This window comes from Citrobacter sp. C13 (genome assembly GCF_014596815.2).
Lineage (GTDB): Bacteria > Pseudomonadota > Gammaproteobacteria > Enterobacterales > Enterobacteriaceae > Citrobacter > Citrobacter portucalensis.
Genome location: NZ_CP115024.1, coordinates 514,685 through 570,675 on the forward strand (window position 1 = coordinate 514,685; position 55,991 = coordinate 570,675).

Annotated in this window: 60 protein-coding genes and 2 tRNA genes (2 of these 62 running past the window's edge); 38 read left to right on the forward strand and 24 right to left on the reverse strand. The window is 52.6% G+C overall.

Annotation, left to right across the window (positions count from 1 at the left end; genetic code table 11):
- Together kdsD and IB222_RS02520 are read right to left on the reverse strand one after the other, a co-directional pair.
- A protein-coding gene (gene kdsD / locus IB222_RS02515) for an arabinose-5-phosphate isomerase KdsD (RefSeq protein ID WP_126317342.1) crosses the window boundary here: on the reverse strand, window positions 1–787 show its 5' portion. It extends 200 nt beyond the left edge of the window; only the first 787 of its 987 coding nucleotides appear in the window; the start codon lies at window positions 785–787; its stop codon lies beyond the left edge, outside the window.
- Between the two features lie 13 nt (window positions 788–800).
- On the reverse strand, window positions 801–1,778 hold the full coding sequence (locus IB222_RS02520; RefSeq protein ID WP_003828751.1) for a calcium/sodium antiporter: 978 nt from the start codon (window positions 1,776–1,778) through the stop codon (window positions 801–803).
- Window positions 1,779–1,993: 215 nt separating this feature from the next.
- Between IB222_RS02520 and mlaF the strand changes: the two genes are divergently transcribed.
- The 7 genes from mlaF to murA all read left to right on the forward strand — a co-directional run bounded on the left by mlaF (window position 1,994) and on the right by murA (window position 6,842).
- Window positions 1,994–2,806, forward strand: a complete 813-nt coding sequence (gene mlaF, locus IB222_RS02525; protein ID WP_003828749.1) for a phospholipid ABC transporter ATP-binding protein MlaF — start codon at window positions 1,994–1,996, stop codon at window positions 2,804–2,806.
- Window positions 2,807–2,813: 7 nt separating this feature from the next.
- A complete protein-coding gene (gene mlaE / locus IB222_RS02530) occupies window positions 2,814–3,596 on the forward strand; it encodes a lipid asymmetry maintenance ABC transporter permease subunit MlaE (protein ID WP_003025053.1) in 783 nt (260 codons plus the stop codon).
- 4 nt (window positions 3,597–3,600) lie between these two features.
- Window positions 3,601–4,158, forward strand: a complete 558-nt coding sequence (gene mlaD, locus IB222_RS02535) for an outer membrane lipid asymmetry maintenance protein MlaD (RefSeq protein ID WP_003828747.1) — start codon at window positions 3,601–3,603, stop codon at window positions 4,156–4,158.
- 18 nt (window positions 4,159–4,176) lie between these two features.
- Complete coding sequence (mlaC, locus tag IB222_RS02540) at window positions 4,177–4,812, forward strand: phospholipid-binding protein MlaC (RefSeq protein ID WP_003025047.1); 636 nt, start codon at window positions 4,177–4,179, stop codon at window positions 4,810–4,812.
- Window positions 4,812–5,105 (forward strand): lipid asymmetry maintenance protein MlaB, encoded by a 294-nt coding sequence (gene mlaB / locus IB222_RS02545; RefSeq protein ID WP_003025045.1) that lies wholly within the window; start codon window positions 4,812–4,814, stop codon window positions 5,103–5,105. The genes mlaC and mlaB overlap by 1 nt, the downstream gene beginning before the upstream one ends.
- Before the next feature lie 169 nt (window positions 5,106–5,274).
- Window positions 5,275–5,529 (forward strand): BolA family iron metabolism protein IbaG, encoded by a 255-nt coding sequence (ibaG, locus tag IB222_RS02550; RefSeq protein WP_003025040.1) that lies wholly within the window; start codon window positions 5,275–5,277, stop codon window positions 5,527–5,529.
- 53 nt (window positions 5,530–5,582) lie between these two features.
- Window positions 5,583–6,842, forward strand: coding sequence for a UDP-N-acetylglucosamine 1-carboxyvinyltransferase (murA, locus tag IB222_RS02555; RefSeq protein WP_087052964.1), 1,260 nt, complete (start codon window positions 5,583–5,585; stop codon window positions 6,840–6,842).
- A gap of 56 nt (window positions 6,843–6,898) precedes the next feature.
- Here the strand turns inward: murA and sfsB are convergent, their stop codons facing one another.
- On the reverse strand, window positions 6,899–7,183 hold the full coding sequence (sfsB, locus tag IB222_RS02560) for a DNA-binding transcriptional regulator SfsB (protein ID WP_063941611.1): 285 nt from the start codon (window positions 7,181–7,183) through the stop codon (window positions 6,899–6,901).
- Between the two features lie 221 nt (window positions 7,184–7,404).
- Window positions 7,405–8,376, reverse strand: coding sequence for an octaprenyl diphosphate synthase (ispB, locus tag IB222_RS02565; RefSeq protein WP_079938266.1), 972 nt, complete (start codon window positions 8,374–8,376; stop codon window positions 7,405–7,407).
- 258 nt (window positions 8,377–8,634) lie between these two features.
- Between ispB and rplU the strand changes: the two genes are divergently transcribed.
- The 4 genes from rplU (at window position 8,635) to cgtA (ending at window position 11,502) form a co-directional block, all read left to right on the forward strand.
- The gene (gene rplU, locus IB222_RS02570) at window positions 8,635–8,946 is read left to right on the forward strand and encodes a 50S ribosomal protein L21 (RefSeq protein ID WP_003025032.1); all 312 of its coding nucleotides are present in this window, start codon (window positions 8,635–8,637) and stop codon (window positions 8,944–8,946) included.
- 19 nt (window positions 8,947–8,965) lie between these two features.
- Window positions 8,966–9,223 carry a 50S ribosomal protein L27 gene (gene rpmA / locus IB222_RS02575; protein ID WP_003025030.1) on the forward strand — a complete coding sequence of 86 codons (258 nt, stop codon included), beginning with the start codon at window positions 8,966–8,968 and terminating at the stop codon, window positions 9,221–9,223.
- 125 nt (window positions 9,224–9,348) lie between these two features.
- Window positions 9,349–10,314, forward strand: a complete 966-nt coding sequence (locus tag IB222_RS02580) for a DMT family transporter (RefSeq protein ID WP_003844844.1) — start codon at window positions 9,349–9,351, stop codon at window positions 10,312–10,314.
- Between the two features lie 15 nt (window positions 10,315–10,329).
- Window positions 10,330–11,502: an Obg family GTPase CgtA gene (gene cgtA / locus IB222_RS02585; protein ID WP_003828732.1), complete on the forward strand. Its 1,173-nt coding sequence runs from the start codon at window positions 10,330–10,332 to the stop codon at window positions 11,500–11,502.
- Window positions 11,503–11,607: 105 nt separating this feature from the next.
- Here the strand turns inward: cgtA and dacB are convergent, their stop codons facing one another.
- On the reverse strand, window positions 11,608–13,041 hold the full coding sequence (gene dacB / locus IB222_RS02590) for a serine-type D-Ala-D-Ala carboxypeptidase (protein WP_032945109.1): 1,434 nt from the start codon (window positions 13,039–13,041) through the stop codon (window positions 11,608–11,610).
- A 248-nt stretch (window positions 13,042–13,289) separates the two neighbouring features.
- Here dacB and greA point away from each other — a divergent pair, with 248 nt between their 5' ends.
- Complete coding sequence (gene greA, locus IB222_RS02595) at window positions 13,290–13,766, forward strand: transcription elongation factor GreA (RefSeq protein WP_003025019.1); 477 nt, start codon at window positions 13,290–13,292, stop codon at window positions 13,764–13,766.
- Between the two features lie 153 nt (window positions 13,767–13,919).
- On the opposite strand, the gene yhbY is transcribed toward greA, so the two are convergent.
- Window positions 13,920–14,213: a ribosome assembly RNA-binding protein YhbY gene (gene yhbY / locus IB222_RS02600; RefSeq protein WP_003025016.1), complete on the reverse strand. Its 294-nt coding sequence runs from the start codon at window positions 14,211–14,213 to the stop codon at window positions 13,920–13,922.
- A 125-nt stretch (window positions 14,214–14,338) separates the two neighbouring features.
- On the opposite strand from yhbY, the gene rlmE reads away from it, so the two are divergent.
- From rlmE to glmM, 4 genes are all read left to right on the forward strand, one after another.
- Window positions 14,339–14,968, forward strand: coding sequence for a 23S rRNA (uridine(2552)-2'-O)-methyltransferase RlmE (gene rlmE / locus IB222_RS02605; RefSeq protein WP_003025015.1), 630 nt, complete (start codon window positions 14,339–14,341; stop codon window positions 14,966–14,968).
- 99 nt (window positions 14,969–15,067) lie between these two features.
- A complete protein-coding gene (gene ftsH, locus IB222_RS02610) occupies window positions 15,068–17,002 on the forward strand; it encodes an ATP-dependent zinc metalloprotease FtsH (protein WP_003025013.1) in 1,935 nt (644 codons plus the stop codon).
- Window positions 17,003–17,100: 98 nt separating this feature from the next.
- Window positions 17,101–17,949, forward strand: coding sequence for a dihydropteroate synthase (folP, locus tag IB222_RS02615; protein ID WP_048225717.1), 849 nt, complete (start codon window positions 17,101–17,103; stop codon window positions 17,947–17,949).
- Window positions 17,942–19,279, forward strand: a complete 1,338-nt coding sequence (gene glmM / locus IB222_RS02620; protein ID WP_008785919.1) for a phosphoglucosamine mutase — start codon at window positions 17,942–17,944, stop codon at window positions 19,277–19,279. Before folP ends, glmM begins: the two co-directional genes overlap by 8 nt.
- A gap of 44 nt (window positions 19,280–19,323) precedes the next feature.
- On the opposite strand, the gene dcuC is transcribed toward glmM, so the two are convergent.
- Together dcuC and iadA are read right to left on the reverse strand one after the other, a co-directional pair.
- Window positions 19,324–20,790 (reverse strand): C4-dicarboxylate transporter DcuC, encoded by a 1,467-nt coding sequence (gene dcuC, locus IB222_RS02625; RefSeq protein ID WP_003828720.1) that lies wholly within the window; start codon window positions 20,788–20,790, stop codon window positions 19,324–19,326.
- Between the two features lie 10 nt (window positions 20,791–20,800).
- Window positions 20,801–21,934: a beta-aspartyl-peptidase gene (gene iadA / locus IB222_RS02630; protein WP_149384979.1), complete on the reverse strand. Its 1,134-nt coding sequence runs from the start codon at window positions 21,932–21,934 to the stop codon at window positions 20,801–20,803.
- A 148-nt stretch (window positions 21,935–22,082) separates the two neighbouring features.
- On the opposite strand from iadA, the gene IB222_RS02635 reads away from it, so the two are divergent.
- From IB222_RS02635 to IB222_RS02645, 3 genes are all read left to right on the forward strand, one after another.
- Window positions 22,083–22,976: a LysR family transcriptional regulator gene (locus IB222_RS02635; protein ID WP_003828716.1), complete on the forward strand. Its 894-nt coding sequence runs from the start codon at window positions 22,083–22,085 to the stop codon at window positions 22,974–22,976.
- 167 nt (window positions 22,977–23,143) lie between these two features.
- Complete coding sequence (gene secG / locus IB222_RS02640; RefSeq protein ID WP_003025000.1) at window positions 23,144–23,476, forward strand: preprotein translocase subunit SecG; 333 nt, start codon at window positions 23,144–23,146, stop codon at window positions 23,474–23,476.
- A gap of 9 nt (window positions 23,477–23,485) precedes the next feature.
- Window positions 23,486–23,572: transfer RNA gene (locus IB222_RS02645), tRNA-Leu, on the forward strand.
- Between the two features lie 196 nt (window positions 23,573–23,768).
- Here IB222_RS02645 and argG read toward each other — a convergent pair.
- Window positions 23,769–25,112 (reverse strand): argininosuccinate synthase, encoded by a 1,344-nt coding sequence (gene argG, locus IB222_RS02650; protein ID WP_003828714.1) that lies wholly within the window; start codon window positions 25,110–25,112, stop codon window positions 23,769–23,771.
- Window positions 25,113–25,446: 334 nt separating this feature from the next.
- On the opposite strand from argG, the gene IB222_RS02655 reads away from it, so the two are divergent.
- The 12 genes from IB222_RS02655 (at window position 25,447) to mtr (ending at window position 39,327) form a co-directional block, all read left to right on the forward strand.
- Window positions 25,447–25,523 (forward strand) — tRNA-Met (locus IB222_RS02655).
- A 207-nt stretch (window positions 25,524–25,730) separates the two neighbouring features.
- Window positions 25,731–26,183, forward strand: a complete 453-nt coding sequence (gene rimP / locus IB222_RS02660) for a ribosome maturation factor RimP (protein WP_003024996.1) — start codon at window positions 25,731–25,733, stop codon at window positions 26,181–26,183.
- A gap of 28 nt (window positions 26,184–26,211) precedes the next feature.
- Window positions 26,212–27,699, forward strand: coding sequence for a transcription termination factor NusA (nusA, locus tag IB222_RS02665; protein ID WP_003024992.1), 1,488 nt, complete (start codon window positions 26,212–26,214; stop codon window positions 27,697–27,699).
- A gap of 24 nt (window positions 27,700–27,723) precedes the next feature.
- Window positions 27,724–30,414: a translation initiation factor IF-2 gene (gene infB, locus IB222_RS02670; RefSeq protein WP_003828710.1), complete on the forward strand. Its 2,691-nt coding sequence runs from the start codon at window positions 27,724–27,726 to the stop codon at window positions 30,412–30,414.
- A 149-nt stretch (window positions 30,415–30,563) separates the two neighbouring features.
- Window positions 30,564–30,968, forward strand: a complete 405-nt coding sequence (gene rbfA, locus IB222_RS02675; protein WP_003024988.1) for a 30S ribosome-binding factor RbfA — start codon at window positions 30,564–30,566, stop codon at window positions 30,966–30,968.
- Window positions 30,968–31,912 carry a tRNA pseudouridine(55) synthase TruB gene (truB, locus tag IB222_RS02680; protein WP_003828704.1) on the forward strand — a complete coding sequence of 315 codons (945 nt, stop codon included), beginning with the start codon at window positions 30,968–30,970 and terminating at the stop codon, window positions 31,910–31,912. Before rbfA ends, truB begins: the two co-directional genes overlap by 1 nt.
- 273 nt (window positions 31,913–32,185) lie before the next feature.
- Window positions 32,186–32,455: a 30S ribosomal protein S15 gene (rpsO, locus tag IB222_RS02685; RefSeq protein ID WP_000059465.1), complete on the forward strand. Its 270-nt coding sequence runs from the start codon at window positions 32,186–32,188 to the stop codon at window positions 32,453–32,455.
- A 246-nt stretch (window positions 32,456–32,701) separates the two neighbouring features.
- Window positions 32,702–34,834, forward strand: a complete 2,133-nt coding sequence (gene pnp, locus IB222_RS02690) for a polyribonucleotide nucleotidyltransferase (protein WP_008785911.1) — start codon at window positions 32,702–32,704, stop codon at window positions 34,832–34,834.
- A gap of 109 nt (window positions 34,835–34,943) precedes the next feature.
- Window positions 34,944–35,828 carry a lipoprotein NlpI gene (gene nlpI, locus IB222_RS02695; RefSeq protein ID WP_003024982.1) on the forward strand — a complete coding sequence of 295 codons (885 nt, stop codon included), beginning with the start codon at window positions 34,944–34,946 and terminating at the stop codon, window positions 35,826–35,828.
- 106 nt (window positions 35,829–35,934) lie between these two features.
- Window positions 35,935–36,015: a protein YrbN gene (gene yrbN, locus IB222_RS02700; RefSeq protein WP_010723222.1), complete on the forward strand. Its 81-nt coding sequence runs from the start codon at window positions 35,935–35,937 to the stop codon at window positions 36,013–36,015.
- A complete protein-coding gene (locus IB222_RS02705) occupies window positions 36,008–37,936 on the forward strand; it encodes a DEAD/DEAH family ATP-dependent RNA helicase (protein ID WP_003828643.1) in 1,929 nt (642 codons plus the stop codon). The genes yrbN and IB222_RS02705 overlap by 8 nt, the downstream gene beginning before the upstream one ends.
- A 146-nt stretch (window positions 37,937–38,082) precedes the next feature.
- The gene (gene mtr / locus IB222_RS02710) at window positions 38,083–39,327 is read left to right on the forward strand and encodes a tryptophan permease (RefSeq protein WP_003828642.1); all 1,245 of its coding nucleotides are present in this window, start codon (window positions 38,083–38,085) and stop codon (window positions 39,325–39,327) included.
- Window positions 39,328–39,414: 87 nt separating this feature from the next.
- Here mtr and IB222_RS02715 read toward each other — a convergent pair whose 3' ends face one another.
- The 3 genes from IB222_RS02715 to IB222_RS02725 form a co-directional block, all read right to left on the reverse strand.
- Window positions 39,415–40,422, reverse strand: a complete 1,008-nt coding sequence (locus tag IB222_RS02715; protein WP_003828640.1) for an LLM class flavin-dependent oxidoreductase — start codon at window positions 40,420–40,422, stop codon at window positions 39,415–39,417.
- 178 nt (window positions 40,423–40,600) lie between these two features.
- A complete protein-coding gene (locus IB222_RS02720) occupies window positions 40,601–41,497 on the reverse strand; it encodes a U32 family peptidase (protein ID WP_149384978.1) in 897 nt (298 codons plus the stop codon).
- Complete coding sequence (locus tag IB222_RS02725) at window positions 41,488–42,483, reverse strand: peptidase U32 family protein (protein WP_003024971.1); 996 nt, start codon at window positions 42,481–42,483, stop codon at window positions 41,488–41,490. Before IB222_RS02725 ends, IB222_RS02720 begins: the two co-directional genes overlap by 10 nt.
- Before the next feature lie 220 nt (window positions 42,484–42,703).
- On the opposite strand from IB222_RS02725, the gene IB222_RS02730 reads away from it, so the two are divergent.
- Together IB222_RS02730 and IB222_RS02735 are read left to right on the forward strand one after the other, a co-directional pair.
- Window positions 42,704–43,228: an SCP2 domain-containing protein gene (locus IB222_RS02730; RefSeq protein WP_003828637.1), complete on the forward strand. Its 525-nt coding sequence runs from the start codon at window positions 42,704–42,706 to the stop codon at window positions 43,226–43,228.
- Window positions 43,222–43,725, forward strand: coding sequence for an N-acetyltransferase (locus tag IB222_RS02735; protein WP_003024966.1), 504 nt, complete (start codon window positions 43,222–43,224; stop codon window positions 43,723–43,725). The genes IB222_RS02730 and IB222_RS02735 overlap by 7 nt, the downstream gene beginning before the upstream one ends.
- Here IB222_RS02735 and IB222_RS02740 read toward each other — a convergent pair.
- Complete coding sequence (locus IB222_RS02740) at window positions 43,712–44,011, reverse strand: GIY-YIG nuclease family protein (protein ID WP_003828636.1); 300 nt, start codon at window positions 44,009–44,011, stop codon at window positions 43,712–43,714. The genes IB222_RS02735 and IB222_RS02740 overlap by 14 nt on opposite strands.
- A gap of 52 nt (window positions 44,012–44,063) precedes the next feature.
- On the opposite strand from IB222_RS02740, the gene IB222_RS02745 reads away from it, so the two are divergent.
- Window positions 44,064–44,492, forward strand: a complete 429-nt coding sequence (locus IB222_RS02745) for a YhbP family protein (protein ID WP_003828634.1) — start codon at window positions 44,064–44,066, stop codon at window positions 44,490–44,492.
- Window positions 44,493–44,529: 37 nt separating this feature from the next.
- Window positions 44,530–45,165 (forward strand): NAD(P)H-binding protein, encoded by a 636-nt coding sequence (locus tag IB222_RS02750; RefSeq protein WP_003828632.1) that lies wholly within the window; start codon window positions 44,530–44,532, stop codon window positions 45,163–45,165.
- 84 nt (window positions 45,166–45,249) lie between these two features.
- On the opposite strand, the gene dolP is transcribed toward IB222_RS02750, so the two are convergent.
- The 4 genes from dolP to IB222_RS02770 are packed head-to-tail and all read right to left on the reverse strand — an operon-like array spanning window position 45,250 to window position 48,864.
- Entirely contained in the window at window positions 45,250–45,825 is a 576-nt protein-coding gene (gene dolP, locus IB222_RS02755) for a division/outer membrane stress-associated lipid-binding lipoprotein (RefSeq protein ID WP_003024954.1), read from the reverse strand.
- A 9-nt stretch (window positions 45,826–45,834) separates the two neighbouring features.
- Window positions 45,835–46,425: a DnaA initiator-associating protein DiaA gene (gene diaA, locus IB222_RS02760; protein WP_003024948.1), complete on the reverse strand. Its 591-nt coding sequence runs from the start codon at window positions 46,423–46,425 to the stop codon at window positions 45,835–45,837.
- 34 nt (window positions 46,426–46,459) lie between these two features.
- On the reverse strand, window positions 46,460–46,855 hold the full coding sequence (locus IB222_RS02765) for a YraN family protein (RefSeq protein ID WP_063941604.1): 396 nt from the start codon (window positions 46,853–46,855) through the stop codon (window positions 46,460–46,462).
- A complete protein-coding gene (locus IB222_RS02770) occupies window positions 46,813–48,864 on the reverse strand; it encodes a penicillin-binding protein activator (RefSeq protein WP_149384977.1) in 2,052 nt (683 codons plus the stop codon). The genes IB222_RS02765 and IB222_RS02770 overlap by 43 nt, the downstream gene beginning before the upstream one ends.
- A gap of 63 nt (window positions 48,865–48,927) precedes the next feature.
- Between IB222_RS02770 and rsmI the strand changes: the two genes are divergently transcribed.
- From rsmI to IB222_RS02785, 3 genes are read left to right on the forward strand one after another with little or no spacing between them, the layout of a single operon-like run.
- On the forward strand, window positions 48,928–49,791 hold the full coding sequence (rsmI, locus tag IB222_RS02775) for a 16S rRNA (cytidine(1402)-2'-O)-methyltransferase (protein WP_003024942.1): 864 nt from the start codon (window positions 48,928–48,930) through the stop codon (window positions 49,789–49,791).
- A 2-nt stretch (window positions 49,792–49,793) separates the two neighbouring features.
- Complete coding sequence (locus IB222_RS02780; RefSeq protein WP_226804257.1) at window positions 49,794–49,970, forward strand: hypothetical protein; 177 nt, start codon at window positions 49,794–49,796, stop codon at window positions 49,968–49,970.
- On the forward strand, window positions 49,960–50,157 hold the full coding sequence (locus IB222_RS02785; protein ID WP_032934188.1) for a winged helix-turn-helix domain-containing protein: 198 nt from the start codon (window positions 49,960–49,962) through the stop codon (window positions 50,155–50,157). The genes IB222_RS02780 and IB222_RS02785 overlap by 11 nt, the downstream gene beginning before the upstream one ends.
- Here the strand turns inward: IB222_RS02785 and IB222_RS02790 are convergent.
- The 7 genes from IB222_RS02790 to IB222_RS02820 all read right to left on the reverse strand — a co-directional run.
- Window positions 50,154–50,927, reverse strand: coding sequence for a DeoR/GlpR family DNA-binding transcription regulator (locus IB222_RS02790; protein WP_003828620.1), 774 nt, complete (start codon window positions 50,925–50,927; stop codon window positions 50,154–50,156). The two genes, IB222_RS02785 and IB222_RS02790, sit on opposite strands and share 4 nt — an antisense overlap.
- Window positions 50,928–51,038: 111 nt before the next feature.
- The gene (gene gatD, locus IB222_RS02795) at window positions 51,039–52,082 is read right to left on the reverse strand and encodes a galactitol-1-phosphate 5-dehydrogenase (protein WP_126317348.1); all 1,044 of its coding nucleotides are present in this window, start codon (window positions 52,080–52,082) and stop codon (window positions 51,039–51,041) included.
- A gap of 44 nt (window positions 52,083–52,126) precedes the next feature.
- Window positions 52,127–53,500 carry a PTS galactitol transporter subunit IIC gene (locus IB222_RS02800; RefSeq protein ID WP_149384976.1) on the reverse strand — a complete coding sequence of 458 codons (1,374 nt, stop codon included), beginning with the start codon at window positions 53,498–53,500 and terminating at the stop codon, window positions 52,127–52,129.
- 4 nt (window positions 53,501–53,504) lie between these two features.
- Entirely contained in the window at window positions 53,505–53,789 is a 285-nt protein-coding gene (gene gatB, locus IB222_RS02805; RefSeq protein ID WP_003828616.1) for a PTS galactitol transporter subunit IIB, read from the reverse strand.
- 29 nt (window positions 53,790–53,818) lie between these two features.
- A complete protein-coding gene (gene gatA / locus IB222_RS02810) occupies window positions 53,819–54,283 on the reverse strand; it encodes a PTS galactitol transporter subunit IIA (RefSeq protein WP_149384975.1) in 465 nt (154 codons plus the stop codon).
- A gap of 14 nt (window positions 54,284–54,297) precedes the next feature.
- On the reverse strand, window positions 54,298–55,569 hold the full coding sequence (gene gatZ / locus IB222_RS02815; protein ID WP_003828612.1) for a tagatose-bisphosphate aldolase subunit GatZ: 1,272 nt from the start codon (window positions 55,567–55,569) through the stop codon (window positions 54,298–54,300).
- A gap of 133 nt (window positions 55,570–55,702) precedes the next feature.
- Window positions 55,703–55,991: the end of a tagatose bisphosphate family class II aldolase gene (locus tag IB222_RS02820; protein ID WP_063941601.1), read on the reverse strand. It continues 566 nt past the right edge of the window; only the last 289 of its 855 coding nucleotides appear in the window; the start codon falls outside the window, past its right edge; the stop codon is at window positions 55,703–55,705.

The window sequence follows — 55,991 nt, forward strand, 5'->3', positions numbered from 1 at the left end:
CGAAGACACGACGTAAATCGCCATCGGTGAAAATACCGTCAATCTTCATGGCATCATCGCAAATAACGGTCATGCCGAGATTTTTACGCGTGATTTCAAGCAAGGCGTCACGCAGGCTGGCGTTTTTTGTCACATGCGGGATCTCGTCGCCCGTATGCATAATATCGTTAACGCGCAGTAAAAGCTTACGGCCCAGTGCGCCACCGGGATGAGACAACGCAAAATCTTCCGCGGTAAAGCCGCGCGCTTTTAATAACGCCACCGCCAGGGCATCGCCTATCACCAGTGTTGCTGTCGTACTGCTGGTCGGCGCCAGGCCTAACGGACAAGCTTCCTTGGGCACTTTAACACACAGATGCACATCTGCCGCACGTGCCATACTGCTTTCAGGACGACCGGTCATGCAGATAAGCGGTACATGAAGACGTTTTAATACCGGGATCAGCGCCGCTATCTCATTGGATTCACCGGAGTTAGAGATGGCGATGACCACATCTTGCGGCGAGACCATACCCAGATCGCCATGTGCGGCTTCGCCTGGGTGTACAAAAAATGAGGGGGTGCCGGTGCTGGCAAATGTGGCTGCCATTTTCCGCCCGATATGGCCAGATTTCCCCATTCCCATCACCACCACTTTGCCCGGGCAGCTGAATATTTTCTCGCATGCGAGGGTAAAATTTTGGTTGATGTACTGATCAAGCTCCGCCAGGCCTTCACGTTCAATTGCCAGGACTTCCTTGCCTGCTTGCTGAAAGTCAAAACCCGGTTGCAACTCTAAGTGCGACATAATGCGTTTCCAGTTATCCAACGAGAAGTGGCGATAACCAATACAGCATCGCCAGCCATATGATAAAACCGCCGGTCAGCAGCGCACCTGCGCCGCGACCAATCTGGCGCGGACGTCGCCAGCAGAGTAGTGCAAAAATCACGCTCACCAGCAGCATGACGCTATAGTCACGGGTGAAGGCCATTGGATTGACTTCACCCGGCGTAATCAGCGCCGGTAGCCCGAGGACGATAACGATATTAAAAATGTTTGCGCCGATAATGTTACCGACGGCAATATCGTTTTCACCTTTACGCAGACCCGCAATCGCTGTTGCCAGCTCCGGCAGGCTGGTACCAATGGCGACCACTGTTAGCCCGATAGTAAGTTCGCTCATGGCGAAATAGTTCGCCAGCACGGTAGCGTTATCCACCACCATACGTGTTGCCATTGGCATAATAATCAGCGCAATGCCCAGCCACAAAAACGCGACAGGTAACCCGCCTTCACGCGGTAGCTCAGCTATCTGCTCACGTGTCAGGCTGTCATTGCCTTGTCGCTCGGCCAGACGGGCGATTTTAACAATGAATAGCAGCCATAGCACGGCCAGAAGCAGAAGAAAGAAACCGTCGCTGCGGCTTAACTGTCCGTCATACAGGACGGATGCAGCTAAAATACTTACCAGCAACATTAGCGGTAATTCACGACGCAGAACATCAGAATGCACGGTAAAAGGATGAATCAGCGCCGACAGGCCTAAAATAAGCAGAATGTTGGTGATGTTAGAACCTATGGCGGTCCCGACAGCCAGATCGAGTTGCCCATTCATCGATGCGGCAACGGAGACAATTATCTCGGGTAACGACGTACCCATGCTGACCACGGTCATTCCGATGATAATGGGTGGAATACCGAAGTTTCGACATAAAATGGATGCGGCAAATACCAGACGGTCGGCACCGTAGACCACCAGAAGTAAACCAATTATTAACAGCGCCGTCGCTAAAAGCATCTAAAGTCCTTTCTTCAGGTATACTCGCCGGTCCACTTGAAGGATCTTCTGGAAGCCGTAACGAAGTCTTAATTTTGACTTTATGCGGCTAAAAAGTAAAACAAATGCCAGCTTTCGCTAACCAGGACAGGCAATAATCTGTAAATATGTTGGGTTCAGGGCTAAATTGAGCGCCAAACTCTTCGATCAACGAGGCAATAGTAAAGGATGAATCAATGGGGCAGTCTGTGGCGAATCTAGTCGATATGCGCGATGTCAGCTTTTCCCGGGGTGACCGCTGCATCTTTGATAATATTTCCCTGACGGTACCGCGCGGTAAGGTGACGGCAATCATGGGGCCATCAGGCATCGGCAAAACGACGCTGTTGCGTCTGATTGGCGGACAGATCCCCCCGGATAAGGGCGAGATCCTGTTTGACGGTGAGAACGTCCCGGCCATGTCCCGTTCGCGTTTATTTACCGTGCGTAAGCGCATGAGTATGCTGTTTCAGTCTGGTGCGCTATTTACCGACATGAATGTTTTTGACAACGTCGCGTACCCTCTGCGCGAGCATACGACGTTGCCAGCGCCGTTGCTGAAGAGCACGGTGATGATGAAGCTCGAGGCCGTCGGCCTGCGGGGTGCGGCCAAATTAATGCCTTCTGAATTATCCGGTGGGATGGCGCGTCGCGCCGCGTTAGCACGTGCTATCGCGCTGGAGCCAGACCTCATCATGTTTGATGAGCCGTTCGTCGGCCAGGATCCCATCACCATGGGCGTTCTGGTGAAGCTGATTTCAGAACTGAACAGCGCGCTGGGCGTCACCTGTGTGGTGGTATCCCATGATGTGCCTGAGGTACTGAGTATTGCGGATTACGCCTATATAATGGCGGACAAAAAAATAGTGGCCTACGGTAGTGCTCAGGCGCTACAAGAAAATGCCGATCCGCGCGTACGCCAGTTCCTTGACGGCATTGCCGATGGACCGGTTCCGTTCCGTTACCCGGCGGGCGACTACCACATCGATTTACTCAAAACAGGGAGTTAAGCCACCCATGTTGTTAAATGCGCTGGCATCACTCGGACATCGGGGAATAAAAACCCTCAGGACGTTCGGGCGAGCCGGATTAATGTTGTTCAATGCGGTTGTCGGCAAGCCGGAGTTTCGCAAACATGCGCCGCTGCTGATACGCCAGCTCTATAATGTCGGTGTCTTATCGATGCTGATCATTATTGTTTCTGGCGTGTTCATCGGTATGGTGCTGGGGTTGCAGGGATACCTGGTGCTGACGACTTACAGCGCGGAAACCAGCCTCGGTATGCTGGTGGCACTGTCATTGTTACGTGAGCTGGGACCGGTTGTTGCGGCGCTGCTGTTTGCCGGGCGGGCCGGGTCGGCCTTAACCGCAGAAATTGGCCTGATGCGGGCGACCGAACAGCTTTCCAGTCTGGAAATGATGGCCGTCGATCCACTGCGCCGGGTGATTTCCCCACGTTTTTGGGCCGGTGTTATTTCATTGCCGCTGCTGACGATTATTTTTGTCGCAGTCGGGATCTGGGGTGGTTCACTGGTTGGCGTAAGCTGGAAGGGTATTGATGCGGGCTTTTTCTGGTCGGCTATGCAAAATGCCGTCGACTGGCGTCTGGACCTGGTCAACTGTCTGATTAAGAGCGTGGTGTTCGCCATTACGGTCACATGGATTGCATTGTTCAATGGTTATGATGCGATCCCGACCTCTGCCGGGATTAGCCGGGCAACGACACGCACCGTTGTGCACGCCTCTCTTGCCGTTCTGGGGCTGGATTTTGTGCTGACCGCACTGATGTTTGGGAATTGAGTTCATGCAAACGAAAAAAAATGAAATTTGGGTCGGGTTATTCTTGCTGGTTGCGCTGCTGGCAGCGCTGTTTGTGTGCCTGAAGGCAGCGAACGTCACCTCAATGCGTACTGAGCCGACTTACACGATTTATGCGACCTTTGATAATATCGGCGGCCTGAGAGAGCGTTCTCCGGTGCGGATTGGCGGGGTGGTAGTTGGACGCGTATCGGACATCTCGTTAGATCCGAAAACGTACCTGCCGCGCGTGACGCTGGAAATCGAATCGCGTTTTAACCATATTCCTGACACCAGTTCTCTGAGCATCCGTACTTCCGGTCTGCTGGGCGAACAGTATCTGGCATTGAACGTGGGTTTTGAAGATCCTGAGCTGGGAACGTCTATCCTCAAAGATGGCGGTACGATTCAGGACACGAAATCCGCGATGGTGCTGGAAGATATGATTGGTCAGTTCCTTTACAACAGCAACAGTAAAGGTGATGACAATAAGAATTCTGGCGATGCGCCAGCCGCAACTGACGGCAATAATGAAGCCACTACGCCTGCGGGCGCAACGAAATAATCTCAGGAGAATCGACGTATGTTTAAACGATTGATGATGGTGGCTATGCTGGTGATTGCTCCACTTAGCGCGGCAACCGCAGCAGACCAGACTAACCCGTACAAACTGATGGATGAGGCGGCGCAGAAGACCTTTGACCGTCTGAAAAACGAGCAACCAAAAATCCGTTCCAACCCCGATTACCTGCGTCAGGTCGTCGATCAGGAACTGCTGCCTTATGTGCAGGTTAAGTATGCCGGTGCGCTGGTGCTGGGCCGTTACTACAAAGATGCGACTCCTGCCCAACGTGAAGCCTATTTTGCCGCATTCCGTGAATATCTGAAGCAGGCTTACGGCCAGGCCCTGGCGATGTACCACGGCCAGACCTATCAGATTGCCCCTGAACAGCCGCTGGGTGATGCGACCATCGTACCTATCCGCGTAACCATCATCGATCCAAACGGTCGTCCTCCGGTACGTCTGGATTTCCAGTGGCGTAAAAACTCCCAGACCGGTAACTGGCAGGCGTATGACATGATCGCCGAAGGCGTAAGTATGATCACCACTAAACAAAATGAGTGGAGTGACCTGCTGCGTACCAAAGGTATTGATGGCCTGACGGCGCAGCTGAAATCTATTTCTCAGCAGAAAATCACGCTGGAAGAGAAAAAATAATGACGCAGTCACTCACCTGGACGCGCGAAGGCGACAAGCTGGTGCTGGTGGGAGAGCTGGATCAGGACGTGTTAAATCCCTTATGGGATGCGCGAATTGAGGCGATGAAAGGGGTATCCTGCATCGACCTGAACCAGGTATCCCGGGTAGATACCGGCGGTTTGGCGTTACTGTTGCATCTGATTAATCAGGGCAAGCAGCAGGGAAACAGCGTTTCGCTCACTGGCGTGAACGATAAAGTGTACACGCTGGCGCAGCTTTACAATTTGCCTGACGACGTCCTTCCGCGTTAATTTTTCCAGGCCGGATAAGGTCTTGTGCCACTATCCGGCAAAACCCCTGAGGGGGATCTGCTACTAAAGCCTTGTCTGATTTATCAGCGAGGCTTTTTGCTTATTTATGACAGCGCCACTTTGCTCTAAGATGTTGGGCTGTTTTCACTATCTGACGAATGAAGAGCCCATGGAAAATAATGAAATTCAGAGCGTGCTGATGAATGCACTCTCCCTCCAGGAAGTCCACGTTTCTGGCGACGGCAGTCACTTTCAGGTTATTGCCGTGGGTGAGATGTTTGAAGGCATGAGCCGGGTCAAGAAGCAGCAATCGGTCTATGGCCCGTTGATGGAGTACATTGCGGACAACCGCATTCATGCCGTGTCGATTAAGGCGTTTACCCCAGCGGAATGGGCGCGCGATCGCAAACTTAACGGTTTTTGAGCTACGGGTGATGTGCCGGTAGCGAAGATAAATTCTTAACAGAGAACAGAATAATGGATAAATTTCGTGTTCAGGGGCCAACCAAGCTCCAGGGCGAAGTCACAATTTCAGGCGCTAAAAATGCCGCACTGCCGATCCTGTTTGCGGCGCTGCTGGCTGAAGAACCTGTAGAGATCCAAAACGTCCCGAAACTGAAGGACGTTGACACCTCGATGAAGCTGCTGAGCCAGCTGGGTGCGAAAGTTGAGCGTAATGGTTCCGTGCACATTGATGCGCGTGATGTGAACGTCTTCTGTGCGCCGTACGATCTGGTGAAAACCATGCGTGCGTCCATCTGGGCGCTCGGGCCGCTGGTTGCCCGCTTTGGTCAGGGCCAGGTTTCACTGCCGGGCGGCTGCACCATCGGCGCGCGTCCGGTTGACCTGCACATTACCGGTCTGGAGCAGTTAGGCGCGACTATCAAGCTGGAAGAAGGCTATGTGAAGGCGTCCGTTGATGGTCGTCTGAAAGGCGCGCATATCGTCATGGACAAAGTGAGCGTCGGCGCGACGGTCACCATCATGTGCGCAGCAACGCTTGCCGAAGGCACCACCATCATCGAAAACGCCGCGCGCGAGCCGGAGATCGTGGATACCGCGAACTTCCTGATTGCGCTGGGCGCGAAGATCACGGGTCAGGGCACCGATCGTATTACCATCGAAGGCGTTGAGCGTCTCGGCGGCGGTGTTTATCGCGTTCTGCCAGACCGCATCGAAACCGGTACCTTCCTGGTGGCGGCGGCAATTTCTCGTGGCAAAATTATCTGCCGTAATGCACAGCCGGACACGCTGGATGCCGTTCTGGCGAAGCTGCGTGATGCGGGTGCGGATATCGAAGTCGGCGAGGACTGGATTAGCCTCGACATGCACGGCAAACGTCCGAAAGCGGTCAATGTGCGTACTGCGCCGCATCCGGCGTTCCCTACCGATATGCAGGCCCAGTTTACATTGCTGAACCTGGTAGCAGAAGGGACCGGCTTCATCACGGAAACCGTGTTTGAGAACCGCTTTATGCACGTGCCTGAGCTGAGCCGTATGGGTGCTCACGCAGAAATCGAAAGCAATACCGTGATTTGCCACGGCGTGGAAACGCTCTCTGGTGCACAGGTTATGGCGACCGATCTGCGCGCATCTGCAAGCCTGGTGCTGGCAGGCTGTATTGCTGAAGGTACGACGGTAGTCGACCGTATTTATCACATCGATCGCGGCTATGAGCGCATCGAAGATAAACTGCGTGCGCTGGGCGCAAACATTGAGCGCGTGAAAGGCGAGTAATCGTCAACGTCTCTTGTAACCCCCAGTTCAGTTGGCCGGGGGTTACAGCTCAATGTTCATTCCGGATTCTTTTTCTCTTTGCGACTCCTCATCATCCGCGTTCTGTCGATGAACTCATGCGTTTTGGCATCGTGATAGCGTGACGGCCAAATTACCCAGGGGTCAGTTCCCAGCGCCTGGGCGATTATCAACTCACCTTTTGGCCATGGTCTCGTTAACGCATTTGCCAGCGTTGATGAACTCAATCCATTTTTACGTGATTCAGCGGCCATTGAGGTCCCTTTCTTGCGCAGTCCGGCGATGATGTCGGCCGGATGCCAGTCAATCAGCTTGCTTTCCATAAATTCATCTCTCCTTTGGTTAACGACTTACGGTTCCACGATCGGTTGTGGCGACACTATAACGCCCGAAGAACGAATGTTCTAAAATGTTCATGTAAAGTGTGTGTATATTCAGAATATGCCAAGATTGTGCGTGATTTTCTGGAGAGGAGGAAATGCTTACTGGAGCTTATAAGAAAATCCCGTGCAGGGCACGGGATGAGAGAGGATGCAGTAGGGAATTAACGGTCGCGCTGTACGGCGATATGTGCCAGACCAATCAGCGCTTCTCTCCACGGCGTATCAGGCAGCACCTGCAGCGCAGCGATAGCCTTATCAGCCTCTTCTTCTGCACGTTGGCGAGTCCACTCCAGGGAGCCGCAGGCGTTCATTGCTTCCAGAACCGGCTCCAGAAGGTGACGACCATTACCTTGCTCAATGGCGTGGCGAATCATTTGCGCTTGTTCTGGGGTGCCGTGGCGCATGGCATGCAGCAGTGGCAGTGTTGGTTTACCCTCATTGAGGTCATCACCGACGTTTTTACCCAGCTGCTCGCCATCTGCGCTGTAATCCAGCAAATCGTCAATTAACTGGAAAGCGGTACCGAGATAACGGCCATAATCCTGCAACCCTTTTTCTTGTTCTTCGCTACAGCCAGCCAGAATACCTGAACATTGGGCTGCCGCTTCAAACAAACGCGCGGTCTTACTGTAGATGACGCGCATATAGTTTTCTTCGGTGATGTCCGGGTCGTTGACGTTCATCAACTGCAAGACTTCACCTTCGGCGATGACGTTGACCGCTTTCGACATGACTTCCAGCACTTTCAACGAGCCAAGGCTGGTCATCATCTGAAATGCGCGGGTATAGATAAAATCGCCAACCAGCACGCTGGCCGCATTACCAAACGCCGCATTTGCCGTAGCTTTCCCACGGCGCATGTCTGACTCATCCACAACATCGTCGTGCAGCAGGGTCGCTGTGTGGATAAACTCGATGAGGGCCGCAATCGTAACGTGCGCATTTTCCTGGTAACCAACGGCCCGCGCGGCGAGGACGGCGATCATTGGGCGAATGCGTTTTCCGCCGCCGCTAACGATGTAGTACCCCAGTTGATTGATCAGCTGAACGTCGGAATTGAGCTGTTCAAGGATTGTCGCATTGACCCCCGCCATATCTTGCGCGGTTAACTCATTGATTTTTTCTAAATTCATCGCAAAAGCCGGGCTTCTCGCCCCGATTACCTTACTGTGTGGGAAGGTAACGTCGGGTTTAGGGTTATAAATATATGCTGATTGTACTGAAAAAACGCCGTAGATAAACGTTACCGTACGTGTTGTGTTTTTTTTCTTCATGTATTGACGGTAGCACTTGTCAAAGGCTCGCGTTTTGCGTAATATTCGCGCCCTATTGTGAATATTTATAGCGCACTCTGAATCATCAAAAAGGTGTGCGCGGAAGCGGAGTTTTTTATGTACGCGGTTTTCCAAAGTGGTGGTAAACAACACCGAGTAAGCGAAGGTCAGACCGTTCGCCTGGAAAAGCTGGACATCGCAACTGGCGAATCTGTTGAATTCGCAGAAGTTCTGATGATCGCAAACGGTGAAGAAGTCAAAATCGGCGTTCCTTTCGTTGATGGCGGCGTTATCAAAGCTGAAGTCGTTGCTCACGGTCGTGGCGAGAAAGTTAAAATTGTTAAGTTTCGTCGTCGTAAACACTACCGTAAGCAGCAGGGCCATCGTCAGTGGTTCACTGATGTGAAAATCACTGGCATCAGCGCTTAAGTTAAGGGGAGCAGATTAAATGGCACATAAAAAGGCTGGCGGCTCGACTCGTAACGGTCGCGATTCAGAAGCTAAACGTCTGGGCGTAAAACGCTTCGGCGGTGAAACAGTTCTGGCTGGTAGCATCATCGTTCGTCAACGTGGTACTAAATTCCACGCTGGCTCCAACGTTGGTTGCGGCAAAGACCACACTCTGTTTGCTAAAGCAGACGGTAAAGTGAAATTTGAAGTGAAAGGCCCGAAAAACCGTAAATTCATCAGCATCGTTGCTGAATAAGTTTTTCGCGTCCCGGTAACGGATAAAAGCCCCGCAACACGTTGCGGGGCTTTTTACATTCGACGGCCGGTAAATACGCTCGTCGCGCCGACAACCCGGAAACGAGCCCTTGCAGGGAATACGGCATGAAGCAGCAGGCAGGCATTGGTATTCTGTTAGCACTCACAACGGCAGTATGTTGGGGCGCTTTGCCAATAGCAATGAAGCAAGTGCTGGAGGTGATGGAGCCTCCTACCGTGGTGTTCTACCGTTTTTTAATGGCAAGCGTTGGCCTTGGCGCTATTCTTGCGGTTAAAAAAAAGCTCCCTCCGCTGCGTATTTTTCGCAAAGCGCGCTGGCTGGTGTTGCTGGCTATCGCAACCGGTGGGCTGTTCGGTAACTTCATTCTGTTTAGTTCATCCTTGCAGTATTTGAGCCCAACGGCTTCGCAGGTTATCGGCCAGCTGTCACCGGTTGGTATGATGATCGCCAGCGTCTTTATCCTGAAAGAAAAGATGCGCGGCACGCAGGTTATTGGCGCCATTATGCTTCTGAGCGGCCTGGTTCTGTTTTTTAATACCAGTCTGATCGAAATTTTTACCCGACTCACCGATTACACCTGGGGCGTTATCTTTGGTGTCGGTGCGGCGATGGTCTGGGTGAGCTATGGGGTCGCGCAAAAGGTGTTATTGCGCCGCCTGGCATCACCGCAGATCCTGTTTTTACTGTACACTTTATGTACGATAGCGTTGTTGCCACTGGCTAAACCCGGTGTCATCACGCAGCTCAGCGACTGGCAGCTGGCATGCCTCGTATTCTGCGGCCTGAATACGCTGGTAGGATACGGCGCTCTCGCGGAAGCGATGGCGCGTTGGCAGGCGGCTCAGGTGAGCGCTATTATCACGCTCACACCGCTGTTTACGTTGTTATTTTCAGATTTATTATCACTGGCCTGGCCCGATTTCTTCGCCAGACCGATGCTAAACCTATTAGGTTATCTCGGTGCGTTTATCGTGGTTGCGGGCGCGATGTATTCCGCCATTGGTCATCGAATTTGGGGCGGTTTACGTAAGCATGAAACGGTGGTTTCGCAACCCCGCTCAGGCGAATGATTTACGGAGAGTAAAATGAAGTTTGTTGATGAAGCATCGATTCTGGTCGTTGCAGGTGATGGCGGTAATGGTTGCGTCAGCTTCCGCCGCGAAAAGTACATCCCAAAAGGCGGTCCGGACGGTGGTGATGGTGGTGACGGTGGTGACGTTTGGCTGGAAGCCGACGAAAACCTGAACACGCTGATCGATTACCGTTTTGAAAAATCATTCCGTGCGGAACGTGGTCAGAATGGCGCGAGCCGTGATTGCACCGGTAAGCGTGGCAAAGACGTTACCATTAAAGTACCTGTTGGTACGCGTGTTATCGATCAGGGCACGGGCGAAACCATGGGCGACATGACCAAACACGGTCAGCGTCTGATGGTCGCTAAAGGAGGCTGGCACGGTCTGGGCAACACCCGTTTCAAATCCTCGGTTAACCGTACTCCGCGTCAGAAAACAATGGGTACGCCGGGTGATAAGCGCGATCTGATGCTGGAGCTGATGCTGCTGGCGGACGTGGGTATGCTGGGCATGCCAAACGCCGGGAAATCGACGTTTATCCGTGCGGTGTCCGCGGCGAAGCCGAAAGTCGCTGATTATCCGTTTACCACCCTGGTGCCGAGCCTGGGCGTGGTTCGTATGGACAACGAAAAGAGCTTCGTGGTTGCCGACATTCCGGGACTGATTGAAGGCGCGGCTGAAGGCGCAGGCCTGGGTATCCGCTTCCTGAAACACCTGGAACGTTGCCGTGTACTGCTTCACCTCATCGATATCGATCCGATTGATGGCTCTGATCCAGTTGAAAACGCCCGTATCATTATTGGCGAACTGGAAAAATACAGTCAGGATTTGGCATCTAAACCGCGCTGGTTAGTGTTCAACAAAATTGATTTGATGGACAAGGCTGAAGCGGAAGAGAAAGCGAAAGCTATCGCCGAAGCGTTGGGTTGGGAAGGTAAATATTACCTGATCTCTGCTGCCAGCCAACTGGGCGTGAAAGATCTCTGCTGGGATGTGATGACCTTTATCATTGAGAACCCGATTGTTCAGGCTGAAGAAGCGAAACAGCCAGAGAAAGTTGAGTTCATGTGGGATGATTATCACCGCCAGCAGCTCGCTGAAGTCGAAGACGAAGCGGAAGATGACTGGGATGACGATTGGGACGAAGACGACGAAGAAGGCGTTGAGTTCATCTACAAGCGTTAATCGCATTAAAAACCCCGGCCATGTTGCCGGGGTTTTTGTTTCCAGGCCTCTCTGTAGGCCGGATAAGGCACGTTAATGCCGCCATCCGACAATCAAATTACCCATTTAGTTGTTCTGATAAATATCCTTGTACAACCGGCTCTCGAAGCGCACCAACGGAATACGGCGATTACGCTGGTCAGCTGGCTCTACCGCATAACCAGATAAATACTGCACGAATGCCATGCGTTGGCCACTTGCCGTGGTGATGAAACCTGCGAGGTTATAAACCCCCTGCAGCGAGCCTGTCTTCGCCGATACTTTGCCATCCACCCCAGCCTGATGCAGACCCGCACGGTATTGCAGGGAGCCGTCGTGGCCCGCCAGCGGCAGCATAGTGATAAAGTTCAGCTCGTTATCGTGTTGAGCGATATATTGCAGCACCTGCATCATGGTCGCTGGGGCAATCAGGTTATGGCGGGAGAGGCCAGAACCGTCGGCAATAATGGTGTTGCCGATATCAACGCCTGCCTGCTGACGTAAAATCTGGCGCACGGCATCAGAACCCGCCCGCCAAGTGCCCGGCACGTTAAACCGGGCATGACCAATCATACGGAAAACGGTATCGGCAATCATGTTGTCCGATTTTTTCAGCATAATCTTAAGCAGGTCATGTAGCGGCGCAGACTGTTTACTGGCGACCACCGTTCCTGGTTCGTTGACCAACGTCTGGCGCAGCAGCGTACCGCTGTAGGTGATACCTGCTTGTTTTAGCTCATCTTTGATAATTGCCCCGGCATAGCTGGCACCGTCCTGAATGGCGAACGCCAGCGGCAGCGGATCGGCTCGTTGTGGCAGGCATCCGGTCAGCGTATAGCGGTTGAGATCGCCGGGAACCACATCCAGTTCACAATATTGCGCTTCCGCAGAACCTCGGGCGAGGGTACGCACCTGACTGAACATGGTGACCGGGTAATAAGATGCCACGCGAATAAAGGCGAGATCGTTGGGTTTTTGCGCGCTGTAGAGTGAAACCGAGAAACAGTTTCTATCGACAATAGCCGCTGCGGGCGGTGCGCTAAAACACTGCGTCATATCGTTCCAGGGCCAACCGGGCGCTTTATCATGACTGGCAAAAATTGAGGTGTCGATCAGGACATTCCCGGCAATTTGCGTCACACCTGATTTTTTTAGGGTTGCCACCATATTGCGAATATCCTGGCGTTTTAGCGTCGGATCGGCACCAAATCGTGCCACTAAGTCACCTTTCAATACGCCGCCTTCCACGCTGCCTTTGGTCTCAAGCGTGGTGGTAAAACGAAAGTCAGGCCCGAGCTGAATCAATGCCGCCAGCGCGGTGATTACTTTCTGGGTGCTGGCGGGCAGCGCCATCTGCTGGCTATGAAAATCAATAGCGGGTGCAGGTGCGCCAACCTTCTGTACCATAAGGGCGAGGTTGGCCCCGGCAGGGAGCTGATTGATATACTCGTCGACGTTCGCAGCCTGAACGCTGAACGCTATACTGGCAGTCAATCCGATGGTAAATCTGGAAAATCGCATAATCTCGCGCTAACAACCTGGAAACAGGCCGTCATACTACGGCGCAACGCCCCAAAAAGTAAACGATGACCCATAAGGAACTCCAGGGTAAAATGATCATCAAATAGAGAATTGTAGCTGACCTGGGACCTTGAGCCCCGGGTCGGTATTTTTTTGCTTCTGACTCTGGCATGACACACGCCAGGGTGGGCTTAGCAGCCGGGGTGAGAGCAACTACCCCCTACAGGAATGTTCAAGAGGTATAACAAATGCAAGCTATCCCGATGACCTTACGTGGTGCTGAAAAACTGCGCGAAGAGCTGGATTTTCTGAAATCTGTGCGCCGTCCTGAAATTATTGCCGCTATCGCTGAAGCGCGTGAGCACGGTGACCTGAAAGAGAACGCGGAGTATCACGCGGCGCGCGAACAGCAGGGTTTCTGCGAAGGACGCATTAAAGATATCGAAGCTAAACTGTCCAACGCGCAGGTAATCGACGTTACTAAAATGCCGAACAATGGCCGCGTTGTTTTCGGTGCGACGGTTACCGTTCTGAATCTCGATAACGATGAAGAGCAGACATGGCGTATTGTCGGCGATGATGAAGCCGATTTTAAACAGAACCTGATTTCAGTGAACTCGCCTATCGCTCGTGGCCTTATCGGTAAAGAGCAGGATGACGTCGTGGTTATCAAAACGCCGGGCGGCGAAGTGGAATATGAAGTGACGAAGGTAGAATACCTGTAATTCGCATCTTGGTTAAGATGTTGATACATTGTAAAGAAAGGAAAAAGGCCGCATAGCGGCCTTTTATCAACGAAGAGAGCGTGGCATTTTGCTCTCCTGCTAGCGGAAAACCCCGCGTTTTACACAAACTTCGTGTGCAACTTTGGGATATTCTTAGCGTGGCAGCGAGATTTTACGTTCTTTAGTCGGGCGATACAGTACCAGCGTTTTGCCGATGACCTGTACATTGCAGGCGCCGGTTTCGCGTACGATAGCTTCCACGATCAAGGTTTTAGTATCGCGATCTTCCGAGGCGATTTTCACCTTGATAAGTTCATGGTGCTCTAACGCTTGTTCAATCTCGGCCAGTACCCCTTCGGTCAAACCATTATTGCCAAGCATAACTACAGGCTTGAGCGGATGTGCCAGACCTTTCAGGTGCTGTTTTTGTTTAGTACTCAGATTCATCGTATATTTTTGCTTACGTTGGGATTGAAAACGGGTCATTCTACCGCCATCTCCCATATATCACCAAATAGCTGTGTAGAAATTTACACCATTGGTTACGATGAACTGCCCTTTGGGAATGTGAAATGACAGGTAAAAAGCGTTCTGCCAGCTCGAGTCGCTGGCTTCAGGAACACTTTAGCGATAAATATGTTCAACAGGCACAGAAAAAGGGGTTACGTTCCCGTGCCTGGTTTAAACTTGATGAAATACAGCAAAGTGACAAAATTTTTAAACCGGGGATGACGATAGTTGATCTCGGTGCTGCACCCGGTGGCTGGTCGCAATATGCAGTTACGCAGATCGGCAACACCGGCCGCATTATCGCTTGCGATCTTTTACCTATGGATCCAATCGTTGGTGTGGACTTCCTTCAGGGCGACTTTCGTGATGAATTAGTCCTGAAAGCGTTACTTGAACGCGTAGGTGACAGTAAAGTACAAGTTGTCATGTCTGATATGGCGCCAAATATGTGTGGAACACCGGCGGTGGATATTCCCCGGGCCATGTATCTGGTAGAGCTGGCGCTTGGAATGGCTCGTGATGTATTAGCGCCAGGTGGTAGTTTTGTAGTGAAGGTGTTCCAGGGCGAAGGCTTCGATGAGTATCTAAGAGAGATTCGCTCCCTGTTTACGAAGGTCAAAGTTCGTAAGCCGGACTCTTCTCGCGCCCGTTCGCGTGAAGTGTATATTGTAGCGACCGGGCGTAAACCATAACCGGCAGATTTCAAACGAAAGTTTGAAAGAAACTGGATATAGAGTATCCTGACGCTGTTTTTAACACAGTTGTAATATGAGGTTAATCCCTTGAGTGACATGGCGAAAAACCTAATTCTCTGGCTGGTCATTGCCGTTGTGCTGATGTCAGTATTCCAGAGCTTTGGGCCCAGCGAGTCTAATGGCCGTAAGGTTGATTACTCTACCTTCCTGCAAGAGGTCAATCAGGACCAGGTTCGTGAAGCGAAGATCAACGGACGTGAGATTAACGTTACCAAGAAAGATAGTAACCGTTACACGACCTACATCCCGGTTAACGATCCGAAGCTGCTTGATAACCTGCTGACCAAAAACGTCAAGGTTGTTGGCGAACCACCTGAAGAGCCGAGCCTGCTGGCTTCTATCTTCATTTCCTGGTTCCCAATGCTGCTGCTGATTGGTGTCTGGATCTTCTTCATGCGTCAGATGCAGGGCGGTGGTGGCAAAGGTGCCATGTCGTTCGGCAAGAGCAAAGCGCGCATGCTGACGGAAGATCAGATCAAAACGACTTTTGCTGACGTTGCGGGTTGTGACGAAGCAAAAGAAGAAGTCGCTGAGCTGGTTGAGTATCTGCGCGAACCGAGCCGTTTCCAGAAACTGGGCGGTAAAATCCCGAAAGGCGTCCTGATGGTTGGTCCTCCGGGTACGGGTAAAACCCTGCTGGCGAAAGCTATCGCAGGTGAAGCGAAGGTTCCATTCTTCACAATTTCCGGTTCTGATTTCGTGGAAATGTTCGTGGGTGTCGGTGCATCTCGTGTGCGTGACATGTTCGAACAAGCCAAGAAAGCGGCACCGTGCATCATCTTCATCGATGAAATCGACGCCGTAGGTCGCCAGCGTGGTGCAGGTCTGGGCGGTGGTCACGATGAACGTGAACAGACGCTGAACCAGATGCTGGTTGAGATGGACGGCTTCGAAGGTAACGAAGGTATTATCGTTATCGCAGCAACTAACCGTCCAGACGTTCTTGACCCTGCGCTGCTGCGTCCAGGCCGTTTCGACCGTCAGGTTGTGGTTGGTCTGCCAGACGTTCGCGGTCGTGAACAGATCCTGAAAGTGCATATGCGTCGCGTACCGCTGTCTCCGGATATCGATGCGGCAATCATTGCACGTGGCACGCCTGGCTTCTCCGGTGCGGACCTCGCGAACCTGGTGAACGAAGCGGCGCTGTTTGCTGCTCGTGGCAACAAGCGCGTAGTGTCGATGGTTGAGTTCGAAAAAGCGAAAGACAAAATCATGATGGGTGCGGAACGTCGCTCCATGGTGATGACGGAAGCGCAGAAAGAATCTACCGCGTATCACGAAGCTGGCCACGCGATTATCGGTCGCCTGGTACCGGAACACGATCCGGTGCACAAAGTAACGATTATCCCGCGCGGTCGTGCGCTGGGTGTGACCTTCTTCCTGCCTGAAGGCGACGCAATCAGCGCCAGCCGTCAGAAGCTGGAAAGCCAGATCTCGACGCTGTACGGCGGTCGTCTGGCGGAAGAGATCATCTACGGTGCTGAACATGTTTCTACCGGTGCGTCGAACGACATCAAAGTCGCGACTAACCTGGCGCGTAACATGGTTACTCAGTGGGGCTTCTCCGATAAACTCGGTCCGCTGCTGTACGCTGAAGAAGAAGGCGAAGTGTTCCTGGGACGTTCTGTAGCGAAAGCGAAACACATGTCCGATGAAACCGCTCGCATTATCGATCAGGAAGTTAAACTGCTGATTGAGCGTAACTATGACCGTGCACGTCGTTTGCTGAACGAAAACATGGACATTCTGCACTCGATGAAAGATGCGCTCATGAAATATGAGACCATCGATGCGCCGCAGATTGACGATCTGATGGCTCGCCGCGATGTGCGTCCGCCAGCGGGTTGGGAAGAACCGGGTTCTTCTAATAACAACTCTGGCAGCACCGGCAAGCCGAGTGCACCGCGTCCGGTTGATGAACCGCGTGCGCCGGACTCTGGCACTATGTCAGAGCAACTGGGCGACAAATAAGTTATCGTTGATGATGACCGTGTTTTAATTGAAAACCCTGGGGCTTGCTCCGGGGTTTTTCTTATCTGCATATTCAAGATTTTACCAGGGATAAAACTATGAAACTCTTTGCTCAGGGTTCTTCACTGGATCTCAGCCATCCGCACGTCATGGGGATTTTGAACGTCACGCCAGATTCTTTTTCCGATGGCGGAGCGCACAACTCTCTGGTTGAGGCGGTAAAACACGCAAACCTGATGATTAACGCCGGGGCGACTATCATTGATGTGGGCGGTGAGTCCACGCGTCCGGGCGCGGCTGATGTGAGTGTGGAAGAAGAGTTGCAGCGAGTGATCCCAGTGGTCGAGGCGATTGCTCAGCGTTTTGAAGTGTGGATTTCGGTCGATACCTCAAAACCCGAAGTGATTCGCGAATGCGCCAGAGTTGGCGCGCATATCATCAATGATATTCGCTCACTCTCGGAGCCTGGAGCGCTGGAAGCCGCAGCGGAGACCGGATTGCCGGTTTGCCTGATGCATATGCAGGGGCAGCCGAAAACCATGCAGGAAGCGCCAAAGTATGAGGATGTTTTTGCTGAGGTAAACCGTTACTTTGTTGAGCAAATAGCACGTTGCGAGCGGGCTGGAATCACAAAAGATAAATTGTTGCTCGACCCCGGATTCGGATTCGGTAAAAATCTCACTCACAACTACACATTACTGGCACGTTTGTCTGAGTTTCATCATTTTAATCTGCCATTGCTGGTTGGGATGTCACGAAAATCAATGGTTGGCCAGTTACTGAATGTGGGGCCATCTGAACGCCTGAGCGGTAGCCTTGCGTGCGCGGTGATTGCCGCAATGCAGGGGGCGCAGATCGTTCGTGTCCATGACGTCAAAGAAACCGTAGAAGCGATGCGTGTGGTGGAAGCCACATTGTCTGCAAAGGAAAAAAAACGCTATGAGTAATCGTAAATATTTTGGCACTGATGGGATCCGCGGCCGCGTAGGCGATGCCCCAATTACTCCTGACTTTGTGCTCAAGCTGGGCTGGGCTGCAGGGAAAGTGCTTGCTCGTCATGGTTCACGTAAAATTATTATCGGTAAAGATACGCGTATTTCCGGCTATATGCTGGAGTCTGCGCTGGAAGCGGGCCTGGCTGCCGCCGGACTCTCAGCCTCATTCACAGGGCCAATGCCAACACCCGCCGTTGCGTATCTGACGCGCGCCTTCCGTGCTGAGGCCGGGATTGTTATCTCCGCTTCGCACAACCCGTACTATGACAACGGGATTAAATTCTTCTCTACCGACGGGACTAAACTGCCGGATGCAGTGGAAGAAGCCATTGAAGCCGAGATGGAAAAAGCGATCACCTGCGTGGATTCCGCTGAACTGGGTAAAGCCACACGTATCGTTGATGCTGCCGGTCGCTATATCGAGTTTTGCAAAGGCACCTTCCCGAACGAATTGAGCCTGAATGAGCTTAAAATTGTGGTGGATTGCGCTAACGGTGCGACGTACCACATTGCGCCAAATGTACTGCGTGAACTGGGTGCAAACGTGATTGCCATTGGCTGTGAGCCAAACGGTGTGAATATCAATGAAGAAGTCGGTGCCACCGACGTCCGTGCCCTGCAGGCGCGCGTGATTGCGGAAAAAGCCGATCTGGGTATTGCGCTGGATGGCGATGGCGACCGCGTCATTATGGTTGACCACGAAGGTAATAAGGTCGATGGCGATCAGATCATGTACATCATCGCCCGTGAAGCCCTGCGTCAGGGTCAGCTGCGCGGTGGCGCGGTAGGTACGCTGATGAGCAACATGGGCCTCGAGCTGGCGCTGAAACAGCTGGGTATTCCGTTTGCCCGTGCAAAAGTTGGCGACCGTTATGTGCTGGAAAAAATGCAGGAAAAAGGCTGGCGTATCGGTGCCGAAAACTCTGGTCATGTGATCCTGCTGGACAAAACCACCACTGGTGACGGCATCGTGGCGGGCCTGCAGGTGCTGGCGGCGATGGTGCGCAACCATATGAGCTTGCACGACCTGTGCAGCGGCATGAAAATGTTCCCACAGCTGCTGGTTAACGTACGATACACAGCAGGTAGCGGCGATCCGCTGGAACATGAAAACGTGAAAGCGGTGATGGCGGAAGTGGAAGCGGCGCTGGGTAACCGTGGACGCGTCCTGCTGCGTAAGTCTGGTACCGAACCGTTAATTCGTGTGATGGTTGAAGGTGAAGACGAAGCGCAGGTGACTGAATTCGCCCACCGTATTGCCGATGCTGTGAAAGCGGCGTAATTCCGAATAAAGTGAAAGCCGGAGTCTGAGACTCCGGCTTTTTTTTATTGTACGGCAAGCGGCTGTTTACGTCGGCGCTGCCAGAAGTAACCACCGACCATCAGTAGCACAAGGGCTGCCAGCCACGGCAGAACCGCCAGCAGATGCCCAGACCGGGCAAAGGTTAACGCAATCATCAGTAGCCAACCGCCCAGCATCGGAATCGCGGTACGCTTAACAATATCCACAGGCGAGACACCTGCAATCCCTGCGATAGCAATGATTACGCCGGCGATGGGCGATAACGTACGACCAATACCCGCAGAGATCTGGATAGGCAACATCATGACAGCGATATCGCTGCCGATATGACGGCTGATGTCCGGCACCATGGGTGCGAAGGAGAAAAATGCCGCATTCCCGGAGCCCATCAGCGCTGAAATCGCGAAGGTGATCAGGGTCATCAGCAGGATAATAGAGGCGGCGCTGAGGCCAAATTCACCGGAAAGCGACAACAGTGCGTCAACGGCGCCAATGGCTTTCAGTCCGGCGGAAAAGACTTCACCGGCGATAATCAGCGTCACGACGGTGGCAAAAACGCTACCCATGCTGTCAAAAACCTTTTGTACGCCAGCCATCACCTCACGCGCCTTGCGATGACGGCAGTACTCACAAACCAGCGTAATAGCGAGGCTTATCAGTACGGCGGTATCCAGCGTGATCTTGAGTGAGCTGAATACTAAATCGCTGCACACCAGCATCAATACCAGCGGCAGCATGGGCAGAAACAGCCAGGCGATAGGTGCGTCGGCTTCATCAGTCGCCGTTAATGTCTGCATTTGCTGAGCTGTATTGTCGCCACTTTCCCGACGGTCAAAAAAGCGTTGCACAACAATATGCAGTAGGGCGATGAAAAGAATGACGGGTACAACGATCGGCAACTGATCCTGCACGAAATAGTTCACGACCTCGATGCCTGCAGTTTTGGCGGCGAGAACAGAGTTGCCGGAACCGGGGCCAAACTCAACCGCACAGGTACTGGCGATAACGGCGGCAACCGCGGCGCGGCTACAGCCAAGACGGGTAAGCAATGGGTAAAGCGTCGCCATCAACAGCAGACCCAATCCGGTGGCGCTGCTGATAAACAGCGACAGGAATTGACCCAGTAGCAGTGCCAGCCCCAGCAGCAGATAAGGCGAGTTCAGGCGTTGCAAAGGACGAGATGTCACCCGAACCAGTACCTGGCTTGCGCCAATGGCCGACATATAGGTGGCAAAACCACCAATCAGCATAATTTGCAGACCGAGGCCGCCGAGACGCACGCTCAGGGTATCGCGAATAAACTCAAAGGCGTCAAAGGGGCCAAATCCAGTGCTCTTTTTCACCAGGCCACTGAGTGAGGTCATTCCGCTAAAATGCGCGATAAGCAACAGCACAATCCCGGTCAATAACAGTACCGACTGGGGGTGATATTTTTTGAGGATTAGACGTCCGGCAAAAATGATGGCGATTAGCGCCAGTAGTAACGACATTCTTGCCCCCTTACCCGAAGTTGCCGGTAACCAGGCACTCGCCATCCCGCAGCAACGGTTTACCCGCGGCAAACAGATGGGCCAGCGAGAGGTCATCATTGAGTACACAGATATCAGCACGTTCTCCGGCGCAGAGCACGCCCCCGGAAATACCCAGCGAGCGCGCAACGTTTGCCGTCAGCATCGCGATGGCCTGTGGCACCGGAATCCCGACATCAATCAGGCGAGGAAGCAGGTTAAGATTGCCTGCTACCGGTGCTGCGCTTAAACCTTCAACGATACCCTGAGCGTTAAAGCGTGGAACGCTGCCATTGCCGTCAGAACTGATCGTGATGCGCTCCGCCGGAACCTGTGCTTCGAGTGCGTGGAGAATCGCTTGCTCCTGAGGCATAAAACGACTGCCACCTGACGTAACATCGATATGGCCGCCGCGATGGGCAAAAGCAATTGCCTGTTCGAACAAGGGCTCAGTTCTCGCAACATGCGTCGGTGAAATATGGTGAATCGGAATACCCGCATCACACAGCTCAATAAGTTGCGACATCCCTTCCGGCAGATTCCCCAGGTGCACATGCAGCAAGCCTTTTTTCCCTGCCAGCAGGGAAGCGACGCGAATATCGCTCACTATCCTCAGCAACTCCTGGAAAGAGGGGTAAGAGCCACGGTGATCGGCGAGGGCGATTTTTACACCAAGAATTGCCGGAATGAAGGCCATATCATCGCGGATGGATCGCGTAATAGTTGGGCTGGGAACGGCGTAGGCTCCCGTGTGCATAAACGCGCGTAATCCCTCAAGGTTGAGAGACTGCATTTTAGCGTAGAGGTCTTTGGGTGAACGAGAAATGGCATCGGTGCCTAACACGCCAACCACCGTGGTAATACCTGCCTGAATCAGATCGCGCAGCTTGACGGCGGGCGTCCGACTGGCAAATCCGGCTTCACCACCGCCACCGGTAAGATGAACATGCTGATCGATGATACCAGGGATAACCCATTTACCCCGACAATCGATGACCTCGTTGATGCCATCAAACAATGAAATATCTTTTTCTACCGCCACAATTCGGTCGGCATGAATGAGCAGGGAGCAGAGGCCTAAATCCTCAGGAGAAAAAACACGGGCATTAGTCAATAAAGTAAACATAGCGGTCCTGTCAAACGTCGAGGGTGAGAGTCGGCAGGTGAAACGAAATATTGTTGTTATGATGCCCACCATAAAGCCATTACTATAACTATGACTATTACCGATTTGTTATTGGAGGATGCGGTTATGGCATGGCGGAGAGCACAACGTGGATTGTAAGTGGCTGGAAGATTTTCTGGCCTTGAGCCAGCATGGAAACTACTCTCAGGCCGCGGCGCAGCGGCATATTACTCAACCTGCGTTGAGTCGGCGTATAAAGGCGCTGGAAGAGGTGCTGGGCGTACCTTTGTTTGACCGGACAACGACCCCCGTCACGCTGACGCGCTATGGTGAACGCTTTGAGCCTTATGCCCGGCATGTCCTCAGCACGTTAACAGAGGCACGTCATGAGCTGTCGGCGATGACGCCAGCAACGGATAACACGCTGGTGATGGTCAGCCTGCATACGCTGTCGGTGAATATCCTGCCGGATATGATCAACTACCTGCGACAGAGTGAGCCGCAGTTAAACTTTACGGTAAACGCCAGTATCCAGGGGATAGACAACCACTTCAATGCCCTGATGAACCGGCAAATTGATTTGCTGGTGACCTACGATTTACCGTCCGCGCAGCCTGGGCTGGAGATCGCTGGAGGGTTAAAACGTTCCCTATGGCGGTATGAGCGATTTATACCGGTTATTTCAGCCCAGTTGGCTGATGCGCTTAATGATCCGCATGCTCCGATTCCGTGGCTATGCTACAGCGACTACACCTTTGTCAGACGTATTATTGAGTCGGCAGAACAACGCGTTCGCCCACGGCTAAAAAAAGTATTTGAGAGTGGTTTAAGCGAAACGATACGAGAAATGGTACTGCGCCATATGGGAGTGGCCTGGTTACCTGAATCGATGGTGGCGGAAGAGTTGGTGAATCAGCAAATTATTCACTGCTGGCCAGAAAATACAGATCTGATTTGTGAAATCCCCGTTGTGGTATGGGCGAATCTTGAAGATCAACGTGCTGTTATGCAGAGATGCTGGGAGAAGTTGCTGCGTTTTTGATTGATATGGCGATTTTTTCCGCAGTTGATACAATGCTAACAAATTGCCCTTGCGAAGGTTATTCGCTTTGGTTAGTATTCACACCCGCTTCAGTGGGAAACAGTAAATATTCCCGCTTTAATGGTCGAAGCATTGTACGCGGCAACTCCGCAAGGAACAGGTTGATTATGCACGAAGCTCTTTTAGTAGTTTTCCTTATTGTGGCAATTGGCCTGGTAGGCTTGATCATGCTGCAGCAAGGCAAAGGCGCTGATATGGGAGCCTCTTTTGGCGCAGGCGCTTCTGGTACTCTGTTTGGTTCAAGTGGTTCTGGTAACTTCATGACCCGTATGACAGCTGTATTGGGAACCTTGTTCTTCATCATCAGTCTGGTGCTGGGTAACATGAACAGCAATAAGACCAATAAAGGAAGTGAGTGGGAAAATCTGAGCGCACCGGCGAAAACCGAGCAAACTCAGCCAGCTGCTCCGGCTCAGCCGACCAGCGATATCCCACGCTAAGTATTCTGTACCGAGGTGGTGGAATTGGTAGACACGCTACCTTGAGGTGGTAGTGCCCTAACGGGCTTGTGGGTTCGAGTCCCATCCTCGGTACCAAATTCCAAAGAAAAGACGCTGCAAAGCGTCTTTTTTTTCGTCTGTTATTTATGGCTGTCTGTAGGTCGGATAAGCGTAGCATCATCAGGCGTTGTAATAATGTCGGATGGCGGCGTAAACGCCTTATCCGACCTACAGACAGCCTATATTCCGCGCATAAAAAAGGCCGCTTGCGCGGCCTTAAGATAGTGAATCTTTACTTCGCCTTATTTTCCAGATTCTCAACCTGCGGCAGGCCGGTTGCGGAAGAGGCGGTCAGCAGGCCAGACTGCGCATAGCCGAACAGCTTCTCGCGGGTATCGGTGATATCCAGGTTACGCATGGTCAACTGACCGATACGATCGTCCGGAGAGAATACGGAGTCGCCTTTTTCCATCGTCAGACGTTCTGGTTTGTACGTCAGATTGTCAGACACGGTGTTGAGGATTGAGTAGTCATTACCACGACGCAGTTCCAGCGTGACTTCACCGGTAATCTGGCTGGCAACCCAACGCTGCAGACCGTCACGCAGCATCAGCGCCTGAGAGTCGAACCAGCGTCCCTGATACAGCAGACGACCAAGCTGGCGACCATGTGCGTGATACTGCTCGATGGTATCTTCGTTGTGAATACCGGTCAGCAGACGCTCGTAGGCGATATGCAGCAATGCCATCCCCGGGGCTTCGTAGATGCCACGGCTCTTCGCTTCAATGATTCGGTTTTCAATCTGATCGCTCATACCCAGACCGTGACGGCCGCCGATACGGTTGGCTTCCAGCATCATCTCAACGTCGTCGCTGAAGGTTTTACCGTTCAGAGCAACCGGATGACCCTGTTCAAAACGAACGGTAACTTCTTCCGCAGGAATTTTGACGTTTTCGTCCCAGAATTTGACGCCCATGATCGGGTTAACAATCTTGACGCTGGAGTTCAGGAACTCAAGGTCTTTAGCTTCGTGGGTCGCACCGAGCATGTTGGAGTCAGTGGAGTAGGCTTTCTCAACGGACATTTTGTAGTCGAAACCACAGGCAATCATAAATTCGGACATCTCATGGCGACCGCCGAGTTCATCGATAAAATCGGTATCCAGCCATGGTTTGTAAATCTGCAGTTCGGCGTTGGTCAGCAGACCGTAACGATAGAAACGTTCAATATCGTTACCTTTATAGGTGCTACCGTCGCCCCAGATGTTTACACCATCTTCTTTCATTGCGGCAACCAGCATGGTGCCGGTCACGGCACGGCCCAGCGGGGTGGTATTGAAATAGGTCAGTCCGCCAGTGGTGTTGTGGAATGCACCGCACTGAATGGCAGCGATCCCTTCGGCAACCAGCTGCTTACGGCAATCTACCAGGCGAGCATTCTCAGCACCATATTCCATTGCACGGCGAGGAATGGCGTCATAGTCATCCTCATCCGGCTGACCCAAATTCGCAGTATATGCATATGGGACAGCCCCTTTTTGTCGCATCCACAGCAGTGCTGCACTGGTGTCCAGGCCGCCGGAAAAAGCGATACCAATACGTTGACCTACCGGGAGATGCTTGAGAATCGTCGTCATAAAATAAAACCCTGCTTGATAGACTGGTGAAGAGGTCGGCTTATTATACTAATTGCATTTTTATGCAAAATAAATGAGTTTTCATTTAATCATCTTTTCTGGATGACAGGAAGAGTTTAGTGATAATTTCGTTAAATAACGGCGTGGGCGGCATATTTATCTTGCTGGGTTAGCGCTGGGCAGCATTCATTGATTTGCATAGTCGTAACAAGGTTGACATAACGCATAGTGAATCAATATACTGTGCGCAGATTTTACGTCCCGTCCTCGGTACCAAATCCCAGCAGTATTTGCATTTTTTACCCAAAACGAGTAAAATTTGCCACGTTTCAGGCGCGGGGTGGAGCAGCCTGGTAGCTCGTCGGGCTCATAACCCGAAGGTCGTCGGTTCAAATCCGGCCCCCGCAACCACTTTCCCTTAGAGTTCTTTTTCAAATATACTGTGAAGACTTAGGCCTTCGTAGCTGGATTTGAAAAAAATTCTTTCGGAAGGTTCTCCGAACCGCAGGTGCGGTTATAGGGTTCAGTTATCTAAAGCCCCGATTTATCGGGGTTTTTTGTTATCTGACTACAGAATAACTGGGCTTTAGGCCCTTTTTTTATGTCTTGGGGGTGGGCTTGTCCACATTAGAGCAAAAATTAACAGAGATGATTACAGCGCCGGTTGAAGCCCTGGGCTACGAACTGGTCGGCATCGAATTTATTCGTGGTCGCACATCCACACTGCGCATCTATATTGATAGTGAAGATGGCATCAATGTTGATGATTGTGCTGATGTGAGCCATCAGGTAAGCGCCGTGATGGATGTCGAAGACCCAATCACCGTTGCCTATAACCTTGAAGTCTCCTCTCCGGGTCTCGACCGTCCTCTGTTCACAGCTGAACACTACGTGCGTTTCCTGGGTGAAGAAGTCACGCTGGTTCTTCGTATGGCGGTACAAAACCGTCGTAAATGGCAGGGCGTTATCAAAGCGGTGGACGGTGAGATGATCACGGTCACAGTCGAAGGCAAAGATGAAGTGTTCGCGCTGAGTAATATCCAGAAGGCGAACCTGGTTCCCCACTTTTAACAGTCTGGATTGAGGTGAAAAGCCCGCGATGAACAAAGAAATTTTGGCTGTTGTTGAAGCCGTATCCAACGAAAAAGCGCTGCCACGCGAGAAAATTTTTGAAGCGCTGGAAAGTGCGCTGGCTACAGCAACAAAGAAAAAATATGAGCAAGAGATCGACGTTCGCGTAGAAATCGATCGTAAAAGCGGTGATTTCGATACCTTCCGTCGTTGGGTAATCGTAGAAGAAGTTACTCAGCCGACCAAAGAAATTACGCTGGAAGCGGCACGCTTCGAAGACGAAAGTCTGAACGTGGGCGAATATGTTGAAGATCAGATTGAATCTGTCACCTTTGACCGTATCACCACCCAGACCGCGAAGCAGGTTATCGTACAGAAAGTACGTGAAGCTGAACGCGCAATGGTTGTTGATCAGTTCCGCGAACACGAAGGCGAAATCGTCACCGGTGTGGTGAAGAAAGTAAACCGCGACAACATTTCTCTGGATCTGGGCAGTAATGCTGAAGCTGTGATCCTGCGTGAAGACATGCTGCCGCGTGAAAACTTCCGCCCTGGTGACCGTATTCGTGGCGTTCTGTACTCAGTTCGCCCGGAAGCGCGCGGTGCACAGCTGTTCGTAACCCGTTCCAAGCCGGAAATGCTGATTGAGCTGTTCCGCATTGAAGTGCCGGAAATCGGCGAAGAAGTTATCGAAATTAAAGCGGCTGCTCGCGATCCGGGATCGCGTGCGAAAATCGCCGTTAAGACCAACGACAAGCGTATTGATCCGGTCGGCGCCTGTGTTGGTATGCGCGGTGCGCGCGTTCAGGCGGTTTCTACCGAACTGGGCGGCGAGCGTATCGATATCGTCCTGTGGGATGATAACCCGGCGCAGTTCGTGATTAACGCAATGGCGCCAGCAGACGTCGCTTCTATCGTGGTGGATGAAGACAAACACACCATGGATATCGCGGTTGAAGCCGGTAACCTGGCTCAGGCGATTGGACGTAATGGTCAGAACGTCCGCCTGGCTTCACAACTGAGCGGTTGGGAACTCAACGTGATGACCGTTGATGACCTGCAAGCGAAGCATCAGGCTGAAGCACATGCAGCCATCGATACCTTCACCAAATATCTCGATATCGATGAAGATTTCGCGACCGTTCTGGTGGAAGAAGGTTTTGCGACGCTGGAAGAACTGGCCTACGTGCCAATGAAAGAACTGCTGGAAATTGACGGCCTGGATGAACAGACCGTTGAAGCGCTGCGCGAGCGTGCTAAAAACGCACTGACCACTCTGGCACTGGCCCAGGAAGAAAGCCTCGGTGATAACAAACCGGCTGACGATCTGCTGAATCTGGAAGGATTGGATCGTGAGATGGCCTTCAAACTGGCGGCCCGTGGTGTTTGTACGCTGGAAGATCTCGCTGAACAGGGCATTGATGATCTGGCTGATATCGAAGGGTTGACCGACGAAAAAGCCGGTGAGCTGATTATGGCTGCCCGTAATATTTGCTGGTTCGGCGACGAAGCGTAATAAACTGTAGCAGGAAGGAACAGTATGACAGATGTAACCGTAAAAACGCTGGCTGCAGAGATACAGACTTCCGTAGATCGCCTGGTACAGCAATTTGCTGATGCCGGTATTCCGAAGTCTGCTGACGACTCTGTGTCCGCACAAGAGAAACAAACCTTACTGGCGCATTTGAACCGTGAAAACGGCTCAGCGCCGGATAAGTTGACATTGCAGCGTAAAACGCGCAGTACTCTCAATATTCCAGGTACCGGTGGAAAAAGCAAATCGGTACAAATCGAAGTCCGCAAGACACGCACCTTTGTGAAACGCGATCCGCAAGAGGCTGAACGCCTTGCCGCGGAAGAGCAGGCGCAGCGTGAAGCGGAAGAGCAAGCCCGTCGTGAGGCAGAAGAAGCTGCCAAACGCGAGGCGCAACAAAAAGCCGAACGTGAGGCCGCAGAACAAGCTAAGCGTGAAGCCGCTGATAAAGCGAAACGTGAAGCTGCGGAAAAAGACAAAGTGAGCAATCAACAGACCGACGATATGACTAAAACCGCCCAGGCCGAAAAAGCCCGCCGTGAAAATGAAGCCGCAGAACTGAAGCGTAAAGCGGAAGAAGAAGCACGTCGCAAGCTTGAAGAAGAAGCGCGCCGCGTAGCGGAAGAAGCTCGCCGTATGGCGGAAGAAAACGAGAAAAATGGTGTGAATAACGCTGAACCTGTCGAAGACACCAGTGATTATCACGTCACCACCTCTCAGCATGCTCGCCAGGCTGAAGACGAGAACGATCGTGAAGTTGAAGGCGGTCGTGGTCGTACTCGCAGCACTAAAGCAGCGCGTCCGGCGAAAAAAGGTAACAAACACGCTGAATCTAAAGCTGACCGTGAAGAAGCACGTGCAGCGGTTCGCGGCGGTAAAGGCGGTAAGCAGCGTAAAGGTTCCGCTCTGCAGCAGGGCTTCCAGAAGCCAGCTCAGGCCGTTAACCGTGACGTTGTGATCGGCGAAACCATCACCGTTGGCGATCTGGCGAACAAGATGGCGGTCAAAGGCTCTCAGGTCATCAAAGCGATGATGAAACTGGGCGCAATGGCGACCATCAACCAGGTCATCGACCAGGAAACCGCACAGCTGGTTGCCGAAGAGATGGGCCACAAAGTTATCCTGCGTCGTGAAAACGAGCTGGAAGAAGCAGTAATGAGCGACCGTGACACCGGCGCTGCGGCTGAACCGCGCGCACCGGTAGTGACCATCATGGGTCACGTTGACCACGGTAAAACGTCTCTGCTGGACTACATTCGTTCAACGAAAGTGGCCTCTGGCGAAGCGGGCGGCATTACTCAGCACATCGGTGCGTACCACGTTGAAACTGACAACGGTATGATCACCTTCCTGGACACCCCGGGTCACGCCGCGTTTACCTCCATGCGTGCTCGTGGTGCTCAGGCAACGGATATCGTTGTTCTGGTTGTTGCAGCAGACGACGGCGTGATGCCGCAGACTATCGAAGCTATCCAGCACGCGAAAGCGGCAGGTGTGCCGGTAGTTGTTGCAGTCAACAAAATCGATAAACCGGAAGCGGATCCAGATCGCGTTAAAAACGAACTGTCCCAGTACGGCATCATGCCGGAAGAGTGGGGCGGCGAGAGCCAGTTCGTTCACGTTTCTGCGAAAGCGGGTACCGGTATCGACGAACTGCTGGATGCTATCCTGCTGCAGGCCGAAGTACTGGAACTGAAAGCTGTGCGTAAAGGTATGGCGAGCGGTGCGGTTATCGAATCCTTCCTGGATAAAGGTCGTGGCCCGGTTGCTACCGTCCTGGTTCGCGAAGGTACCCTGAACAAGGGCGATATCGTTCTGTGTGGTTTCGAATACGGCCGCGTTCGTGCGATGCGTAACGAACTGGGTCAGGAAGTACTGGAAGCAGGTCCGTCCATTCCGGTGGAAATCCTCGGTCTGTCCGGTGTTCCGGCTGCGGGTGACGAAGTTACTGTTGTTCGTGACGAGAAGAAAGCGCGTGAAGTTGCACTGTACCGTCAGGGCAAATTCCGTGAAGTTAAACTGGCTCGTCAGCAGAAATCTAAACTTGAGAACATGTTCGCCAACATGACCGAAGGCGAAGTTCACGAAGTGAACATCGTGCTGAAGGCTGACGTACAGGGTTCTGTAGAAGCGATTTCCGACTCTTTACTGAAACTGTCTACCGACGAAGTAAAAGTGAAGATCATCGGTTCTGGCGTAGGTGGTATCACCGAAACCGACGCGACCCTGGCTGCGGCATCCAACGCGATTCTGGTTGGCTTCAACGTACGTGCTGATGCCTCTGCACGTAAAGTTATCGAATCAGAAAGCCTGGATCTGCGTTACTACTCCGTCATCTATCATCTGATCGACGAAGTGAAAGCTGCGATGAGCGGCATGCTGTCTCCGGAGCTGAAACAGCAGATCATTGGTCTGGCTGAAGTTCGTGATGTGTTCAAATCACCGAAATTCGGCGCTATCGCAGGCTGTATGGTTACCGAAGGCACGATTAAACGTCACAACCCAATCCGCGTACTGCGTGACAACGTGGTTATCTATGAAGGCGAGCTGGAATCCCTGCGCCGCTTCAAAGATGACGTTAACGAAGTCCGTAACGGTATGGAATGTGGTATCGGCGTTAAGAACTACAACGACGTTCGCGTTGGCGATATGATCGAAGTGTTCGAGATCATCGAGATCAAACGTACAATTGCTTAAGGTTGTTCGGGTGTAGGCCGGATAAGGCGTTTACGCCGACATCCGGCAATGTAATGCCTGATGGCTCTACGCTTATCAGGCCTACAGCCTAATCACCGAATTATTTTCAAAAGGGGCTGAATGCCCCTTTTTTGTCTGGAGAATTTATTATGGCGAAAGAATTTGGTCGCCCGCAGCGTGTCGCGCAGGAGATGCAGAAAGAAATCGCACTCATCCTGCAACGCGAAATCAAAGACCCGCGTGTTGGCATGATGACCACCGTATCGGGTGTTGAGATGTCCCGTGATCTGGCATATGCCAAAGTATTCGTGACTTTCCTCAACGATCAGGACGAAGCTGCTGTGAAAAACGGCATTAAGGCACTGCAGGAAGCCTCTGGTTTTATCCGTTCTCTGCTGGGTAAAGCAATGCGTCTGCGTATCGTGCCTGAGCTGACCTTCTTCTACGACAACTCGTTGGTTGAAGGGATGCGCATGTCCAACCTGGTGACCAGCGTGGTGAAACATGACGATGAGCGTCGTGTGAACCCAGCGGACGACAGCAAGGAGGACTGATGAGTCGTCCTCGTCGTCGTGGTCGCGATATTCACGGTGTCCTGCTGCTGGATAAGCCGCAGGGCATGTCCAGCAATGACGTGCTGCAAAAAGTAAAGCGCATCTACAATGCCAACCGCGCGGGACATACCGGCGCGTTGGATCCGCTGGCGACAGGTATGCTGCCTATCTGCCTCGGTGAAGCGACAAAGTTTTCACAGTATTTGCTGGATTCTGACAAACGCTATCGCGTGGTTGCCCGTCTGGGCCAGCGTACTGACACTTCCGATGCCGATGGACAGATCGTGCAGGAGCGTCCGGTAACCTTCACCGCAGAACAACTGGCGAGCGCGCTGGAGACTTTCCGCGGCGATATCGAGCAGATTCCGTCGATGTATTCGGCGCTGAAGTATCAGGGTAAGAAGCTGTACGAATATGCGCGTCAGGGCATTGAAGTGCCGCGTGAAGCGCGCCCGATTACCGTCTATGAGCTGCTGTTTATCCGTCACGAAGGTAACGAACTGGAGCTGGAAGTTCACTGCTCCAAAGGCACCTATATTCGTACCATCGTTGACGATCTCGGTGAGAAGCTGGGCTGCGGCGCGCACGTAACGTATCTGCGTCGTCTGACGGTCAGCAAGTATCCGGTGGATCGTATGGTCACGCTGGAACACCTGCGTGAGCTGGTCGAACAGGCAGAACAGCAGAACATTCCGGCGGCTCAGCTGCTTGATCCTTTGCTGATGCCAATGGACAGTCCGGCATCGGACTATCCTGTTGTTAATTTGCCTTTAACATCGTCGGTTTACTTTAAAAATGGTAATCCGGTACGGACGACAGGCGCCCCGCTGGAAGGGCTGGTACGCGTGACGGAAGGCGATGACGGCAAGTTTATTGGCATGGGGGAGATGGACGATGAAGGTCGTGTCGCCCCCCGCCGCCTGGTGGTTGAGTATCCTGCATAGCGCTCTCTGTCTTGCGATAAAAGGGCGCTGCGAGTAGAATACTGCCGCTTAACGTCGCGTAAATTGTTTAACAATCTGCGTGGCGTATACACAAAATCATTCGAGCTGCATCAAGGCGGCAAGTCTGAGAATCCTCAGGAGCTTACTTAGGTAAGTGACTGAGGTGAGCGGACGCAGCCAACGCAGAGTCAGTTTGAAGGATAAAGTGTATACACTGGGATAGCTGAATTAGAGATCGGCATCCTTTCATTCTTATCACTTTGGAGTTTTAAAATGTCTCTAAGTACTGAAGCTACCGCTAAAATCGTTTCTGAGTTTGGTCGTGATGCAAACGACACCGGTTCTACCGATGTTCAGGTTGCTCTGTTGACTGCGCAGATTAACCACCTGCAGGGCCACTTTGCAGAGCACAAAAAAGATCACCACAGCCGTCGTGGTCTGCTGCGCATGGTTTCTCAGCGTCGTAAACTGCTCGACTACCTGAAACGTAAAGATGTTGCACGTTACACCGCGCTGATCGAGCGTCTGGGCCTGCGTCGCTAATTCTTTCGAGTTTCAGAAAGAGGGGGCCTTCATGGCCCCTTTTTTCCAGCAGATGGCAGCAATTCGCTGGAAACTAATGTATTGTTGCTATGAATGATCTTCCGTTGCAGAGGTTCGCGCGGCTAATGAGAGGCTTTACTCATGCTTATGGGTTAGGGTTGTCATTAGTCGCGAGGATGCGCAGAAGATCGGGTATTAACGATGGCGCAAAAATGTGCCGTCAAAAAATAGAGAAAGGATATTATTTTGCTTAATCCGATCGTTCGTAAATTCCAGTACGGTCAGCATACCGTTACGCTGGAAACCGGCATGATGGCGCGTCAGGCGACTGCCGCTGTTATGGTTAGCATGGATGACACCGCGGTATTCGTTACCGTTGTTGGGCAGAAAAAAGCGAAACCAGGCCAGGATTTTTTCCCGCTGACCGTTAACTATCAGGAGCGTACCTACGCTGCTGGCCGTATCCCGGGTAGCTTCTTCCGTCGTGAAGGCCGTCCGAGCGAAGGCGAAACCCTGATCGCGCGTCTGATTGACCGCCCGGTTCGCCCGCTGTTCCCGGAAGGCTTCGTTAACGAAGTTCAGGTTATCGCGACCGTTGTTTCCGTTAACCCGCAGGTTAACCCGGACATCGTGGCAATGATTGGTGCATCTGCTGCGCTGACTCTGTCTGGTATCCCATTCAACGGCCCGATCGGTGCTGCACGTGTTGGTTACATCAATGACCAGTACGTACTGAACCCGACTCAGGACGAACTGAAAGAAAGCAAGCTGGACCTGGTTGTTGCAGGTACTGAAGCAGCTGTACTGATGGTTGAATCCGAAGCTGAACTGCTGAGCGAAGATCAGATGCTGGGCGCTGTTGTGTTCGGTCACGAACAGCAGCAGGTTGTGATTCAGGCGATCAACGAGCTGGCGAAAGAAGCTGGCAAACCGCGTTGGGACTGGCAGCCAGAAGCCGTCAACGAAGCGCTGAACGCGCGCGTTGCCGCACTGGCAGAAGCTCGTCTGAGCGATGCTTACCGTATCACTGACAAACAAGAGCGTTATGCTCAGGTTGACGTGATCAAATCTGAAACCATCGCGACTCTGGTGGCTGAAGACGAAACCCTGGACGCTAACGAACTGGGTGAAATCCTGCACGCTATCGAGAAAAACGTTGTTCGTAGCCGCGTACTGGCAGGCGAGCCGCGCATCGATGGCCGTGAAAAAGACATGATCCGTGGCCTGGACGTGCGTACTGGCGTTCTGCCGCGTACCCACGGTTCCGCACTGTTCACCCGTGGCGAAACTCAGGCGCTGGTTACTGCGACCCTGGGCACCACTCGTGATGCGCAGAACCTCGACGAACTGATGGGCGAGCGTACTGACAACTTCCTGTTCCACTACAACTTCCCTCCGTACTGCGTAGGTGAAACCGGTATGGTCGGTTCTCCGAAGCGTCGTGAGATTGGTCACGGCCGTCTGGCGAAGCGTGGCGTACTGGCAGTAATGCCGGAACTGGATAAATTCCCGTACACCGTGCGTGTGGTTTCTGAAATCACCGAATCTAACGGTTCTTCTTCCATGGCTTCCGTATGTGGTGCTTCCCTGGCGCTGATGGACGCAGGCGTGCCGATCAAAGCTGCCGTTGCGGGTATCGCGATGGGTCTGGTGAAAGAAGGCGACAACTTTGTTGTTCTGTCTGACATCCTGGGCGACGAAGACCACCTGGGCGATATGGACTTCAAAGTAGCGGGTTCCCGCGACGGTATCTCTGCACTGCAGATGGATATCAAAATTGAAGGTATCACCAAAGAAATCATGCAGGTTGCTCTGAACCAGGCTAAAGGTGCGCGTCTGCACATCCTGGGTGTGATGGAACAAGCGATCAACGCTCCGCGCGGCGACATTTCTCAGTTCGCTCCGCGTATCCACACCATCAAGATCAGCCCGGACAAGATCAAAGATGTTATCGGTAAAGGCGGTTCTGTTATCCGTGCTCTGACCGAAGAAACCGGCACCACCATTGAAATCGAAGATGATGGTACCGTGAAGATTGCTGCGACCGACGGTGAGAAAGCGAAATATGCTATCCGTCGTATCGAAGAGATCACCGCAGAGATCGAAGTTGGCCGTATCTACAATGGTAAAGTGACCCGTATCGTTGACTTTGGCGCATTCGTTGCCATCGGTGGCGGTAAAGAAGGTCTGGTACACATCTCTCAGATCGCTGACAAGCGCGTAGAGAAAGTGACCGACTACCTGCAGATGGGCCAGGAAGTACCGGTCAAAGTTCTGGAAGTTGATCGCCAGGGCCGTGTACGTCTGAGCATTAAAGAAGCTACTGAGCAGTCTCAGCCTGCAGGCGAACCGGAAGCTCCGGCAAGCCAGGGCGAGTAAGGTTGCCATTGCCCTCCGTGAAAGCGGAGGGCCTTTAACCCGGCAGGATGCCTTGTTAGCAACCGGGGAACCTGGACGTTCATTCAATCGTTGTCTTCGGGAGTGGGAAATGAAGCCTTTTTTGCGCTGGTGTTTCGTTGCGACAGCACTCACGCTGGCTGGATGCAGTAATTCCGCCTGGCGAAAGAGTGAAGTCCTCGCAGTACCATTGCAACCGACTTTGCAGCAGGAAGTGATTCTGGCACGTATGGAACAAATTCTTGCCAGTCGGGCTTTAACCGATGACGAACGCGCACAGCTTTTATATGAGCGCGGAGTGTTGTATGATAGTCTCGGTCTGAGGGCACTGGCGCGAAATGATTTTTCACAAGCGCTGGCAATCCGACCAGATATGCCTGAAGTATTCAATTACTTAGGTATATATTTAACGCAGGCAGGCAATTTTGATGCTGCCTATGAAGCGTTTGATTCTGTACTTGAGCTTGATCCAACTTACAACTACGCGCACTTAAATCGCGGTATCGCATTGTATTACGGCGGTCGCGACAAGTTAGCGCAAGATGATCTGCTAGCGTTTTATCAAGACGATCCCAATGATCCTTTCCGTAGTCTGTGGCTTTATCTTGCCGAGCAGAAGCTCGATGAGAAGCAGGCTAAAGAAGCGTTGAAACAACGCTTTGAGAAATCGGATAAAGAGCAATGGGGATGGAACATTGTCGAGTTCTACCTGGGCAACATTAGCGAAGCAACGCTGATGGAACGCCTGAAGGCGGACGCAACGGATAACACCTCGCTCGCTGAGCATCTCAGTGAAACCAACTTCTATTTAGGTAAGTACTACCTAAGTCTGGGGGATTTGGACAACGCTACGGCATTGTTCAAACTGGCGGTGGCTAACAACGTTCATAACTTTGTTGAGCACCGATACGCATTGTTGGAATTATCGCTCCTGGGCCAGGACCAAGATGACCTGGCAGAATCGGACCAGCAATAGCTGACGTACACATCAGCCCGTAATCTTTTTTGATTGCCATCACCTTCACGGGTGAGGGCGTTGTTGTTCGTTAATACACCTACTTTGAGCCGGTTCACACTTTTCAATGAAAATTGCAGATCAATTTCATGATGAGTTATGTAGACTGGCCGCCATTAATTTTGAGGCACACGTACTACATGGCTGAATTCGAAACCACTTTTGCAGATCTGGGCCTGAAGGCTCCTATCCTTGAAGCCCTTAACGATCTGGGTTACGAAAAACCATCTCCAATCCAGGCAGAGTGCATTCCGCATCTGCTGGGCGGCCGCGATGTTCTGGGTATGGCCCAGACAGGTAGCGGCAAAACTGCAGCGTTCTCTTTACCGCTGCTCAACAATCTTGATCCTGAGCTGAAGGCACCTCAGATTCTGGTGCTGGCACCGACCCGCGAACTGGCGGTTCAGGTAGCAGAAGCCATGACGGATTTCTCTAAACACATGCGCGGCGTGAACGTGGTTGCCCTGTACGGCGGCCAGCGTTATGACGTGCAATTACGTGCCCTGCGTCAGGGGCCACAGATCGTCGTCGGTACGCCGGGCCGTCTGCTGGATCACCTGAAGCGCGGTACTCTGGACCTCTCCAAACTGAGCGGTCTGGTACTGGACGAAGCTGACGAAATGCTGCGTATGGGCTTCATCGAAGACGTTGAAACCATCATGGCGCAGATCCCGGAAGGTCATCAGACCGCTCTGTTCTCTGCAACCATGCCGGAAGCGATTCGTCGTATTACCCGCCGCTTTATGAAAGAGCCGCAGGAAGTACGTATTCAGTCCAGCGTTACTACCCGTCCTGACATCAGCCAGAGCTACTGGACTGTGTGGGGCATGCGTAAAAATGAAGCGCTGGTGCGTTTCCTGGAAGCAGAAGATTTTGATGCGGCGATTATCTTCGTTCGTACCAAAAATGCGACCCTGGAAGTAGCAGAAGCGCTGGAGCGTAGCGGTTATAGCAGCGCTGCACTGAACGGCGACATGAACCAGTCCCTGCGTGAGCAGACTCTGGAGCGTCTGAAAGATGGTCGTCTGGATATTCTGATTGCCACCGACGTTGCGGCCCGTGGCCTGGACGTTGAGCGTATCAGCCTGGTTGTCAACTACGACATCCCGATGGATTCCGAGTCTTACGTTCACCGTATCGGCCGTACCGGTCGTGCGGGTCGTGCGGGTCGTGCGCTGCTGTTCGTTGAGAACCGCGAGCGTCGTCTGCTGCGTAACATCGAACGCACCATGAAGCTGACTATTCCGGAAGTAGAACTGCCGAACGCAGATCTGCTGGGCAAACGCCGTCTGGAAAAATTCGCCGCTAAAGTACAGCAGCAGCTGGAAAGTAGCGATCTGGATCAGTACCGTGCTCTGCTGGCGAAAATGCAGCCGGAAGAAGAGCTGGATATCGAAACGCTGGCAGCTGCACTGCTGAAAATGGCTCAGGGCGAACGTCCTCTGATCCTGCCGCCAGATGCGCCGATGCGTCCGAAACGAGAATTCCGCGACCGTGATGACCGTGGTCCGCGTGACCGCAACGATCGTGGCCCTCGTGACCGTAATGACCGTGGTGGTGAAGACCGTCCGCGTCGTGAACGTCGTGACGTTGGTGACATGCAGCTGTACCGCATTGAAGTGGGCCGTGATGACGGTGTTGAAGTTCGTCATATCGTTGGTGCGATTGCTAACGAAGGTGATATCAGCAGCCGTTACATCGGTAACATCAAGCTGTTTGCTTCCCACTCCACCATCGAACTGCCGAAAGGTATGCCGGGCGACGTGCTGCAGCACTTTACCCGTACTCGCATCCTGAACAAGCCGATGAACATGCAGCTGGTTGGCGATGCAGTTCCGCACACCGGTGGTGAGCGTCGTGGCGGTGGTCGTTTCAGCGGTGAGCGTCGTGAAGGCGGTCGCGGTGAAGGTCGTAACTTTAGCGGTGAACGTCGTGAAGGCGGTCGTGGCGATGGTCGTCGTTTCAGCGGCGAACGTCGTGAAGGCAACCGTGGTCCGCGTCGTGACGATTCTTCTGCTCCGCGCCGTGATGACTCTGCTGGTCGTCGTCGTTTCGGCGGTGATGCATAAGCCTTTTAGCTTTATAGCTGTAAAGTAAAATATACGGCCCCGATCTCAACAATCGGGGCTTTTTTTATTTCAATTGTACTCGTGTACTGGTACAGTGCAGCACATTGAGATGTAGTCACAAGATAAATGACTGGAGAGATGGCTAAATGGCAACACTAACCACCACCCAAACGTCACCTTCGCTGCTCGGCGGCGTGGTGATCATCGGCGGCACCATTATTGGCGCGGGGATGTTTTCTCTGCCAGTGGTCATGTCCGGGGCGTGGTTCTTCTGGTCAATGGCGGCGCTGATCTTTACCTGGTTCTGCATGCTGCACTCCGGGCTGATGATCCTTGAAGCTAACCTCAATTACCGCATTGGCTCCAGTTTTGACACCATCACGAAAGATCTGCTGGGCAAAGGCTGGAACGTGGTGAACGGCATCTCGATTGCTTTCGTTCTCTATATTCTGACCTACGCGTATATCTCGGCGAGCGGATCAATCCTGCACCACACCTTCTCGGAGATGTCGTTGAACGTTCCTGCACGTGCGGCAGGTCTTGGTTTTGCGCTGCTGGTGGCGTTTGTGGTGTGGTTAAGCACCAAAGCGGTGAGCCGCATGACGGCGATTGTGCTGGGTGCGAAGGTAATTACCTTTTTCCTGACTTTCGGCAGTTTATTAGGGCACGTTCAGCCCACAACGTTGTTTAACGTGGCGGAAAGCAACGCTTCGTATACGCCGTACCTGCTGATGACGCTGCCGTTCTGTCTGGCCTCATTCGGCTATCACGGCAATGTCCCGAGCCTGATGAAGTACTACGGCAAAGATCCGAAGACCATCGTTAAGTGTCTGGTTTACGGCACGCTGCTGGCGCTGGTGCTGTATACCGTGTGGTTACTGGGGACGATGGGTAATATCCCGCGTCCGGAATTTATTGGTATTGCACAGCAAGGCGGTAACATTGATGTGCTGGTACAGGCGCTGAGCGGTGTGTTAAATAGCCGCAGTCTGGATCTGCTGCTGGTGGTGTTCTCCAACTTTGCGGTGGCGAGTTCATTCCTCGGTGTTACGCTCGGTCTGTTTGACTATCTGGCGGATCTGTTTGGCTTTGATGACTCGGCAATGGGACGTTTCAAAACGGCATTGCTGACGTTTGTCCCGCCAATTATCGGTGGCTTGCTATGGCCGAACGGTTTCCTGTACGCCATTGGCTATGCAGGACTCGCGGCAACCATCTGGGCCGCCATTGTTCCGGCGCTGCTGGCCCGTAAATCTCGCGAGCGTTTCGGTAGCCCGAAATTCCGTGTCTGGGGCGGTAAGCCGATGATTGCGCTGATCCTGGTATTCGGTATCGGCAACGCGGTTATCCATATTCTGTCGAGCGTTAATTTGTTACCGGTTTATCAGTAAAACCGTTGCCCGGTGGCGCTACGCTTACCGGGCCTACATCACCGTGTAGGCCGGATAAGGCGTAGCCGCCATCCGGCACAAATAGTACTATCCCAACAATTCCTGCTTCACATCCATCGCCAAATCAAACGAATGAAGACGTGCCTGATGATCAAAAATCTGGCCGTTAACCATAATTTCATCGGCCTGGGTTTCACGCAAAATGGCGTCGAGACCATGTCGCACTTTTGCCTTATCACCGACCAGCGACATGCTCAGCGCCTGTTGTACGCCGTACTGCTCAGAAGCGGACCACAGCTGATGCATATTCTCTACCGGCGGCGGTAGCTGGCCGGTTTCGCCACGACGCAGCTTCACAAATGCCTGCTGCATGGAGGTGAAAAGAAACTCGGCGTCGCGATTGCTGTCGGCGGCAATAATGTTGATGCACACCATCGCATACGGTTTTGCCAGACGCGCTGAGGGCTTGAATTGGCTGCGATACAGATGCAGTGCCTGGTGCAGCATATCCGGAGCAAAGTGCGAGGCGAAGGCAAACGGCAGACCAAGCTGGGCCGCCAGTTGTGCGCTGTACAGGCTAGAGCCTAATAACCAGACGGGGATCTGCTCGCCGTAGCCGGGAACCGGACGTACATGGGGGTTAGGATCGCGGGCGTCGAACCAGTCCACCAGTTCAGCGACGTCGCGTGGGAAGTTATCGATATCACCGCTCATATGGCGGCGCAGTGCGCGCATGGTTGGCTGATCGCTGCCCGGTGCGCGACCAAGCCCGAGATCGATTCGTCCCGGATACAGCGTATTCAGGGTACCGAACTGCTCGGCGATCACCAGCGGCGAATGGTTAGGCAGCATCACGCCGCCAGATCCGAGATGCAGCGTGGTGGTATTAGCAGCCAGATAACCAATCAGCACTGAGGTAGCAGCGCTGGCGATGCCGGTCATGTTGTGATGTTCCGCCAGCCAATAGCGGTGGTAACCGCGTTTTTCGGCCAGTTGAGCGAGATCAAGCGAGTGTGTGAAGGCCTCTTTTGCCGAAGATCCTTCAGGGATCGGCGCCAGATCCAGCACCGAGAACGGAATAGTTTTGTCAGTCATAACGGCTCACTTTGTTACCGGTTAATCTTTTAATACTGCATTAAAGATTAGCGAATGTTGTTAACAAAGTGAGCTTTATACGGCGGGTACCGAATATAACATGCCCGATGGCGCTGCGCTTATCGGGCCTACGGGATCGCTATTTGTAGGCCCGATAAGGCATTTATGCCGTATCCGGCTAGTCCTGCAGCTCCAGTCCAGCCAGTCGCTTCCAGTAGCCGTTACAGTCACTGTGGGCAGCAAGCGGTAATGGGGCACTGCCATTTTCATTGGCGCGGAAGGCGTCGAGCATGGCGAATGTTTCAGTGCCTGAAGGGGACAGACGCACAATATCAACCAGCCCCTGCATCGATGTCAGTTCGTTGCCGAGGTTGTAAACATAGCCGCTCATGGTCTGGATCCCGTTGAGGACAAAGACCTGCTGATTCTCCTGCGACAGCACATTGCGCCCGTTCGGGTATTTTATGCAGCAGGTTTCACACTCGTCTTTTGGACGGTCTTCAGAGCGTGCGGTAAAGCAGCGGGCAGAGTACGCCAGCGGCAGATGCCCGTAGCTCAGCACCTCAACTTCAAACTGATTGCGAATACCCAGCTCATCACACTGGTTGAGCAGGTTTGCCAGCCAGTCGCGGGAAAGCTCTACCGGCATACACCAGCGCACCATGCCTTGTTTGAGCAGGATACGCAGGGTAACCGCGTTGTAGCAGTTGAGCGCATGCCCGGCGACAAACGGCAGCTTACGCTCGGCGCACATGTTTACCACCCCGAGGTCGCTGGCTTCCAGCAGGAAGTCACCGTTTTCGACATAGCGCTTCAGCTCTCCCAGTTCAGAAGAGGCCTGCACCAGCGCCAGTGTTGACAGCACAACTTGTTTACCGCTGCCAGCGAGCGATTTCGCCATATCGAGCCAGTCGCCCACTTTGGTGGCGCGGCGTTTACTGCATACCGCTTCACCAAGATAGATAACGTCGGCCTGGCTTACGGCAGCCTGCTGATAAAAATCTTCCAGCGTTTCTTTCGGCCAGTACCACAGCACCGGCCCTAAGGAATATTTCATTGCTTCTCTCACTGCCATTTACGGTGATACGCGCCAAGCGTGGTCTGTGTGCCTTCGGACATTGAACCGAGCGTTTCCATCCACGCGGCCTGCGGGACGTAGTTTTGCGGGTCGGCCATACAGCGGTCGATCGCCTGACGCCACACTTTCGCCACCTGACTGACATAGGCCGGGCTGCGCTGACGTCCTTCGATTTTCACCGAGGCAATATTGGCTGCCAGCAGTTCCGGCAGCAGCTCAAGCGTGTTCAGGCTGGTGGGTTCTTCCAGCGCATGATAACGCTCGCCGTCAACCAGATAGCGACCTTTACATAGCGTCGGATAACCGGCGTTTTCCCCGTCCTGATAGCGGTCGATCAGCACTTCATTAAGACGGGATTCCAGCCCTTGTTGGGTCTGTTGCCAGCGGACAAAACGGGCAGGCGAGCAGGCACCAACCGTATTAGGAGACTCACCCGTCAGATAGGATGAAAGATAGCAACGGCCTTCCGCCATAATGCACAGGCTACCGAAGGCGAACACTTCCAGGGGAACTGGCGTGACGCGAGCAAGCTGTTTCACCTGATGAATAGACAGCACGCGCGGCAGCACCACACGGGCGACGTCAAAGTTGCGATGATAGAAATTAATTGCCTCTTCATTGGTTGCAGATGCCTGAACAGAGACATGGCGCTCAATATGCGGGTAGCGCTCTGCGGCATACTCAAGCATCGCGAGGTCGGCAAGGATCAGCGCATCTGCACCCAGCTGTGCTGCCATATCCACGGCACGTTGCCAGCGCGCGTAACCATCCGGGTGCGCAAAGGTGTTAATCGCAATGTGCAGCTTACGGCGGTGCTGATGGACAAAACTCACCGCTTCCTGCAATTTTTTCTCGGTAAAATTAAGGCCGGCGAAATGACGGGCGTTGGTATCATCTTTCAGCCCGATGTAGACAGCATCAGCGCCGTTCTCGATGGCCGCCTTAAGCGCCGGTAGGTTTCCGGCAGGGCAGAGCAGCTCCATAATTTATCCTGAACGTTGCGCCGTGATGGGCGCAGAAATGTTAACGAATGGGGATTTTAGTTAACCTTGCTGAGACAATTTTTGATTTGAGGCAGTTAAAGTCGTATTGGTGACACCAATAAAGAGGTAACAATTTCGCATCGAATTGTTGATTTATGCCGCTATGTCGTTTATTTGATATGGCAAAATAGCAGGACTATTGAAACAGGGAGTAAAGCTCGTGTTGGATAAACTGCGTTCACGCTTAGTACAATTTGGTCCTTCTCTGATGAGTGTACCAGTTAAACTGACGCCCTTTGCGCTGAAGCGCCAGGTTCTGGAGCAGGTCCTGAGCTGGCAGTTTAGTCAGGCGCTGGCCGATGGGGAGCTGGAGTTTCTCGAAGGTCGCTGGCTGAGCATTCATGTGCGTGACATTGACCTCAAATGGTATACCTCTGTTGAGAACGATAAACTTATCGTCAGCCAGAATGCAGATGCGGATGTGAGTTTTAGCGCCGATGCCAGCGATCTGCTGATGATCGTGGCCCGCAAGCAGGATCCGGATACGCTTTTCTTCCAGCGTCGTCTGGTGATTGAAGGTGATACAGAATTAGGGCTATACGTAAAAAATCTGATGGATGCCATCGAACTGGAGCAGATGCCTAAAGCGTTGCGCGTCATGTTGATGCAGTTGGCAGATTTTGTTGAGGCGGGGATGAAAACGTCGCCAGAAACCAAACAGACCTCGGTAGGTGAGCCATGCTGATTCGAGTTGAAATTCCCATTGATGCCCCAGGTATTGATGCGCTGCTGCGCCGTTCATTTGAGAGCGATGCGGAAGCGAAATTAGTGCACGACCTTCGTGAAGATGGTTTCTTAACGCTGGGTCTGGTTGCTACCGATGACGAAGGTCAGGTAGTGGGTTACGTCGCGTTCAGCCCTGTCGATGTGCAGGGTGAAGATCTGCAATGGGTTGGCATGGCGCCGCTCGCGGTGGATGAAAACTATCGTGGGCAGGGCCTGGCGCGTCAGCTGGTCTATGAAGGACTCGATTCACTGAACGAGTTTGGCTACGCCGCGGTGGTTACGCTAGGGGATCCGGCCCTGTACAGCCGCTTTGGCTTTGAGCTGGCGGCCCATCATGATCTGCGTTGCCGCTGGCCGGGCACCGAAAGCGCGTTCCAGGTTCATCGCCTGGCGGACGATGCGCTGGAAGGCGTGACGGGCCTTGTGGAATACCACGACCACTTCAATCGTTTTTAAGCTCCGGGGTTTGCAGGCTGCTCAGTAGCGCCTCAAGCCCTTCGCCTTCGACAAGGCGCTCTTTCTGCCGCTTGGTGAGCTGTTTGACGCGATACTCTATGCGCAGGGCCAGTGAACGGTCGCCAACCTGCGCCGCAAATGCCAACGTGAGTTCCCCCTTTCCGCGTAGCGCCTTCGCGCCTTTCCCACTTTGATGCTGCTTATAGCGGCGCTGCACATCGGTGGTTATTCCGGTGTATAAGGCGTTGTCCGCGGTACGGATCAGGTACAGATACCAGGGTGTCATTGTCACCATCGACGTGATAATTTTCAGGCCTACAGTATAAAAGAGAACAGAAATGGAAACACTGACTGCGGTGTCTCGCTGGCTGGCAAAACAGCACGTCGTGACCTGGTGCGTACACCATGAAGGTGAATTGTGGTGCGCCAATGCGTTTTACCTGTTTGATGCGCAGAAGATGGTGTTCTATGTGCTGACTGAAGAGAAAACGCGTCATGCGCAGATGTCCGGACCCCGCGCGCCGATTGCCGGTACAGTAAACGGTCAGCCTAAAACCGTCGCTCTGATTCGTGGCGTACAGTTTAAAGGGGAAATCCGGCGTCTTGAGGGGCAGGAGAGCGAAGACGCGCGTAAAGCCTACAACCGCCGTTTCCCCGTTGCCAGAATGCTGCCAGCGCCCGTATGGGAGATTCGACTGGATGAAGTCAAATTTACGGACAACACGCTGGGCTTCGGTAAAAAGATGCACTGGCTGCGTGATCTATAGTTAGAAGAGTGATTGAAGACCCTGGGGAAGATAAGCGATGAGTCAGGTGTTAATAACGGGAGCCACGGGGCTGGTGGGCGGACATTTGCTGCGTATGCTGCTCAATGAACCCCGGGTCAATGCCATCACGGCACCAACGCGTCGACCGCTGGCTGATACGGTTGGTATCTATAACCCCCATGATCCGCAGCTAACCGATGCTCTGGCGCAGGTCACCGATCCGGTCGATATTGTCTTTTGTTGTTTGGGGACTACCCGGCGTGAAGCGGGCAGCAAAGAGGCGTTTATCCATGCTGACTATACGCTGGTGGTAGATACGGCCCTGACGGGACGTAGGTTAGGCGCCCAGCATATGCTGGTAGTGAGTTCGATGGGTGCCAATGCGAATTCACCGTTTTTTTATAATCGGGTGAAAGGTGAAATGGAGCAGGCGCTGATCGCGCAGAATTGGCCACGGCTGACGATTGTCCGGCCTTCAATGCTCCTGGGTGATAGGGACAAGCAGCGGACGAATGAGATGTTTTTAGCGCCGTTGTTCAGGCTGCTGCCGGGTAACTGGAAGTCGATTGAAGCGCGCGATGTTGCTCGGGCAATGCTGGCAGAAGCGCTGGCGCCTGGGCATGAAGGGGTTTCGATCCTGACCTCTTCTGAGCTACGCGAAAGGGCTAAATAAAAAAATGCCGGATGGCGCTGACGCTTATCCGGCCTACAAACGATTACGTTCTATAGGCCGGATAAGATGCCATTTACAGGCGTGTTACTTAATAAACGTAAAGGCTGTCGTGACGCGTTTCACGCCGCTTACCCGGCTGGCGATATCCGCCGCCGCCTTCGCTTCACGCTCGGTCACCAGACCTAACAGGAACACTTCCCCGTTCTCAGTCGTTACTTTCACGTTAGAGGATTTCACCTGATCGCTGGTCAGTAACTGGGAACGTACTTTGGTGGTTATCCAGGTATCGTTGGACGCATCGCCCAGACCAATTGGCTGGCCCTGACGGATCTCATTAAAGACCTCAGTCGTTCCTTCTACACCCATCGCAATCTGTTTTGCCCGCGCAGACAGTTCGCTATTTGGCGACTGACCTACCAGCAGCACTTTACCCTGATAAGCGCTCACGTTGATTCGCGCTTCTTTCTTGATTTGGGCATCTTTCGACAACGCCGTATTGACGCGTAATTCCAGGGTTCCGTCATCTACCTGGGTGCCGACGCTGCGAGGATCCGTCGCGGCTTTGGTGCCGACAGCAGCAGTTCCGACAACGGCAGCAGCGACACAGCCTTGCAGCAGCAGTGCAGCGATAATCACAGCAAGCGGCGAAAATGCCTTCATGTGTACTCCTTAATCATCCTGGTGAGGGAAAAGCGTGTTATCGATGAGATCGCAAAGGCAGTTGACCGTCAGCATGTGCATTTCCTGAACGCGGGCGCTGTGGTGTGAGGGAATGCGGATTTCAACATCCTGTGGCCCCAGTAATCCGGCCAGTTCCCCTCCGTCATACCCGGTCAGCGCGACGATTGTCATGTCGCGTGTCACGGCGGCTTCAACGGCTTTTACGATATCGCGGCTATTACCACGCGTAGAGATTGCCAGCAGAACATCACCTGCATGTCCCAGCGCACGGACTTGTTTTGCATAAACTTCGTCGTGCAGGCGATCGTTGGCAATCGCAGTTAAGACCACATTATCAGTATTTAGTGCAATCGCAGGTAAACTTGGGCGTTCTGTTTCAAAACGATTGATCATGCTGGCAGCAAAATGCTGTGCGTTGGCAGCGGACGTCCCATTACCACAACAGAGAATTTTGTTGCCATTGAGCAGGGACTGAACCAGCGTCATGGCGGCACGGGAGATTGCATCCGGAAGTGCTTCAGCCGCAGCTATCTGAGTTTGAATGCTTTCTGTAAAGCAGACTTTAATTCTATCTAACACGCTAATCCTTAAGAACCAGGCTCTGAATCTTCAACTATGAGCGGTCGTTGAACGCGTCCTTAAACCACTCAACATCATTTCCGGTGAAGGCTAACACATCGAACCGGCAATCCACAGTATCAAAACTCCCATTGTGGCGCGCAAGCCACAAGCGGGCGGTCTGTAATAATTTGTGTTGTTTGCTCCGGGTCACACTCGCCGCCGCACTGCCGAACTGTGCTGAGCGTCGGTAGCGAACCTCAACAAATACGGTGGTGTTGCCTTCACGCATTATCAAGTCGATTTCGCCGCCACGTTCACGCACGTTGGCGGCGATAAAATGCAGTCCCTTGCTCAGCAGCCAGTCACGCGCGGTGGATTCCCACGCGTCACCGGTCTGTTTACTCGTTAACTGGCGGGGACGACTTGTCCTTGCTGGTATTTGAGCCATGATAACTTCCTGTTAATCACACAATCCTGCGTTGCGGTTAAGGCCCCGGTATTACCGTTAATTTCGAAACCCTGCACCTGACGCATTTGCGAGAAGTGGTTGGCAAGCGACCAGGCATCGACACCCATGGCATACATACGCGCCAGCGAGTAGTCGTTACGAACTGCGCCAAGCGCCTGCTGCATGAGAGGGGTATTAGCACCTGCCAGCATTGGGATTTCGCTGTACTGCAAGCCTTCCATCTCCAGACGGAAATCCGGGCCGGCAGTGCCCTGTGCGCTACGAGAGCTGGCGTAAAGCGTTGCTCCGCTCTGGCTGCCGTTGCGCATGGCGATCATCGGCTTAATAAATGCAATTTCTTCCGGCGTTGCCAGAATATACACGGCATCAACACGACCGCTGCCGCCGGTGATTTGCGCATCGGTAGGTGCTGCCGGGATGGTCAGACCGCCAATCGTCACGCCGGGTTGTGCTGGCACAGAGGAGGCCACCGGACTGCCCGTCAGGGAAATCCCCGAGCCGCCGTTGACGCCCATTTTAAGTTCAGCGGTGGAGCCGAACTTCTGCTGCAATACCACGCCGCCACCCAGCTTTTGCCATTCCTGTGCAAAGGCGTTGGCAACGCGATCGCCTAATGAACTCCGAGGGATCAACAACAGCGGCGTCTGTTTGCCTTGATCGCGGATGTGGCGCGCGGCGTCGCGCGCTTCATCTTCCGGCGACAGGGCGAAGTAGCAGACGTTCGGCAGGTTTTTCACCGACTCCGGCTGGTTAAGCGCCAGGACGTTCAATGGCGTGTTGCTTTTCATCAGCTCTTCAACATTGTTCTTCAGCAGTGGGCCAACCACAATGCTGGCGCCATCCTGCTGAACCTGCGTCAGGATCTGGTTCAGCGGCTGTGATGAAGTGTCGTAAATTTTCAGCTCAGCGGACGGATTCGCCGGTGCGCTGGCGGTTGTTGGCTGAGCGGGTGCTGCGGGCTGCACTGCCGGTGTTTCTGGCTGAGCTGGCGTCTCGTTGGTCAGATCGCTTACTGACGCCTGAGAAGGGCTGGCAACGCCGTCAGTTGTTTGCGGCTGTTCCGTGGTTGTCGCGGCAGCTGGAACTGCGGCAGGAGCGACAGCAACAGGGTCTGCTACGGGTTGCGTGCCCAAATTTTTCGCAGCTTCAAAGCCTTGCTGAATAGTCCGGCCAAATACAGCGGCCTGACCGTTCAGTGGTAACAGCAGGGCGATTTTGCTGGTGGAGGCGGGCTTAAAGCTCTGCACGTTAACCAACTGTGTTGGTAACAGTTTTGCTCCTGGGTTTTGCGGATAACGTTTCTGCCAGTCCGCAATACCAGCTTTCATCATGTCCGGATCGTTACGGTTATCGAACCAGACGCGCTGGAGATCCAGCCAGCCTTGCAGCACGTTTTCATCAGCATTGATGACCAGCGCTTGCGCTTGCTCCTGGGTCATGGACGACAGCGCCTGCCAGGTGGCGTCCATATTTTTCTGCTTAGCATTCGCGGCCAGCAGCGGTTCCTGGGCGATCAGGGCGCGCAGCAGCGTCAGAGATGGGCGACCCTGGTTGACGTCGATTTGCGCCTGCCAGTAGCGTGCCTGTTGGTTTTGATCGAAATCGGCGGGAGTTAACTTATCCAGCAGGGCCTGTGCGCCAGCGACATCTTTCTGCGCGAGCTTAATCTCGACGGCCAGCAGTGACTGCTCACGCTGCTGGGTATCGCTTAGCTTCTGCGGTAGCTGGTTAAACAGTTCGATTGCCTGCTGGCTCTTGCCTTCTTTCAGCAGTGCACGAATGGCGAGTAATTGCCAGTTGGTCTTGCTATCATCTGAGCTTTGCTGCATTTGTTGCAGATAAAAGCCGGAATCAGCCTGCGCAGTGCCCTGCATATGGGCTGCACTCTGGTCTGGCGCCTGGGTGCCACAGCCTGCGAAAATCAGTGCTGCCAGAATGACTGGTAGCGCGCGTGCGGCTTTCAAACGAGAAAATGTTGAGGGTACCATACTGTATCCAGTGATATTTTTTTACTCAATGCTCAATATTAAATCGGCAATACGGACGACACAATGAAACAACACGAATCGGCGGATAATTCTCAAGGCCAACTCTTTATTGTACCTACTCCTATAGGAAATTTGGCTGATATTACCCAACGAGCGCTCGAAGTTTTACAAGCCGTTGATTTGATTGCCGCTGAAGACACTCGTCATACAGGATTATTGTTACAACACTTCGCGATTAACGCGCGTCTGTTCGCGCTACATGACCACAACGAGCAGCAAAAGGCCGAAACGCTGGTCGCGAAGCTCAAAGAAGGACAAAACATTGCGCTGGTTTCCGATGCCGGAACGCCGCTGATTAACGATCCTGGCTACCATCTGGTGCGTACCTGTCGCGAAGCGGGGATCCGCGTTGTTCCTCTGCCTGGTCCTTGTGCGGCGATTGCTGCCCTGAGCGCTGCAGGCCTGCCTTCAGACCGTTTTTGCTATGAAGGATTTCTGCCTGCCAAATCGAAAGGGCGTCGTGATGCGATGAAAGCCATTGAGGCCGAGCCGCGTACGCTTATTTTTTATGAATCTACCCACCGCTTGCTGGATAGCCTGGAAGACATGGTTGCCGTGTGGGGCGAATCCCGTTACGTGGTGCTGGCGCGCGAGCTGACCAAAACCTGGGAAACTATTCACGGTGCACCGGTCGGTGAATTGCTGGCGTGGGTCAAGGAAGATGAAAACCGTCGTAAAGGTGAAATGGTGCTGATTGTCGAAGGGCATAAAGCGCAGGAAGACGACCTTCCTGCCGATGCGCTGCGTACGTTGGCCTTATTGCAGGCAGAACTGCCGCTGAAAAAGGCCGCCGCGCTGGCTGCTGAAATCCATGGCGTGAAAAAAAATGCGTTGTATAAGCACGCGCTGGAACAGCAGGGAGAGTAAAAGTGAGCACCTACCAACCGCCTTTCGTGGTCACTCCATTGATCCTCATCCAGGTCATTGAAATTGGTGAGTTGATGGGGCATTGGGCTGCGATGGCTGGTAGGGCATCTCCTCTTTATCTCTGCTTTGCAGGAGGGATTGGGAAAACCATCAGCCTTGTCGGAAGAAATGTCGGCTGATTTACTGGATATAGACAAACGCATTCTACAAATATTGTCGAATCAGCCGAGCAGATCCGCCAAAGGTATCGCTAATGAGTGTGAAATCTCAGTCCGGACCGTAGAACGCTATCTGAAAGCGTTGCAGCTAAAAGGTAAACTGCAACGCGTTGGCGCGACAAAAGGGGAGATGTGGCGGGTAATTTAAACGACCAGCAGTTCAACGCCTGTTTTGGCCAGCGCTGATTTATCCTGTTTGCTGATACTGTCGTCGGTTATTACGCAGTTAATCTTTTCCATTGGCAGCACCTGATTAAAACCACGTCGATTAAATTTTGTCGCGTCCAGTACGGCAATGACCTTATGTGCTGCCGCCGCCATCACGCTACTAATCGAATAACCTTCGTTGAAGGTCGTAATACCGTTAGTAGCATCAATCCCGTCAGCGCCCACGAACATCAGGTCAGCGCTTATTCCTTGTAGGGAACGTTCAGCGATAGTGCCATGCATTGAATGCGTTTTGTGGCGCACAGTGCCGCCGCAGACGACCAGCGTAATGTCTTTGTTTTCCGATAACGTGAACGCGGCAGGCAGGCTATTGGTAATAACGGTGATATTACTTTTTCGGTTTAGCGCTTCAGCAATCAATAAGGTGGTGCTTCCGCTATCCAGAATTACGGTCATTCCTTCCTCAACCATTGCCGTTGCGGCCTGGGCAATCCGTTTTTTGGGATCGCTGGCAAGCTGATACCGATCTTCTAATAACACTTCCTGATTGTCACCTTCAGCCAGATGGCTTCCTGGTTTTGCCGCACCGCCGTGAAAACGGGTGACCAGACCCTTCTCTTCTAATAACCGTAGGTCGGCGCGAATGGTTACTTCAGAAATACCAAAGGTATTCGAAAGGTCCATTACCAGTACGCTGCCTTGCGTGTTAATCAGGTCGACAATTTTATTCCTTCTCTCAAATGAGTTCATATTGATTTGCCTGATAATTTAATTATCACTAGTTTAATCGAAGGATTGCGAAAGGTGAACGCTAAATTTCGAAAGTAAATGTGAGCCAGCGCAGGTTGCTGGCTCATGGGTTCAGGATAGTTTGAGTAGAATTTTTCCTTGCATCGGCGCGCCGTGGAGTGACTTGACGGTGCTGGCAAAGCTTTCGGCATCGCCAGTGTGAGCAATTAACGGCTCAAGCTGTAGGCGTTTTTCCGTCAATAAACGGGCAGCGGTTTCCCACTCTTCTCCAGGCCATGGGCTGGAATAGTTCATCCAACTGCCAAGAATGGTTAATTCTTTACGTAATATTTGCCCAAAGACACCTGAAGCAAGCGTCAGATCGTGATGCAATGTGCCGACTAACGCTAGTTGAGCACGAGGGCCTGCAATCTCAATCGACAGCGTCACAGTTTGCGGGGTTCCCGCTGTTTCCAGCACGAGTTGGTCAAACTGAATATTTTCCAGGCCCGCGTGGATCTCAGCCGCACTCATCTCACGACTATTAAACACATGGGTTGCCCCCAGTTCTTTTGCTAATGCCAGCTTTTGCGGGTTGATATCAATCGCCGTGATACTTTTTGCACCGAGTTCACGGGCACATTGCATTGCCAGCAAACCGATAGTACCAGCACCAACGATAATCACATTTTTCCCTTCGCATCCCTGAGCCAGATGAAAAGCATGCAGACCGACGGTAATCGGTTCAATGAATGCGCCATCATCAATCGGCATATCTGAAGGCAGGCGGAACAGGTTGGCGCGTTTTACAACCACATATTCTGCGTTCCCGCCTTCGCTTCGTGAACCGACAAACTGATATTGTTTACATAACGAGAAGTATCCCCGCTCGCACTGAGGGCAATGAAAGCAGGGAAGCAGCGGTACGCAGGCCACGGCATCACCGGGTTGTAAGTCGGTTACGCTTGCGCCGTAGGACTCAACATAACCACTGAACTCATGCCCGAGCGTGATTGGATAATAGTGCGCACCATGATTGAAGATACGGGGAATGTCTGAGCCGCAAAGCCCTGAACTGACCACTTTGACCAATACATCTTCATCAGTTTGCAGTTGTGGTATGGGACGTTCTTCAACGCGTACGTCGCCCTCAGCGTGAATAACCACTGATTTCATAAGTGTCTCCAGAAATGTGAAGGGGAGCAAATGCTCCCCAGAAATTAAGATGCGGTCTGGCTTTCCGTTATGGCTGCCGCTTTTTCAGCCGCCACGAAATTACGTGCCCGACGCCAGGTCAGCAATACACCCAACAGGTATATAGCAGCGATGATGATGAAGCCCACCACGTTCTGCCAGGTGAAGAGCTGGATTAGCAGCCAGGTGATTGGGGAGCCGCCCTGATCCATTGAGGCCACCATGCCACCGGCTTTCAATGCGCCTGCATTAGCGGCAAGCTGGGTATGTAAACCAATAGTTTGTGTGGCTATCCACAGGGTGATACCCATAATGATGACGCCAGAGATCAGCGTGCGGAACAGGTTCCCCTGATGAACGGCTACCGCCATGGCGACAAAGAAACCAATGGTCGCGAGATCGCCGAATGGCAGAACCTGGTTTCCGGGTACCAGAACAGCAATCAGAATGGTCAGCGGGATAAAGATTAGACTGGCGGAAACCACCGACGTATGGCCGAGCAGTAGTGCAGGATCCAGACCGATTAAGAACTCCTGTCCGCCAAATTTTGCCTGCAGGCGTTTACGGGCATGTTTAGCAATAGGAGTCAGGCCATCCATAATCGGTTTAATGACACGCGGCATGAGCAACATAACGGCAGCCGTTTTCACCGCCAGTTGCAGCACAGCTTTAACGTCATATCCAGCCAGCATGCCGATCACTAATCCCATCACAAAACCGACGGTTACAGGTTCGCCGAAGGGTCCGAAGCGTTTTTGGACATCATCCGCGCTGAAATGAATGCGGTTCAGTCCGGGGATTTTTTCAATGATCGTATCAACCAGGACAGCTATCGGGCCCAGGTATGCCGAGGAACCGTGTGGAATGGCAATGCCTTCCAGGCCAAAAAAGTCGCGCGTGTCTTTGGCAAACCAGTCACCCAGTTTATAGACGAAGGCGGCATGAACAACCACGCCGAGAAAGCCCAGCCAGTATGAGCCGGTCGCCAGATGCAACATGGCACCGGTAAACGTCATATGCCAGATATTCCAGATGTCGACGTTCACCACACGGGTCATGCGGGTAACCAGCATCAGGATATTCACCCCAATGGCGACTGGAATCGCAATTAACGCAATTTGCGAAGCCCAGGTCATTGGTGATGAGCCAGGCCAACCGACATCGATGACATGCAGGTTGATTTGAAATTGTTCTGCCATTGCTTTTGCGGCAGGGCCAATAGAGTCCAGCATCAGGCCGATCACCAGACCGATACCGACGAAGCCAATCCCGATATGCAAACCTGATTTAAAACAATCCCCGAGCTTCATTCCCAGCAATTTTGAGAAGATGATGATCACTAACGGCAGCATAACCGTTGGACCTAAGTCGAGGATATAACGCATTATTTCGCTAAACATGGCGTTACCCCACGAGGATAGTCAGTATTTTTTGCTGTAATGCTTCGATACCCACACCTGAAACAAAAGGCATGCCGTGGACCACTGGGATATCGCCAAACGTACGGTCAACGCGGGCGGTGGTACAGATAAGATCCGCTCCATCCATATAGGTTTCGATTTCTGTTACCCGACATTGAACCAGGTCGAGTTGGATATTGTTGGCTTCACAGAGTTCTTTAATTTCTTCTGCCGCCATTGTTGAAGTTGCTACAGCACCGCCACAGGCCACAATTACTTTACGTTTCATAGGGTATTCCTTTTATTATCAGTTTTTTATCAAGCCTGTGCGCAGGGCTCAGACTCAAGGATTTTTTCCCGAAAGAGCATGGCCAGTTCTGCATCAGGCGCATTCAGCAATGCTTCAATGGTGTTCGGGTTTTGTAGCTCACTAAACAGACGACGCAGGAGCTTCAGCTGCGCAGTCGGGTTCTCAACGATTAAGGCGATAATTAAAGAGACGGCTATCTCTTCGTCATCATCTGCTTGTTGAAAGTTGACCGCTGTATCCGGGCGAATCAGATAGATAGCAGGGGATATCGCATGCACAGCTTCACAATGTGGAATCGCAACGGCATGACGTTCCAGCGCTATTCCGGTTGGAAAAGTTGCTTCACGCTCAATCAGGGCCTGCGGATAGCTTTCATACACGACCCCTTTGGCCAGCATCTCCTCCCCAATATGTGTCAGCGCATGCTGACACGAGCTAAAGTTAATTCCTGTTCGAACAAAAAGTTGGCTCATATATTCTCCAGATTTCAGGCAATTACTGGTGCGCAACCAAAGCGATAGGCGCGCAGAACGTCCTGGATTTTGTCGATAATCAGATTGTGTGGTGTGGCGGTTAACGTCCCTTCTGTCAGGCGTTCAAATTGCACGGGCATAAACTGGCTAATGAGTCCCAGTGGTAAAGCGATGTCATTAAGGTTGGTGATTAATTTCTCTACACTTTGACGAATGCGGGGATGCGGCCAGTAGTAACGAATACGGTCGGAGAGGCTGAAGTGAATATCGACCATCGCCTGGCTCCAGGTTGGGCGATAATATTTTTTCCAGTAGTCCGGTTCATTCAACATTACTTCGTCAATTACTTCCAGAACCCGGCTCCGTTGTTCTGGGGAGATCAGTTCATTTTCCATTTGCGCAAGAGCAAAAATAGCTTCGCGCAGGGCAAAGGTGAGTGCCGGACCCACTTTCAATATTGCATAGTGATCGCGTACCAGAGCACGGTATGCCTGGCGGGTTTGATAATCGGTAGAATGCGCTTCGTAGACCATTGGTGTCTCTTTTATCCAGGCGGATAGCGCTTCTGCTGCTTGTGGTTGGTAGTGAATGATTTGGGTGTGATCGAACTCGACGCCGGGTTGAACCACAATGGCGATTACACGAGTTAACGCCTCTTCAAGCCCTAATGCGCGGAAGGCAACCTGATGGGTTTCCAGTGTCCGGGCGGCATCTTCTTCGCGTGTGACATGAACGGTGCCAATGGTGCTGGCTTCTCCGCCTGGTACGGGAACTTCTGTTCCAATAACGTAAGTCAGATGGTGTTTCTGTTCTTCGGTTGCCGTTGTTTCTGCGGCCTGGCAAAGTACGGCTGCTCGCTGGGCAACAACCATTGGATCTAACGGCGTTGGGTCGTCAGCACAGGACATCGAAGCATCAAGATGGATTTTGCTGAACCCTGCGGCAACGTAAGCTTTGATTAAGGCTACGGATTTTTCCATCGCTTCTGCCGCAGGTTCGTTTTGCCAGCAGTTAGGGCCGAGATGATCGCCACCCAGAATCAGCCTTTCGCGAGGAAAACCAACCGCTTGTGCGATGCTATAGACAAAGTCACGGAAATCAGCGGGTTTCATCCCGGTATAACCACCAAACTGATTAACCTGATTAGAGGTCGCTTCGATTAGAACTTTCGTGTTCGTATTGAGATCAAAACGTAATGCAGATTCAATAACCAGCGGATGGGCTGAACAAACAGAACAAATACCTAAATGCTCACCTGCTTTATGACGAGAGATTATTTCTTTCACTTCTATCTCCGATATCTTTTGTTTATCTTCATAATATTTTTGGATTGAAGGCAAAGGGTAAAAGCATCTTTCGTGATCCAGCTTTAAAAACAGACCTTTGTCAGAACCCGTACAATTCGAATTAATTAATCAATTACAACTTTCCTTCGCAGCCGCAGTCGGCAATCACCTTACGTACTACCTCTTTCATGGCCGCTTTTGCTGGCATCATGTAATGCCGTGGGTCGTTCGCATCGGTATGTGCGCTCAGGTAGGTTTTGAGTGCGCCGGCAAAGGCGATTTTAAGTTCGGTAGCGACGTTAACTTTGCAGACCCCTAAGGAGATTGCGCGCTTAATATCATGTGTAGGCAGGCCAGATGCGCCATGTAAAACCAGTGGGATATCAACGTGCTGACGAATCTCGGCTAGTCGATCGAAATCC

Bases quoted from the DNA above. Each gene is read 5' to 3' on its own strand.
- IB222_RS02520 (WP_003828751.1), bottom strand. From the start codon at position 1,778: ATGCTTTTAGCGACGGCGCTGTTAATAATTGGTTTACTTCTGGTGGTC.
- mlaF (WP_003828749.1), top strand. From the start codon at position 1,994: ATGGGGCAGTCTGTGGCGAATCTAGTCGATATGCGCGATGTCAGCTTT.
- mlaE (WP_003025053.1), top strand. From the start codon at position 2,814: ATGTTGTTAAATGCGCTGGCATCACTCGGACATCGGGGAATAAAAACC.
- mlaD (WP_003828747.1), top strand. From the start codon at position 3,601: ATGCAAACGAAAAAAAATGAAATTTGGGTCGGGTTATTCTTGCTGGTT.
- mlaC (WP_003025047.1), top strand. From the start codon at position 4,177: ATGTTTAAACGATTGATGATGGTGGCTATGCTGGTGATTGCTCCACTT.
- mlaB (WP_003025045.1), top strand. From the start codon at position 4,812: ATGACGCAGTCACTCACCTGGACGCGCGAAGGCGACAAGCTGGTGCTG.
- ibaG (WP_003025040.1), top strand. From the start codon at position 5,275: ATGGAAAATAATGAAATTCAGAGCGTGCTGATGAATGCACTCTCCCTC.
- murA (WP_087052964.1), top strand. From the start codon at position 5,583: ATGGATAAATTTCGTGTTCAGGGGCCAACCAAGCTCCAGGGCGAAGTC.
- sfsB (WP_063941611.1), bottom strand. From the start codon at position 7,183: ATGGAAAGCAAGCTGATTGACTGGCATCCGGCCGACATCATCGCCGGA.
- ispB (WP_079938266.1), bottom strand. From the start codon at position 8,376: ATGAATTTAGAAAAAATCAATGAGTTAACCGCGCAAGATATGGCGGGG.
- rplU (WP_003025032.1), top strand. From the start codon at position 8,635: ATGTACGCGGTTTTCCAAAGTGGTGGTAAACAACACCGAGTAAGCGAA.
- rpmA (WP_003025030.1), top strand. From the start codon at position 8,966: ATGGCACATAAAAAGGCTGGCGGCTCGACTCGTAACGGTCGCGATTCA.
- IB222_RS02580 (WP_003844844.1), top strand. From the start codon at position 9,349: ATGAAGCAGCAGGCAGGCATTGGTATTCTGTTAGCACTCACAACGGCA.
- cgtA (WP_003828732.1), top strand. From the start codon at position 10,330: ATGAAGTTTGTTGATGAAGCATCGATTCTGGTCGTTGCAGGTGATGGC.
- dacB (WP_032945109.1), bottom strand. From the start codon at position 13,041: ATGCGATTTTCCAGATTTACCATCGGATTGACTGCCAGTATAGCGTTC.
- greA (WP_003025019.1), top strand. From the start codon at position 13,290: ATGCAAGCTATCCCGATGACCTTACGTGGTGCTGAAAAACTGCGCGAA.
- yhbY (WP_003025016.1), bottom strand. From the start codon at position 14,213: ATGAATCTGAGTACTAAACAAAAACAGCACCTGAAAGGTCTGGCACAT.
- rlmE (WP_003025015.1), top strand. From the start codon at position 14,339: ATGACAGGTAAAAAGCGTTCTGCCAGCTCGAGTCGCTGGCTTCAGGAA.
- ftsH (WP_003025013.1), top strand. From the start codon at position 15,068: ATGGCGAAAAACCTAATTCTCTGGCTGGTCATTGCCGTTGTGCTGATG.
- folP (WP_048225717.1), top strand. From the start codon at position 17,101: ATGAAACTCTTTGCTCAGGGTTCTTCACTGGATCTCAGCCATCCGCAC.
- glmM (WP_008785919.1), top strand. From the start codon at position 17,942: ATGAGTAATCGTAAATATTTTGGCACTGATGGGATCCGCGGCCGCGTA.
- dcuC (WP_003828720.1), bottom strand. From the start codon at position 20,790: ATGTCGTTACTACTGGCGCTAATCGCCATCATTTTTGCCGGACGTCTA.
- iadA (WP_149384979.1), bottom strand. From the start codon at position 21,934: ATGTTTACTTTATTGACTAATGCCCGTGTTTTTTCTCCTGAGGATTTA.
- secG (WP_003025000.1), top strand. From the start codon at position 23,144: ATGCACGAAGCTCTTTTAGTAGTTTTCCTTATTGTGGCAATTGGCCTG.
- argG (WP_003828714.1), bottom strand. From the start codon at position 25,112: ATGACGACGATTCTCAAGCATCTCCCGGTAGGTCAACGTATTGGTATC.
- nusA (WP_003024992.1), top strand. From the start codon at position 26,212: ATGAACAAAGAAATTTTGGCTGTTGTTGAAGCCGTATCCAACGAAAAA.
- infB (WP_003828710.1), top strand. From the start codon at position 27,724: ATGACAGATGTAACCGTAAAAACGCTGGCTGCAGAGATACAGACTTCC.
- rbfA (WP_003024988.1), top strand. From the start codon at position 30,564: ATGGCGAAAGAATTTGGTCGCCCGCAGCGTGTCGCGCAGGAGATGCAG.
- truB (WP_003828704.1), top strand. From the start codon at position 30,968: ATGAGTCGTCCTCGTCGTCGTGGTCGCGATATTCACGGTGTCCTGCTG.
- rpsO (WP_000059465.1), top strand. From the start codon at position 32,186: ATGTCTCTAAGTACTGAAGCTACCGCTAAAATCGTTTCTGAGTTTGGT.
- nlpI (WP_003024982.1), top strand. From the start codon at position 34,944: ATGAAGCCTTTTTTGCGCTGGTGTTTCGTTGCGACAGCACTCACGCTG.
- yrbN (WP_010723222.1), top strand. From the start codon at position 35,935: ATGAAAATTGCAGATCAATTTCATGATGAGTTATGTAGACTGGCCGCC.
- IB222_RS02705 (WP_003828643.1), top strand. From the start codon at position 36,008: ATGGCTGAATTCGAAACCACTTTTGCAGATCTGGGCCTGAAGGCTCCT.
- mtr (WP_003828642.1), top strand. From the start codon at position 38,083: ATGGCAACACTAACCACCACCCAAACGTCACCTTCGCTGCTCGGCGGC.
- IB222_RS02715 (WP_003828640.1), bottom strand. From the start codon at position 40,422: ATGACTGACAAAACTATTCCGTTCTCGGTGCTGGATCTGGCGCCGATC.
- IB222_RS02720 (WP_149384978.1), bottom strand. From the start codon at position 41,497: ATGGCAGTGAGAGAAGCAATGAAATATTCCTTAGGGCCGGTGCTGTGG.
- IB222_RS02725 (WP_003024971.1), bottom strand. From the start codon at position 42,483: ATGGAGCTGCTCTGCCCTGCCGGAAACCTACCGGCGCTTAAGGCGGCC.
- IB222_RS02735 (WP_003024966.1), top strand. From the start codon at position 43,222: ATGCTGATTCGAGTTGAAATTCCCATTGATGCCCCAGGTATTGATGCG.
- IB222_RS02740 (WP_003828636.1), bottom strand. From the start codon at position 44,011: ATGACACCCTGGTATCTGTACCTGATCCGTACCGCGGACAACGCCTTA.
- IB222_RS02745 (WP_003828634.1), top strand. From the start codon at position 44,064: ATGGAAACACTGACTGCGGTGTCTCGCTGGCTGGCAAAACAGCACGTC.
- IB222_RS02750 (WP_003828632.1), top strand. From the start codon at position 44,530: ATGAGTCAGGTGTTAATAACGGGAGCCACGGGGCTGGTGGGCGGACAT.
- dolP (WP_003024954.1), bottom strand. From the start codon at position 45,825: ATGAAGGCATTTTCGCCGCTTGCTGTGATTATCGCTGCACTGCTGCTG.
- IB222_RS02765 (WP_063941604.1), bottom strand. From the start codon at position 46,855: ATGGCTCAAATACCAGCAAGGACAAGTCGTCCCCGCCAGTTAACGAGT.
- IB222_RS02770 (WP_149384977.1), bottom strand. From the start codon at position 48,864: ATGGTACCCTCAACATTTTCTCGTTTGAAAGCCGCACGCGCGCTACCA.
- rsmI (WP_003024942.1), top strand. From the start codon at position 48,928: ATGAAACAACACGAATCGGCGGATAATTCTCAAGGCCAACTCTTTATT.
- IB222_RS02785 (WP_032934188.1), top strand. From the start codon at position 49,960: ATGTCGGCTGATTTACTGGATATAGACAAACGCATTCTACAAATATTG.
- IB222_RS02790 (WP_003828620.1), bottom strand. From the start codon at position 50,927: ATGAACTCATTTGAGAGAAGGAATAAAATTGTCGACCTGATTAACACG.
- gatD (WP_126317348.1), bottom strand. From the start codon at position 52,082: ATGAAATCAGTGGTTATTCACGCTGAGGGCGACGTACGCGTTGAAGAA.
- IB222_RS02800 (WP_149384976.1), bottom strand. From the start codon at position 53,500: ATGTTTAGCGAAATAATGCGTTATATCCTCGACTTAGGTCCAACGGTT.
- gatB (WP_003828616.1), bottom strand. From the start codon at position 53,789: ATGAAACGTAAAGTAATTGTGGCCTGTGGCGGTGCTGTAGCAACTTCA.
- gatA (WP_149384975.1), bottom strand. From the start codon at position 54,283: ATGAGCCAACTTTTTGTTCGAACAGGAATTAACTTTAGCTCGTGTCAG.